This window comes from Pseudomonas sp. CCNWLW23, assembly GCF_037095675.1.
Lineage (GTDB): Bacteria > Pseudomonadota > Gammaproteobacteria > Pseudomonadales > Pseudomonadaceae > Aquipseudomonas > Aquipseudomonas atacamensis.
On the sequence record NZ_JBAWKM010000008.1, the window covers coordinates 1 to 55,045 of the forward strand.

The following is a 55,045-nucleotide window of genomic DNA, read 5'->3' on the forward strand; positions in this document are numbered from 1 at the left end:
GAACTCAGCAGTGAAACGATGCATCGCCGATGGTAGTGTGGGGTTTCCCCATGTGAGAGTAGGTCATCGTCAAGATTAAATTCCGAAACCCCAATTGCGAAAGCAGTTGGGGTTTTGTTTTGCCTGCGAGAAAGTTCTTACAGCCTTCGCAGACCTCGTCCGGCTGTCACAGCCGGCCGACAATGCTAAGGTTCTGCCTCGGCTTTAGCGATTTTCCAAGGAATCCATATGTCGGACGCCCAGTCCCTCAACGCTGCATTCATGGTGGTTCAGAGTAACAGTCTCGATGAGCTGCGCAGCCTTGTGGTCAGCATCATGCGGCGCTATCCACTCGCACCCTTGGAGAACGAAATCGCTTTGGTACAAAGCAACGGCATCGCCCAATGGCTCAAACTGGCATTGGCTGAGGATCCCGAAGACGACGACCTTGGCGGTTGCGGAATCGCTGCGGCGATTGACGTGCAACTACCCGGCAGTTTCATGTGGCAGCTCTATCGCATGGTATTGGGACGAGAAGAAATTCCGGCTAAATCCCTGCTCGACAAAGCCCCGCTGACCTGGCGCCTGATGCGTCTCTTGCCACAGGTAATCGACCGCGCCCATTTCGAGCCGCTGCAACGCTTCCTCACCCACGACAGCGATCTGCGCAAGCGCTATCAATTGTCAGAGCGTCTGGCCGACCTGTTTGACCAATATCAGGTCTACCGGGCCGACTGGCTGGAAGATTGGGCGGAAGGCCGCCACCAACTGCGCAATGTGCGAGGTGAAATCAAACCTCTGCCACCGACCAGTTGCTGGCAGGCCGAGTTGTGGCGAGCGCTGCTGGATGACGTCGGCGAACAAGGCATGGCGCAGAGTCGTGCCGGCGTGCATCAACGCTTCATGGAACGCATCAACACTCTTGATGAGGCTCCGGCTTCACTGCCACCGCGTGTGATCGTTTTTGGTATTTCTTCGCTACCCGCGCAGGTACTTGAAGCGCTCGCCGGTCTGGCACGTTTTAGCCAGGTATTGCTTTGCGTACACAACCCCTGTCGCCATCACTGGGCCGATATCGTCGCCGACAAGGATCTGCTGCGGCATCAATACAAGCGGCAACAACGCAAAAGCGGGATGCCAGTGGTACTTGACGCCGAGACCCTGCATCAGCACGCGCATCCGTTGCTGGCCGCTTGGGGCAAGCAAGGTCGCGACTATATCAACCTGCTCGACAGCTACGACGACCCCAACAGCTACCGCGCAGCCTTTCGTGACGGCCGCATCGACCTGTTCAGCGAAGTCCAGCCCCGCAACATGCTTAATCAGCTGCAGGATGACATTCTTGAGTTACGCCCCCTCAACGAGACACGCGAACTCTGGCCAGCGGTCGATGCAACCCAAGACCATTCAATACGTTTTCACATCGCCCACAGCGCCCAGCGCGAAGTCGAAATCCTGCACGATCAACTCCTGGCGCGTTTCAGCGCTGACCCGGCTCTACGCCCACGGGACGTGATCGTGATGGTCCCGGATATCGACAGCTATGCCCCGCATATCCGCGCGGTTTTCGGTCAGCTCGATCGATTTGACCCGCGCTTCATTCCTTTCACTTTGGCGGACCAGGGCCAGCGTGGACGTGATCCGTTGCTAATCGCGGTCGAACATTTGCTCAAATTGCCGGACAGTCGTTTCCCGGTCAGTGAGATCCTCGACCTGCTCGATGTCCCGGCCCTGCGTGCGCGATTTGGCGTAGAAGAACGCGACCTGCCAACTTTGCATCGCTGGATCGAAGGCGCCGGCGTGCGTTGGGGCATGAGTGCCGAGCAACGGGCCGGTCTCGGTTTGCCGGAGGAACTGGAGCAGAACAGCTGGCATTTCGGCCTGCGCCGAATGCTGCTGGGCTACGCCGTCGGCAGTGCCGACGCATGTGCAGGTATCGAGCCTTACGACGAAATTGGTGGGCTTGATGCTGCCCTGATCGGTCCACTGGTGGCTCTGCTGGATGCCCTGGAAATCGCTCATCGGCAACTCACGCAACCGGCTCAACCGAAAGAGTGGGGGCTGCGTTTGCAGGCGCTGATGCAGGTGTTCTTTCAGGCGAGCAACGAGCACGACGACTACCTGCTGACCCAACTGGAGGAGCTTCGCGAAACCTGGCTCGAGACCTGCGAGGCGGTCGGGCTGACTGACGAACTGCCGCTGACTGTCGTGCGCGAAGCCTGGCTCGCCGGGCTGGATCAGGGCCGTTTGTCGCAACGATTCCTCGCCGGTGCGGTGAATTTCTGCACCTTGATGCCGATGCGTGCCATTCCTTTCAAGCTGGTATGTCTGCTGGGCATGAACGACGGCGATTATCCGCGCGCGCAGCCGCCGCTGGACTTCGATCTGATGGGCAGCGATTACCGACCTGGGGATCGCTCACGACGTGAAGACGATCGTTACCTGTTACTCGAAGCGCTGTTATCCGCACGCACTCAGCTCTATATCAGTTGGGTCGGTCGCAGCATTCGCGACAACAGCGAACGACCTGCCTCGGTGCTCATCGGCCAGTTGCGCGATCACCTCGCCAGCGGCTGGCGTTCAATCGACCCAAGCCAGGATCTGTTAGACGCGCTGACCGAAGAACATCCCCTGCAACCTTTCAGCGCCCGCTATTTCCACGAAGGCGAGCAACTGTTCAGCTACGCCAGCGAGTGGCAGGTATTACATCAAGAGAAAGCGCAACAAAGCGAAGCACTGTTACTCGCGCCATATGTTCAAGAGGAACCGTTGACGCTGGCATTGCTGCAGGATTTTCTGCGGAACCCGGTTCGGCATTTTTTCACTCAACGCCTAAACGTGTATTTCGAGGCCGCGCAAGCACCGCTGGCCGATGAAGAACCTTTTGTGCTGGACGCGCTGCAGCGCTACACGCTCAGCGACAGCTTGCTGGAAGCCGCACTCAGCCAGCCGGACAATATCGATCAGGCGCTGCAAGCCCGGGCGCTGCGCCTGCAAAACAGTGGTCTGCTGCCCATGGCCGGTTTTGGCGAATGCCTACAGCATGAACTGATCGAACCGCTACCGGATCTTCTGCAGCGTTATCAACAGTTGCTGACGTTATGGCCGACGCCGTTGACCAGTGCGATCCCGGTCAGTCTCGACCTGCAGGGTTCGCGGCTGGAGGGCTGGCTCGCAAACCTGCATCAACGCGCCGATGGCGGACTACTGTCAGTCACCACTATTCCCAACAGCATCGGCTCGATCAAAACGCGCAAGTGGCACCGGCTGACCAAACCGTGGGTCACCCATCTGGTCGCCTGCGCCAGCGAGCATGCGCTGACCACGGCATTGGTCGCCAGTGATGACACGTTGTTGCTGGAGCCAATGGAGCGAGACCGAGCGTTGCGTTTGCTCGGTGACCTGCTTCTTGCGTGGCAATCAGGCATGCGCCAACCCTTGCCGATTGCGATAAAAACCGCGTTCGCCTGGTTGTCTCAAACTGACCCGGTCAAAGCCGAAGCCGCTGCGCGAAAAGCCTATGACGGTGACGGCCAGACCAGCAACGGCGAGCGGCGTGAAAGCCCGGCACTGCTCCGGCAATTTCCCGACTTCGATGCATTGTTGGCAGACGAAACCTTCACCGGCTGGTGCGACGCGTTGTACCGCCCATTATTCGAAGCGCCGTGGCGTTCCTTGTCCAGCGAAGGTGCGCGCGCATGAGTACGAAAACACCCTTGGCTCTGGCCTTCCCGCTGCGCGGCAGTCAGTTGATCGAAGCAAGCGCCGGCACCGGTAAAACCTTTACGATCTCGGCACTGTATCTGCGCCTTGTTCTCGGTCATGGCGGCGAGACAAGCGGTTTCGCACGCGAACTGCTACCGCCACAGATCCTCGTAGTGACGTTTACCGACGCTGCCACCAAAGAGCTGCGTGAACGGATTCGGACACGCTTGGCTGAGGCCGCGCGGTTCTTCCGCGACGAAATTGTTGCCCCCGACGGACTGATTGCCGAGCTGCGCGAACAGTTCGATCCGCAGCAATGGCCGGGCTGTGCCAACCGCCTCGATATCGCCGCGCAGTGGATGGACGAAGCCGCCGTCTCGACCATTCACAGCTGGTGTCAGCGCATGCTGCGTGAGCATGCGTTCGACAGCGGCAGCCTGTTCACGCAGTCGCTGGAAACCGATCACAGCGATCTGCTCGGCGAGGTGCTGCGCGATTACTGGCGGCTGTTCTGCTACCCGATGCAGGGCGATGCGCTGAACTGGGTGCGCAGCAATTGGGGTGGCCCCGCAGCGTTGTTGCCTCGGGTACGCGGCTTGTTCGCCAGCGAGCGTGACACCGATGAAGGCAAGGTGCCTGCGGAGCTGATCGCCGAATGTTTGCTGGAGCGGCGAGCGGCGTTGGTCGAACTGAAAGCGCCTTGGCGTGATTGGGCAGACGAACTGCTCGCGCTCTGCCATGAAGGCGTCGCCAGCAAAACCGTCGATGGCCGCAAGATGCAGGCGCGTTATTTCGAGCCCTGGTTCGAGAAACTCAAGACCTGGGCCGCAGACGAGGCGCTTGAGCAACTGGACATTGGCACCGGCTTCACCCGTCTGACACCCGAAGGCATGGCCGAGGCCTGGAAAGGCCAGGCCCCGAGTCATCCGGGGCTGGACGCCATGTCCGCACTCAAATCGAGCCTCGACGCATTGCCGACGCCCGATGCCGCTGTTCTGCAACACGCTGCCAAGTGGGTCGGAGCACGCTTCGAAGAAGAGAAGCGTCGCCGCGCAGAAATGGGATTCGACGACATGCTGTTGCGTCTGGATGCAGCGCTGCAATCGGAGGGCGGCGAGCGTCTGGCGACGCTGATTCGCGAGCAGTTTCCGGTAGCGCTGATCGACGAATTCCAGGACACCGATCCGGTGCAATACCGCATCTTCGAAAGCATCTACCGCATCGAAGACAATCACCCTGACACCGGCCTGTTCCTGATCGGCGACCCCAAACAGGCGATCTACGCCTTTCGCGGTGCCGACATCTACACCTACTTGCGCGCACGCCAGGCCACTACCGGCCGCTTGCATACGCTCGGCACCAACTTCCGCTCCAGCCACGGCATGGTGACAGCGGTTAATCACGTATTCGAACGCGCCGAGTCCCGAGAGCAGGGACGCGGCGCGTTTTTGTTTCGCGAAAGAAATGGCGAGAACCCGGTACCGTTTCTCCCGGTCGAGTCTCAGGGACGCAAGGAAACGCTGCGGATTGCCGGGCAAGACGTCGCGGCACTGAATGTCTGGCTATTGTCTAGCGATCAGCCGCTGTCCGGCGCGGTCTATCGCCAGCAAATGGCCGCCGCCTGCGCCAGTGAAATCACCGCACTGCTCAATGGCGGGCAAAACGGTAGCGCTGGTTTTGTTCAGGCAGAAGACTTCAGAGGTCTGCGTCCTTCTGACATCGCGATCCTCGTCCGCGACGGTAAGGAAGCCCAGGCCGTACGCGCCGAACTCGCCGCCAGAGGGGTGCGCAGTGTTTATCTGTCAGACAAGGATTCGGTGTTCGCCGCGCAAGAGGCGCACGACCTCCTGGCGTGGCTGAAGGCTTGCGCCGAACCCGATGTCGAACGCTCGCTCAAGGCTGCGCTGGCCTGCACCACATTGAACCTGCCGCTGATCGAGCTGGAGCGCCTGAACCAGGATGAAATGGTCTGGGAAGCCCGGGTCATGCAGTTCCGCGGCTATCGCGAGCTCTGGCGCAAACAAGGCGTGTTACCGATGTTGCGCCGCCTGCTTCACGATTTCCATTTGCCGCAGACCCTGATGCAGCGCAGTGACGGCGAGCGCGTGCTGACCAACCTTTTGCACCTGTCGGAGCTGATGCAGCAAGCCGCTGCTGAACTGGACGGCGAGCAAGCGCTGATCCGCCATCTGGCCGAGCTGCTGGCACTGTCCGGTCAGGCCGGTGAAGAGCAGATTCTGCGTCTGGAAAGCGACGAGCAACTGGTCAAAGTGGTGACCATCCACAAATCCAAGGGTCTGGAATATCCGCTGGTGTTCCTGCCATTCATTTGCTCGGCGAAACCGGTGGATGGCAGCCGTTTGCCGCTGCATTACCACGACGCTGCGGGCAAGGCGCAGATCAGCCTCAAGCCGACCCCCGAGTTGATCGCCCTGGCTGACGATGAGCGTCTGGCCGAAGATCTGCGTCTTTTGTATGTCGCGTTAACGCGCGCGCAGCATGCCTGTTGGCTGGGCGTCACTGATCTCAAACGCGGCAATAACAACAGCTCGGTGCTGCACCTGTCAGCGTTGGGTTATTTGCTCGGTGGCGGTGCCGCTTTGGGCGAGTCCAGCGAATTGAATCGCTGGCTGCGGGATCTGCAGCAGGACTGCGCGGCGATTGGCATCGGCGAAATGCCTCAGCCCACTGATGAGCATTACCAGCCGCCGCGCAATGAAGCAGTGCTGCGAGCGACGCTACGGCCCAAGCGCAAAGCCAGTGAAAACTGGTGGATCGCTTCCTATAGCGCCCTTCGCATCAGCGACATAATGAGCATCGGCAGCGACGAAGCACCGGACAGTCCGCAGGCGCAAAAGCTCTTCGACGACGAGCGCCTCGACCCCGACGCACCCCGCGAAATCATCAGCGGTGGCGCCGATATCCACCGTTTTCCCCGTGGCCCCAATCCCGGCACCTTTCTGCATGGCTTGCTCGAATGGGCGGGCGCTGAAGGTTTTTCGGTTACCCGCGAAGCGCTGGAAGATGCGATTGCCCGGCGTTGCAACCTGCGCGGCTGGCAAGGCTGGATTACCACGCTGACTGACTGGCTGCAGCATTTGCTCAAGTCGCCGTTGCCGATCGCTGGCGGGCAACCGCCGGTGGTTCTTGAGCAACTGAAGCAATACCGCGTCGAGATGGAGTTCTGGTTCGCCAGCCACAAAGTCGACGTGCTCAAGCTCGATGAACAGGTGCGCCAGCACACCCACAATGGCGTCGCCCGGGTGGCGGCGGAGCCGGTACAACTCAACGGCATGTTCAAGGGCTTTATCGACCTGACCTTCGAGCACGCTGGCCGTTATTACGTCGCCGATTACAAATCCAACTGGCTCGGCGTGGATGATCAGGCCTACACCGTGCAGGCGATGGAACAGTCGATCCTCGACAACCGTTACGACTTGCAATACGTGCTATATCTGCTGGCGTTGCATCGCCAGTTGCAGGCGCGGCTGGCGGATTACGATTACGACCGCCATGTCGGTGGGGCGCTGTATTTGTTTCTGCGCGGTACGCGTGCGGAAAATCACGGCGTGTACTTCGTGCGTCCACCACGGGAATTGATCGAACGCCTCGACCGGATGTTCCAGGGCAAACCCGAACCCAAGTCCGAGCCCGCCTGGGAACAGGGAGTCCTGCTATGAGCCGCACATTCGCCGATCTGCTGCCGACACCGCTGGAAGCGGACAGCCTGTCGAAACTCTCGCCGCTGACCCGCGCCGATGATTTGCTGTTGTTGCTTAGCCGTTGGGTCGAGCGCGGTTGGCTGCGCGCGCTGGACCGCGCCTTTGTCGCTTTTCTGTATGAACTCGAGCCCGAGACCGACCCGTTGGTGCTGCTGGCGGCGGCGTTGACCAGTCACCAGCTCGGCCATGGTCATGTGTGTCTGGATTTGTTCGAAACCCTCAAGGCGCCGGATTTTGCCCTGTCACTGCCGCCCGAAGGCGATGTGCAGGGCGGTGTGTTGTTGCTGCCTTCGCAATTGCTCGAAACGCTCGATGGAGCCCATTGGTGCAAAGTGCTGGCAAGCAGCTCGCTGGTCGCGCTGGCCGCTGATGCCAGTGACACAGCGCAGACACGCCCGTTGGTGCTGTCCTCGAAACGCCTGTACTTGCGCCGCTACTGGACCTACGAACGCCGCATCGATGCAGCGTTGCGCCAACGCTTGATGCAACAGGAGCCGACGCCAGATGACCTGCCGCAGCGCCTCAATGGATTGTTCGGCGGCGCGGAACCCGCAGCTGTCATCGATTGGCAGAAACTCGCCTGTGCTCTCGCTACGCGCAGCGCCTTCAGCATAATCACTGGCGGCCCGGGCACGGGGAAAACCACTACGGTGGTGCGCTTGCTCGCGTTGCTGCAGGCACCGGCCGTCGAGGCTGGCCATCCGCTGCGCATTCGTCTGGCCGCCCCGACCGGCAAGGCCGCTGCACGTTTGACCGAGTCGATCAGTCAGCAAGTGCAATCACTGCAAGTCGCCGAAGCGGTGCGCGCGGCGATCCCCAGCGATGTGACCACCGTGCACCGTTTGCTCGGCAGTCGACCGGGCACCCGGCATTTCCGTCACCATGCCGGCAACCGCCTGCCGCTGGATGTGCTGGTGGTCGACGAAGCTTCGATGATCGACCTGGAAATGATGGCCAACCTCCTCGACGCCATGCCGGCCCATGCGCGGTTGGTATTGCTGGGCGATAAGGATCAACTGGCCTCGGTAGAGGCCGGTGCGGTGCTGGGCGATCTGTGCCGTGACGCCGAGGGCGGTTGGTACAACCCGCAGACGCGGCAATGGCTGGAGTCAGTCAGTGGCGAGTCGTTGCAGGGCAGTGGTTTGCGTGAGGACCGCGACGGCACCCATCCGCTGGCGCAACAAGTGGTGATGCTGCGGCACTCGCGCCGCTTCGGCGAGGGCAGCGGCATCGGTCAGCTCGCGCGCCGGGTCAATCAGCAATTGGCCGATGAAGCGCGACAGTTGCTCGCGGCCGGCAGCTACGACGACGTGTATTCGCTGCCGCTCAAAGGCGAGCACGATCACAAGCTCGAACGCCTGCTGCTCGAAGGTCACGGCAATGGCCCGCAAGGTTACCGCCATTACCTGAGCGTACTGCGCGATCAGCGTCCACCATCGACGCGGCCTCTTGAGCATGCGGACTGGACGGATTGGGCGCGGGAAGTCTTGCAGGCGTTCGATACGTTCCAGTTGCTGTGCGCGGTGCGCAAAGGGCCGTGGGGCGTTGAAGGTCTGAACCAGCGCATCACCGCTGCGTTGCTCAAGGCGCGTCTGATCGAGAGCGATCAGCAGTGGTATGAAGGTCGGCCGGTGCTGATGACTCGTAACGACTATGGTCTGGGCCTGATGAACGGCGACATCGGCATCGCCCTGAAACTGCCCGAGCGTGAAGGCGCAGAGATCGGCAAAACCGTTCTGCGCGTGGCCTTCCCGCGTAACGATGGACAGGGCGGCGTGCGCTTCGTGTTGCCGAGTCGGCTCAATGATGTCGAAACCGTGTACGCCATGACGGTACACAAATCCCAGGGCTCGGAGTTCGCCCACACGGCGCTGATCCTGCCGGATGCGTTGAACCCCGTGCTGACCAAGGAACTGATCTACACCGGAATCACTCGCGCCCGGCACTGGTTCACCTTGATCGAGCCGCGTGCCGGTGTGTTTGAGGAGGCGGTGCTGCGCAAGGTCAAGCGGCTGAGCGGGCTGATGTTGGAGCTGGAGGAGGGTGCCGAGCTTCGGGGATGAACCGCTGGATGATCGGCAACGATTACTGACCAACCGGTCAGAGGCAGGCGCCTCGCTGGTGTTCTGGCGCTGTGCTATCGTTGCGGCATCATTTCGTTACGCTCCAAGAGAATCCCTCCATGAAGGTGGCCGTCTGGGCGACACAGCGTGTGGTGGCCTGCCAGCACGCATTGCTGATCGTTTTGCTCTGGTTGTTCACGGGCAGCGCCATCGCCCAAGCGCAAACCGGGCCGGCCGAGCAACGGGCCAAAGCGGTCACGCAAGTGGTGCTTGGCATTCTCAGCTATGCACGCTGGCCGGTGGAACCGGCGCAGTTGCGCCTGTGCATCGTCGGCCCCACCGAATACACCGATGACTTGGTCAAAGGCACCACCCAAGCCACGGGCCGGCCGGTGGCTGTGCGGCGTCTGCTGGCGGACAACCCGGGCATCGTCAGCGAATGCGATGCGGTGTACATCGGCAAGCTCACCGCCGATGAACGCAGTCGCCTGTTTGCATCGTTGATCGGGCACCCGGTGCTGAGCATCAGCGAAGCAGACGATCAATGCACCGTCGGCAGTCTGTTCTGCCTGCGCGTTGGCGATGAGCAAGTGTCATTCGAGGTCAATCTCGACTCCGTGGCTCGCAGTGGTGTGCGCATACACCCCAGCGTGTTGCAGTTGTCCCGTCGCAAAGCGGCGGCGCCATGAAGCTGTTCAGTTGGAAGGCTCGCCCCACTCTTGGCTCGGTCATCGGCCGTGGACATTTGATTGTCGCGCTGGTGGCGGTGGCAATGGCCAGTGTTTCGCTGACCTTGCTGGGCGTGCTGGCGCTGCGGGTATATGCCGATCACAACCTGCACTTGATCGCCCGTTCGATCAGCTACACCGTCGAAGCGGCCGTCGTGTTCAATGACAAAGCGGCGGCAACCGAAGCGCTGGCGATCATCGCTTCCACCGAGGAAGTGGCAGATGCCCGAGTGCTGGACGCGCAAGGCCAATTGATCGCGCAATGGCAGCGCGTCGAGACCGGCTTGTTCTCCGAGCTGGAAATGCAGATCACCCGCGCTCTTCTGGAAAAACCGGTCAGCCTGCCGATTGAGCATCAGGACCGCGAAATCGGTCGGGTCCTGCTCATCGGTCACGGCGGCAGCCTGATGCGCTTCCTGCTCAGCGGCCTGGCCGGGATTGTGCTCTGCACCGCGATCAGCGCCTGGGTCGCGCTTTATCTGGCGCGGCGGCAGTTGCGCGCGATCATCGGCCCTTTACACAGCCTCGCCGCCGTCGCCCACGCCGCCCGTAGCGAACGAGCGCTGGATCGGCGCGTGCCGCCGGCGCAAATCGCTGAACTGGATAACCTGGGCAACGACTTCAATGCCTTGCTCGGCGAACTCGAGTCGTGGCAAACCCATCTGCAAAACGAAAACGAAACTCTCGCTCACCAAGCGACCCACGACAGCCTCACCGGTTTGCCCAATCGTGCGTTTTTCGAAGGCCGCTTGATGCGCGCCTTGCGCAACGGCAAAAAACACGATGAGCGGGTCGCCGTGCTGTTTCTCGACAGCGACCGCTTCAAAGGCATCAACGATAACTTCGGCCACGCCTCGGGCGACGCCGTGCTGGTGGCCATCGCCAATCGCGTGCGAGCGCAATTGCGCGAGGATGATCTGGTCGCGCGGCTGGGCGGCGACGAGTTCGCCGTGCTGCTTGCGCCACTGCACACGGTCGAAGACGCTGAGCACATCGCTGACAAGATTCTCGCCAGCATGGACATGCCGATCACCCTGCCCGGCGACAGCAGTGTAGTGACCTCGCTCAGTATCGGTATCGCCGTCTATCCCGATCATGGCGCCACGCCGGGTGCCTTGCTCAACGCAGCCGACGCGGCGATGTATCAGGCCAAGCGCCTGTCGCGTGGCGCGCAATTCACCGCCGGGTCGGAGCGCCCGGTCGATTCCGTTCACACCAGGAGCTGATGCCCGTGTTCACACTTCCCTTTCGACTGTTTTCCGCATTGTTGCTGATCACCGCGCTGACCCTGAGCGGTTGCCAGACCGCCCCGCAGAAAGGCCTGACACCGGCGCAGGTCGCCGTGCTCAAACAGCAGGGTTTCGAATTGACCGACGACGGTTGGGAATTCGGCCTGTCGGGCAAAGTGCTTTTTGGCAGCGATGTGGAAAGCCTGAACGCAGCCAGCACGGAAATCGTCGAACGCATCGGCAAGGCGCTGCTCGGCGTGGGGATCGAGCGGGTGCGCGTCGATGGCCACACCGATGCGTCCGGCAAGGAAACCTACAATCAGCAACTGTCGCTGCGCCGGGCCAAGAGCGTTGCCAACGTCCTCGGCACGGTCGGCATGAAGCAGGAAAACATCCAGCTGCAAGGCCTGGGCAGCAGCGAACCGGTGGCTTCCAACGACACCGCAGCGGGGCGTACGGAAAATCGCCGGGTGTCGATCGTGGTCAGCGCCGACTAATCGGCAAAGCGCATCTCCCGCGTTTCACCCATCAACAACGCCTGATTACACTCAGTCACCTCACGAATGTAATCCCACAACAACGTAATCCGCTTCAACTTGCGCAAATCCTCCCGGCAGTACATCCAGAACTGCCGGGTGATGTCGATTTCCTCCGGCAACACCGGCAACAATCGCGGATCCTGCGCGGCGAGAAAGCACGGCAGGATCGCCAGCGAGCGCCCCTGCTGTGCGGCGACGTATTGCGCGATCACGCTGGTGCTGCGCAAGTTTGCGCTGGCGCCGGGCAGCACGTTGGCCAGGTAGAGCAGCTCCGAGCTGAACGCCAGATCATCCACATAACTGATGAATTGATGCTTGCTCAAGTCGGCCGGGCGGCGGATCGGTGGGTGTTTGTCCAGATAGTCCTGGGTTGCGTACAGCTGCAAGCGGTAGTCGCAGAGTTTGCAGCAGACGTACGGCCCGTGCTCCGGCCGCTCGAGGGCGATGACGATGTCGGCCTCGCGCTTGGACAGGCTGATGAAGTGCGGCAGCGGCAGGATGTCCACCGAGATTGCCGGGTAGGCGTCGACGAAGTGGCTCAACTGCGGGGTGATGAAGAAGCTGCCGAAGCCTTCAGTACAGCCCATGCGCACGTGTCCGGACAGGGCAACGCCCGAGCCCGAGACTTGCTCGCAGGCCATGTGCAACGTGCTTTCGATCGACTCGGCATAACCGAGCAAGCGCTGGCCTTCGGTGGTCAGGACGAAGCCGCTGGTGCGGGATTTTTCGAACAGCAATGTGCCCAGCGCCGCTTCCAGCGAGCTGATCCGTCGCGACACCGTGGTGTAGTCGACAGCCAGGCGTTTGGCGGCGGTGCTGGCCTTGCGAGTGCGGGCGACTTCAAGGAAAAACTTCAGGTCGTCCCAGTTCAGCGAGCCTAGCGAGGTGATGTTTTTTTGCATGATGGTCGGGCTTATATGTGCGTTCTTATTAGAAGTTTGCACATCTATACTCCAAAAACAGTCCGACAACCAATTCGTGACACACGCCTCATCTCAAGGCGAACCTTTCGCCTTGGCTCCTACGATAAAAACAAGTTCTGGAGACCAGCATGAACGCATCGCTTACGCCCAACGACACCACGCTGCAAAAGGTCAAACTGCTGATCGACGGCGAATGGGTCGAGTCGCAGACCACCGAGTGGCACGACATCGTCAACCCGGCCACCCAGCAAGTGCTGGCCAAGGTTCCGTTCGCCACCGCCGCTGAGGTCGATGCCGCTGTCAGCGCCGCCCAGCGTGCCTTCCAGACCTGGAAACTGACCCCGATCGGCGCGCGGATGCGCATCATGCTCAAGCTGCAAGCGCTGATCCGCGAGCACTCCAAGCGCATCGCCGTGATCCTCAGCGCCGAGCAGGGCAAGACCATTGCTGATGCCGAAGGCGATATTTTCCGTGGCCTGGAAGTGGTCGAGCACGCGTGCTCGATCGGCACCCTGCAAATGGGCGAATTCGCCGAGAACGTCGCCGGCGGCGTCGACACTTACACCCTGCGCCAGCCGATCGGCGTCTGCGCCGGCATCACGCCGTTCAACTTCCCGGCGATGATTCCGCTGTGGATGTTCCCGATGGCGATCGCCTGCGGTAACACCTTCGTGCTCAAGCCGTCGGAACAGGATCCGCTGTCGACCATGCTGCTGGTGGAACTGGCCATTGAGGCTGGCGTTCCGGCGGGCGTGCTCAACGTCGTTCATGGCGGCAAGGATGTGGTCGATGGCCTGTGCACGCACAAGGACATCAAAGCCGTGTCGTTCGTCGGTTCGACCGCTGTCGGCACCCACGTGTATGACCTGGCCGGCAAACACGGCAAACGCGTGCAGTCGATGATGGGCGCAAAAAACCACGCTGTGGTGCTGCCGGATGCCAATCGCGAGCAAGCGCTGAATGCCTTGGTCGGCGCCGGTTTCGGTGCCGCCGGGCAACGTTGCATGGCGACGTCGGTGGTGGTGCTGGTCGGTGCCGCAAAACAGTGGCTGCCAGACCTGAAAGCGCTGGCGCAGAAACTCAAGGTCAACGCCGGCAGCGAGCCGGGCACCGATGTCGGCCCGGTGATTTCGAAAAAGGCCAAGGCGCGGATCCTTGAACTGATCGAAAGCGGCATCAAAGAAGGCGCCAAGCTTGAGCTCGATGGTCGCGACATCAGCGTGCCGGGTTATGAACAAGGCAATTTTGTCGGCCCGACCCTGTTCTCCGGGGTGACCACCGACATGCAGATCTACACCCAGGAAATCTTCGGCCCGGTGCTGGTGGTGCTGGAAGTCGACACCCTCGATCAGGCGATCGCGCTGGTCAACGCCAACCCGTTCGGTAACGGCACAGGGCTGTTCACCCAGAGCGGTGCGGCGGCGCGCAAGTTCCAGACTGAAATCGACGTCGGTCAGGTCGGCATCAACATCCCGATTCCGGTACCGGTACCGTTCTTCAGCTTCACCGGTTCGCGCGGTTCGAAACTCGGCGACCTCGGCCCGTACGGCAAGCAAGTGGTGCAGTTCTATACGCAGACCAAAACGGTCACGGCGCGCTGGTTCGATGACGACAGCGTCAACGACGGCGTGAACACCACCATCAACCTGCGCTGAGGATTCGATCATGAAAATCGCATTTATCGGGCTGGGCAACATGGGCGCGCCGATGGCGCGTAACCTGATCAAGGCCGGCCACTCGCTGAACCTGGTCGACCTGAACAAAACCGTGCTGGCGGAACTCGAGCAACTGGGCGGCACCATCCGCGCTTCGGCCCGCGAGGCGGCGGAAGATGCCGAACTGGTGATCACCATGCTCCCGGCGGCTGTGCACGTGCGCAGTGTCTGGCTGGGTGAAGAGGGCGTGCTCGCCGGCATTCGCCAAGGCGTGCCGGCGGTGGATTGCAGCACTATCGACCCGCAGACCGCCCGCGACGTTGCAGCGGCCGCCGCCAAACACGGCGTGGCCATGGCCGATGCGCCGGTCTCCGGCGGCACTGGCGGCGCGACGGCTGGGACGCTGACCTTCATGGTCGGCGCTACCCCGGAACTGTTCGCTACCCTGCAACCGGTGCTGGCGCAGATGGGCCGCAACATCGTGCATTGCGGTGAAGTCGGCACCGGCCAGATCGCCAAGATCTGCAACAACCTGCTGCTGGCGATCTCGATGGTCGGCGTCAGTGAGGCGATGGCGTTGGGCGATGCGCTGGGGATCGACACCGGCGTGCTGGCCGGGATCATCAACAGCTCGACCGGCCGTTGCTGGAGTTCGGAGATGTACAACCCGTGGCCGGGCATCGTCGAAACGGCGCCGGCCTCGCGCGGTTATACCGGTGGTTTCGGCGCGGAGCTGATGCTCAAGGATCTCGGCCTGGCAACGGAAGCGGCGCGGCAGGCGCACCAGCCGGTGGTGCTCGGCGCGGTGGCGCAGCAGTTGTATCAGGCGATGAGCCAGCGCGGTGATGGTGGGAAAGACTTCTCGGCGATCATCAACAGCTATCGCAAGCCGCAGTAATCGCGATCAGCCCTTGTGGTGAGGGGATTCATCCCCGTTGGGTTGCGCAGCAGCCCCCTGGATTGTGTCAGGTAAACCGAGTGCTCAGGTTTTGCGACTGCTGCGCAGTCGAGCGGGGATAAATCCCCTCGCCACAGGTTTTAGCAACGCCGGGACATTTGCCGGGAAATCACGTCGGGTGATTTCCCGGCTTTTTTGCATCAGGCGAAGACGAAATACTTGCGCACGGTCTCGACCACTTCCCACGTGCCCTTCATGCCCGGCTCAACCACGAAGATATCGCCGGCGCGCAGGTGGATCGGCGCCATGCCGTCCGGGGTGATCACGCAGTAGCCTTCCTGGAAATGGCAGTACTCCCACTTCACATAATCGACGCGCCACTTGCCCGGTGTGCAGATCCAGGTGCCCATGATCTTGCTGCCGTCTTCGCTGGTGTAGGCGTTGAGGTTGACGGTGTGCGGGTCGCCTTCGAGTTTTTCCCACTTGCAGGCGTCGAGTACCGGCAGCGGGTGAGTGTCGCGCAGAACGGTGATAGGGGCGGTCGCGGTCATGGGGACTCCGGGCAGGTGGACTTGAGAATTGAAGTCGCACCCTATAGCGGCCGGTCGTCACTCAGTTGTCTGGGGTCGACATCGGAGTGCTCAGAAACGCGCGCAGCAATGAGTGCTTGTAACAGCGCTTGGGCATAACCCGGCAGCGCGGCGAAGTCTCTCGCGCAGAGTAATAACCTGCGGCGCGCCCATGGCTCATTCAGAGTCACGCACTTGAACTGCTCGAGCATCGCGCGTTGGACAGCGGCCAACGGCACGATGGCCAGGCCGGCGCCACGGGCGACCATGCGCATCGCGCCATCAAAACCATCGGCGCGAATGCGCACCTGCATTCGTGCGCCGCTGTGCAGCGCCTGTTCTTCCAGATAAATCGCCAATGCGCTGTCGGCGCTGAGTCCGACAAAGTCGTGCTGCAACGCGTCGCTGAAACTGACCTCGGCGGCGTCAGACAATGGATGATCGAGCGGCAGAATCAGCACCAGCGGATCGTCGCGAAACGCTTGAGTCTGTAGGCCGTTGGTGTCGACCGCGTCGGACACAATCCCCAGGTCCGCTGCGCCTTCACGCAAGGCATGGGTGATCCGCGCGCTCGGCAGTTCCTGTAGATCGATGTCGAGATTGGGATGGCTGCGCAGGAAATCCGCGAGCAGTTCCGGCAGGTACTCGGTGATCGCCGTGGTGTTGCACAACAGCCGCACCTCGCCTTTGACGCCTTGCGCATAATCGGCAAGGTCCTGCTGCATGCGTTCGGCCTGTTGCAAAAGGATGCGCGCATGGCGGGCGAGGGCTTTGCCGGCAGGCGTCGGGGTGACGCCACGGCGGCCGCGCTCGAGGAATTCAGCGCCCAGCGAGGCTTCCATCGCGCGGATTCGGGCACTGGCGGCGGCGAGGGAGAAGTGGCTGCGGGCGGCGCCGGCGGTGATGTTGCCGGTGTCGAGAATGTGCAGGTAGAGGCGCAGGTCGGTGAGGTCGAAGTGCATGGGGTTTGCCTCTGATTTTTATGGTGTGTGGGCTGGCCCTTTCGCTGGCAAGCCAGCTCCCACAGGTTTCTTGTTGTTCTCTAAATGGATGAACAACCGAGATTCTGTGGGAGCTGGCTTGCCAGCGATGAGGCCAGATGCATCACTGCAAAGATCAGCCTCTTGCAAAGGAAGAGGCTGCCTCAGTATATGGCAGATTTTCCCCCAGCCCGGATCAGTGCACATTACCCCAATGCAAACACTAACCGACTTCTACCAAACCCTCGGCCTGACCCTGTCTATACTGGTCATCGCCACCTTCCTCCTCGCCGGCACGGTCAAAGGCGTGATTGGCCTCGGCCTGCCCACTGTCGCCATGGGCCTGCTCGGTCTGGCTATGGCGCCTGCTCAGGCAGCCGCGCTGTTGATCATTCCGGCGACCCTGACCAACCTCTGGCAACTGGCCTTCGGTGGCCACCTGAAAAGCCTGATCAAACGTCTCTGGCCCATGCTGCTGCTGATCTTCCTCGGCACCGGCATCGGCACCCTGTGGATCGGCATGGCCGGCGGCCATTGGGTGGTGCGCGGACTTGGCGCGGCGCTGCTGCTGTACGCATTGAGCGGATTGTTCTTGCCCACGCTACGCGTCAAATCCGGGCATGAATCGTGGCTCGGCCCGCTGTGTGGCCTGATCACCGGCGTCATCACCTCCGCCACCGGCGTCTTCGTGATTCCGGCGGTGCCGTACCTGCAAGCGCTGGGGCTGAGCCGCGATGAGCTGGTGCAGGCGCTCGGCCTGTCCTTCACCGTCTCGACCCTGGCGCTGGCCGCTGGGCTGCTCTGGCACGGCGCACTCGGCGGTGGCGAATTGAGCGCCTCGCTGCTGGCGCTGATCCCGGCCATGTTTGGCATGTGGCTCGGTCAGTGGCTGCGTCAGCGCATCAGTGCGGTGCTGTTCAAGCGCGTGTTCTTTATCGGACTGGGCGCGCTCGGCGCCCATTTGCTGATCAGCGGCTAGCCGAGGATTCGCTGAGCATGTCGATCGCGCGGATATCGAAATCGCGCTCCAGATAGTCCATGCGCCTAGCGAAAAACGCTTTCATGTGCGGCAATGCCGAGTGCTCATCCAGATGCGCCTGGCTGGCCCAGATCTCGTAGAAGATAAACAGCGTCGGATCCTGCTGGTCGCGCAGCATGTGGTACTCGATGCAGCCCGGTTCGGCGCGGCTCGGCGCCACGTAAGCACGGAACAGCGCTTCGAACTCGGCGGCTTTTTCCGGGCGGGTCTTGGCGTGCAGGATGAAACCCTGGCGTTCACTCATCACAACTTCCTCGAATGCAGAAAGCGCTGAATGCTACGGCAACAATTGGCGATCGATTCGTGCGTTTTGGTCAAATGTATTTTGCGTCGATGTGGCTGTTTCCGCGCGAGATCGATGGTTAATCTGCCGCCATTCCAATTCCTGTTTCAGCCTTGAAGGCTGCGCCGAGGTTTTCCGATGAAAAAAGTGCTGCTGCTCAATGGCGGTAAAAAATTCGCCCACTCCGATGGCCGCTATAACACTACCCTGCACGAAACCGCGCTGAGCGTGCTCGATCGCGGCGGTGTCGACGTCAAGACCACGTTTATCGACGAGGGCTATGACGTTGCCGAAGAAGTGGCCAAGTTCCTCTGGGCCGACGTGATCATTTATCAGATGCCGGGCTGGTGGATGGGCGCGCCGTGGACGGTGAAAAAGTACATCGACGAAGTCTTCACCGAAGGCCACGGCAGCCTCTACGCCAGCGACGGTCGCACCCGTTCCGATGCTTCGCAGAAGTACGGCAGCGGCGGTCTGATTCAGGGCAAGCAATACATGCTGTCGCTGACCTGGAACGCGCCGCAGCAAGCCTTCGATGACCCGACTGATTTCTTCGAAGCCAAAGGCGTGGACGCGGTGTACTTCCCGTTCCACAAGGCCAACGAGTTTCTGGGCATGACCGCACTGCCGACCTTTCTCTGCGTCGACGTAATGAAGCGTCCGAACATCGACAATGATGTAGTGCGCTATGAGCAGCATCTGACTGAGGTGTTTGGCCTCAAGGCTTGATGGGTTTCGGGCTACTATCCGGGTACAGCAAAAGATCGCAGCCTGCGGCAGCTTCTACAGGGGGCATGGCTACAGGCTGCGATCGGCGATTCCAGCGAGGACACCCGTGAAAGCCAGATCCGATGAGTTGCAGATTTTCGTCTGTGTGATCGAGTGCGGTTCGATTTCCGCCGCCGCCGAGCAGGTCGGCCAGACGCCGTCGGCCGTCAGTCGCACGCTGTCGAAGCTCGAAGCCAAGCTCGACACCACGCTGATCAACCGCACCACGCGGCGCATGGACCTGACCGAGGAGGGCAAGTATTTCTTCGAACAGGCCAAGCTGATTCTCGATCAGATGGATCAACTCGAAGAGCGTCTGTCTTCGCGCCAGCAAACTCCGTCCGGACGCCTGCGCATCAATGCCGCCTCGCCGTTCATGCTCCACGCCATCGTCCCCTACATCGACGAATTCCGGCAGCTGTACCCGGACATCCAACTCGAACTCAACAGCAATGACTTGATCATTGACCTGCTGGAACAAAGCACCGACGTCGCCATCCGCATCGGCACCCTCGCCGATTCGACGCTGCATGCGCGTTCGCTCGGTTGCAGCCCGTTGATGATTGTTGCCAGCCCTGCCTATTTGAAGAAGCATGGTGCGCCCCGGCAGGTCGCGGATTTGAGCGAACATACGCTGCTCGGCTTCACCCAGAACGAAGGCCTCAACCAATGGCCGCTGCGCTATGTGCACGGCGACCGCTGGCCGATCAGCCCGGCAATCAGCGCTTCCAGTGGTGAGACCGTGCGCCATCTGGCGCTGGAAGGGCAGGGCATTACCTGTCTGTCGCACTTCATGACCATCGACGACATCCGTGCCGGGCGCCTGAAAGTCCTGCTCGGTGAATTCAACAGCGGCTACCGCCAGCCGATCAACGCCGTGTACTACCGCAACTCGCAACTGGCGTTGCGCATTCAGTGTTTCCTCGACTTTATCCAGAGCAAACTCGCCGCCTACGCCAGCGCCGAATTCAAGGGCTGATTCGTGATCCCTGCGCAAGAGTGAATTGGCCGAGGGCGGGTTTTTCGCCTGAGTTCATCGGCCGATACTCGCTGCATCACTTATTCACGCAGGGAGTTCCTCCATGAACGTATTCGTTACCGGCGCGGCCGGTTTTATCGGCGGTTCCATCGCCACCGGCCTGGTGCAGGCCGGGCACAACATCACCGGCCTGGTGCGCAGCGCCGAGCAGGCTGGTGAGCTGAAAGCACTGGGCATGAACGCGGTAATCGGCACCCTCGATGACAGCCAATTGCTGGCGCAACAGGCCCGTGCTGCCGATGCCGTCATCAACGCTGCCAGCAGCGACCATCGCGGTGCGGTGGAAGCGTTACTCGGCGCTTTGCGCGGCTCGAACAAGGTCTTTCTGCACACCAGCGGTTCGAGCATCGTCGGCGACGCTTCCGGCGGCAAATCCAGCGATGACATTTACTACGAGGACAACCTGCCGGAGCCGACTGTCGACAAGGCCGATCGCGTAGCCATCGACAACCTCGTGCTCGCGGCGGCGCAGGATGGCGTGAACTCGGCGGTGATCTGCAACACCCTGATCTACGGCCACAGCCTGGGCGTCAACCGCGACAGCGTGCAACTGCCGCGACTGCTCAAGCAGGCGCGCAAAAGCGGCGTCGTTCGCCACGTCGGAACAGGGCAGAACATCTGGTCCAACGTGCACATCGAAGACGTCGTCGCCCTGTATCAGCTGGCGCTGACCAAAAACGTGCCCGGCACTTTCTACTTCGTCGAGAGCGGTGAAGCCTCGTTCATCGACATGACCACCGCCATGGCCGAAGCCCTCAATCTGGGCGAACCGCAAGACTGGCCATTGCAAGACGCCGAAGCCGAATGGGGCTATGAAATGGCCAACTACGGCCTCGGTTCCAACAGCCGCGTACGCGGAAAACACGCCCGCGACCTGCTGGGCTGGACGCCGAAGCGCACGTCGGTGGTGGAATGGATTCGTAACGAAATGGTGTGAGTCCAGCGCGCACCGAGTGAAGCCATTCGCGAGCAGGCTCGCTCCCACAGGTTGACCGCGTTCTGCCTGAACGAATGTGATCAAAAACTGTGGGAGCGAGCCTGCTCGCGAATGCGTCGTGTCAGTCAAATGATCTTGTTTTGACCCACCGCAATCGCGAGCAGGCTCACTCCTACAAATTGACCGCGTTCTGACTGGAGGAATGTGATCAAAAACTGTGGGAGCGAGCCTGCTCGCGAAAGCGGTGGGTCAGTCAATGAAGAGGGTGAATGTGAAGCGGTCTTCGCGAGCAGGCTCGCTCCCACAGAGTTAAGTGGAGATTTGAAATGCCATGAAAATCCCGCCCTCCGATTTTCATTAATCACGATACGCCATACCCATCAGCGACACACCTTGTCTCTCCACGAAAATTACTTTCATGCGGTTTGAAATCTCTATCTCGAAATGATTTATGAGTTTCACAACCCATTCGAACGTGACCCTTTCGAGGAGTACCGCATGACGCCTTCCCTCGGCTATTGGCTGCTGGTCTACGCCGCCGTGGCCATCATCGCGCTGATCGTGTTGATCGCCCGTTACCGGCTCAATCCGTTCATTGTCATCACCCTGATTTCCCTGGGCCTTGCGCTGGTGGCCGGGATGCCGCCGTCGGCGGTGGTCGGTGCGTATGAGGCGGGTGTCGGCAAGACGCTGGGGCATATTGCGCTGGTGGTGGCGTTGGGAACGATGCTCGGCAAGATGATGGCCGAGTCCGGCGGGGCCGAGCAGATGGCGCGCACGCTGATCGAGAAATTCGGTGAGAAGAACGCGCACTGGGCGATGGTCTGCATCGCGTTTCTGGTCGGCTTGCCGCTGTTCTTTGAAGTCGGTTTCGTCTTGCTGGTGCCAATCGCTTTCACCGTGGCGCGCCGCGTTGGTGTGTCGATTCTGATGGTCGGGCTGCCGATGGTCGCCGGCCTTTCGGTGGTGCATGCGCTGGTGCCGCCGCACCCGGCGGCGATGCTCGCGGTGCAGGCCTATCAGGCCTCGGTCGGGCAGACCTTGCTGTACGCGATCGCGATCGGCATTCCGACCGCAATCATCGCCGGCCCGCTGTACGCGAAATTCATCGTGCCGCGCATTCAATTGCCGGCGGACAATCCGCTGGAAAAGCAATTTCTCGAGCGCGAGCCGCGCGACAAATTGCCGGGTTTTGGCATTACGATGGCGACCATTCTGCTGCCGGTGGTGCTGATGTTGATCGGCGGCTGGGCTAACCTGATTTCCACCCCCGGCAGCGCGTTCAACCAGTTCCTGCTGTTCATTGGCAACTCGGTGATCGCGCTGTTGCTGGCGACTTTGCTGAGCTTCTGGACGCTAGGGATTGCCCAAGGTTTCAACCGCGAATCGATCCTCAAGTTCACCAACGAATGCCTCGCGCCCACCGCCAGCATCACCTTGCTGGTCGGTGCTGGTGGCGGCTTGAACCGGATTCTGGTGGATGCCGGCGTCACCGATCAGATCGTCGGCCTCGCTCACGAATTTCACCTGTCGCCACTGATCATGGGCTGGTTGTTCGCTGCGCTGATGCGGGTTGCCACTGGCTCGGCCACCGTGGCGATGACCACCGCATCGGGCGTTGTTGCGCCGGTGGCCATCGGTCTGGGTTATCCACATCCTGAGCTTTTGGTGCTGGCGACCGGCGCGGGCTCGGTTATCTTTTCCCACGTCAACGACGGCGGCTTCTGGTTGATCAAGGAATACTTCAACATGACGGTCGCGCAGACGTTCAAGACCTGGACCGTGCTCGAGACGCTGATTTCGCTGGTCGCTTTCGCGCTGACCGTCGGCCTTTCCTACCTGCTGTAACCGGAGCCCGCCGCCCATGGACATCCTCTACCAGATCCGCGCCCGCCAGGATTCCTTCAGTGCCGGCGAGGGGCGCATTGCGCGGTTGATGCTCGACGATGTCGGCTTTGCCGCCAGCGCCAGCCTCGAAGACCTCGCACAACGCGCCGAGGTCAGCACCGCCACGCTGTCGCGCTTTGCCCGCACGGTCGGCTGCCGCGACCTGCGTGATCTACGTCTGCAACTGGCCCAGGCCAGCGGCGTTGGCAGCCGGTTTCTCGACCCGGCGGGCACGCCCGAGCAGTCGGCGTTCTACGGGCAGATTGTCGGCGACATCGAAACCACGCTGCGCCAGCATTTGGCCGGTTTCGATGAATCGCGCTTCGCCGACGCAGTGAAATTGCTCAGCCAGGCGCGGATGATTCACGCGTTCGGCATGGGTGGTTGCTCGACCCTGTGCGGCGATGAATTGCAGGTGCGTCTGGTGCGCCTCGGTTACCCGATTGCGGTGTGTCATGACGCGGTGATGATGCGCGTGACCGCCGCCAGTCTGAACGCCGAGCAAGTGCTGATCGCCTGCTCGCTGACCGGCATCACCCCGGAGCTTTTGGAAACCGTGGAGCTGGCGCGCAATTACGGCGCGCGCATCCTCGCCATCACTCGCGGCGATTCACCACAGGCGGAACTGGCCGACGTCGTCCTGCCGCTGCAAGGCGCGGAAACCTCGTTCATCTACAAACCGACGGCGGCGCGCTACGGCATGCTGCTGGCCATCGACGTGCTCGCCACCGAACTGGCGCTGGCCAGCCCTGAAGACAATCAAGAACGTCTGCGGCGAATCAAACTCGCCCTCGACGAATACCGTGGCGGCGACGATCACCTGCCGCTGGGAGACTGACATGCAGTACGACACCCTGATCCGCAACGCGCTGGTCATCGACGGCAGCAACACGCCCGGCTATAAGGCCGACGTGGCAATTCTCAATGGCCGCATCGAGCGCATCGGCGATCTGCCTGACGCCAGCGCCAGCGAAGAAATCGACGCGGCCGGCCGGGTGCTGGCGCCGGGTTTCATCGACGTGCACACCCACGACGACACCGTGGTCATCCGCCAACCCGAGATGTTGCCCAAGCTCAGCCAGGGCGTGACCACGGTGATTGTCGGCAATTGCGGCATCAGCGCTTCGCCAGTGAGTTTGAAGGGCAATCCGCCGGACCCGATGAACCTGCTCGGCAGCGCAGCGGCGTTCGCCTATCCGCGCTTCAGCGACTACCGCGCCGCCGTCGAAGCGGCCAACACCACGTTGAACGTCGCCGCGCTCGTCGGCCACACGGCGCTGCGCAGCAATCACCTCGACGACTTGTTCCGCACCGCGACTCCCGACGAAATCACCGCCATGCGCGCGCAGTTGCGCGACAGTCTCGAGGCCGGCGCGTTGGGTTTATCCACAGGCCTGGCCTACGCCAGCGCCTTCAACGCGTCCACCGATGAAGTCATGCAACTGACCGAAGAACTGACGGCGTTCGGCGCGGTGTACACCACCCATCTGCGCAGCGAATTCGCCCCGGTGCTGGAGGCGATGGACGAAGCATTTCAGATCGGCCGACACGCGCAATCGCCGGTGATCATTTCCCACCTCAAATGCGCTGGTGTGGGTAATTGGGGGCGCAGTCCGCAATTGCTCGCAGCGCTGGAAGAGGCAGCGAAAACCCATCCGGTCGGCTGCGATTGCTACCCGTACGCGGCGAGTTCTTCGACGCTGAATTTGAAGCAAGTCACCGACGCCCACCGCATCACTATTACCTGGTCGACGCCGCACCCGGAAGTCAGCGGGCGCGACCTGATCGACATCGCAGGCGAATGGAATCTGTCGCTGGAACAAACTGCGAAACGTCTACAACCGGCCGGGGCGGTGTACTACGGCATGGACGAGGCCGATGTCAGAAGAATCCTCGCCCATCCGCTTTCGATGGTCGGTTCTGACGGACTGCCCGAAGACCCGTTCCCGCATCCGCGCCTGTGGGGCGCTTTCCCACGGGTACTGGGCCATTTCAGTCGCGACGTCGGGTTGTTTCCACTGCACACCGCCGTGCACAAGATGACCGGCCTGTCGGCGACGCGTTTTGGCTTGCAGGAAAGGGGCGAGATTCGTGAAGGGCATTGGGCGGATCTGGTGTTGTTTGATCCGGCGACCGTGCGTGACGTGGCCGATTTCAACGATCCGCAACGGGCGGCGCAGGGGATTGACGGGGTTTGGGTCAACGGCGTGTTGAGCTATCGCGACGGGCAGGCGAATGGGGCGAGGGCAGGGCGGTTTCTTGCGCGACAGGGCGACCTGCGCGACCACTTTCGTTAAAGATTCGTGGTGTGCGTCACAGTGATGGCACATTGCAATTAAAGAAAGCCATCCACAAGCCGATTTGCTGACATCCTCCCCGTCTACACTGTGGGGCCAATCAGTCAGGGAGCACGCCATGAGCTTCGGCAAAACCACCCCGATCCTGCGGATCTTCGATGAGGCCAAGGCTGTCGAGTTCTACGTCGATTTTCTCGGTTTCAAGATCGACTGGCAGCATCGCTTCGAAGCGAATTTTCCGCTGTATCTGCAGGTGTCACGGGGCGAGTGTGTGCTGCATCTGTCCGAGCATCACGGCGATGCCTGCCCTGGTTCGGCGCTGCGTATCGAGACCGATGAGCTGGAGGCGTTTCAGCAGCAACTGATGGCCAAGGATTACAAGTTCTCGCACCCGCAGATTCAGGCGATGCCGTGGGGGAGTCAGGACATGACGATCGCCGATCCGTTTGGCAATCGGTTGGTGTTTACCAATGCGATCAGTCTTTGAATTTAGCGCCAGAGATCAAAAGCCCCTCACCCTAGCCCTCTCCCGGAGGGAGAGGGGACCGATTGGGGGATGCTCGGGAGTTACGCCGACCTGAATGTTCTGTGCTGAATCCATAATCGAATTGAATGCATGGCGTCGAATCCATAATCGACTCGGTCTTTCAGGTCGACGGACAGCGCAAGACAACCGGGTCGGCTCCCTCTCCCTTGGGAGAGGGCTGGGGTGAGGGGCAACCCCTGACACCCCACAAAAACCAGCCCACACCAAATTCCTCAAAAACCCTCAATCAGTCGGCACCAACCGATCCAGCACCCGATTCACTGCCATCTCCGCGACCATCACAATCTGCGCGATGCCCTGCAACGTCTTGCGCTGCGAGCCGTTCACCAGCCCCGCCTGATCGTTGAGCATCACCGTCGCCGACCCTAGTGTTTCGCAGGCGTCGGCCAACAGCGATTCGTTGTCGGCCTCGGGATTGGCCATGTACAGCGTGTTGGACTTGTAGGGCGGGGCCATGAATTCGGCGCTGGACGGGCCGAGGTAATGGTCGAGGGCGCGGTCGGCGGCTTCGTGGAATTTCTTTGAGTCGGCGGATTCGTAGGGAGATGCCGAGTCGGTGGGTGGCGGGTTTGGGGTTACTTTGAACATGAATGCTTGCCTCTTATGAAGCTGCATCCGTTTCGCCGCTAAGCAAAGGGAGGCAGCTGTGCGCAAGTTAGCGGACCGGTAAGCATTCAACCCGGTGCATCCGAAGATGCCATGCGCACAGCCACCATCGAGTGCAGGCGTGAGCCTGACTGGATTGGACTTGTACAACCGGAATGCTGTCCGAGCCGCTAAGCTCGATCACTGAGAAATCAGTGACCGAATCAAGTTAACGGCAGGCCCCAAGGCGCACAAGCCGGCGGATTCTGGCGCAGGCGTAGGCAGCGGCGCAAGGAATTGTGGGTGGTTTCGCTGAATGTCTGGCGGCTTTAAACGGTTGTGCCAAGACGTGTTTAATCGGTGTGGCGAATGACGCCTTCGCGAGCAGGCTGGCTCCCACAGGGGATCTGCGGTGAACTCGGAAATGCAGACAACCGAGAACTACTGTGGGAGCGAGCCTGCTCGCGAAGAGGCCATCAGCATCACCGCCGATTCCGCAACCGAAACTCCCCCGGCGGCATCCCGCGCCAGCTCTTGAACGTGCGATGAAACGAGCGCGGTTCGGTAAAACCCAGATACTGCGCAATGTCCTGAACCGGCAACGTGCTATTGAGCAAGTAGTGCTCCGCCAACTCCTGACGCAGCTCATCAAGAATCTGCTGATACGACGTCCCGACCTGCTGCAACTGCCGCTGCAACGTGCGCACCGAAACGCTGAGCTGTTCGGCCACTTGCTCCTTGCGCGGCAAGCCCTCCTTGAGCAAACCGCGCAGAATGTTTTTCACCTGCTGCGCCAGCGACGCATCTTCCAGCGTCGCCAGCAAACCCATCGCGTGTTCTTCCAGGGTTCGCAGCAATTGCGCATCGGCCTGGCGTAGCGGCAACTGCAAATAAGCCAGCGGCACCACCAGCGCCGAATACGCCTGATCGAATAGCACCGGGCAACCAAAAAACGTCTCGTACTCGGCCAGCGTCACCGCATCCGGCCGCGCATGCTCCAGCCATACGCAGGCTGGCGACAGCTGCGTGTCGGCGATCCAGCGCGCGTAGTGCAGCCAGGAACCGAGCACGTTTTCCACCAGATGCCGACGAATCCGTGGCCGCTGGTAACGGCAGGTCCAGATCAGATGCACGTGCTCGCCCTGCACCTCGGCGCGGCTGACGCCCATGTCGCCGACGAGTTTTTCGAACGGCATGATCCGGCTCATCGCATCGCCCAGCGTCGCGCAATTCATGGTGATGTAACCGAGCACGCTCCACGAATTGGGCAGGACGAAATTCGCCGCATGCAGCCCGAACAACCCATCGCCCGAGTGCTCGCAGAAATAATCCAGCAAGCGCTCGTGAACCTCACCCGGCAGGCGCAAGGTGTTGTCGCTCAACTGCTGCGCCTGCAACCCGGCCGCCGCCAACGCAGGCTCGATGGCCATGCCCAACTGTTCGGCATGACGCAGGTATTTGAGCAGCGGCGGAACGGAAGTGAAGCCGAGCGATGGCATGGTCGCGGTCCTTTGATCGACGGCGCGTGAGCGAATGAATGCCGCAAGGTAAGTGGATTGCACGGCGAAAGTAAATGCCCGGACGTTTGGCGCCATTCGCTACATGATCTGGCCGGATGCGACCGTGACAGATCTCCAGCGCTGACTAGTATGCAAGCTTGATCCAACGGCAGAAAAAGGACACACGCATGCGACGCTGGAACGGCTGGGGAGAGGCAGGCACGGTGGTCGAACTGCCGGCCCAGGGCGCGACATTTCTCCACGAACGCTTGGGCGCTGGCCGCGCATTGCCCGATGCGACATTGGCAGCGGCGTTGACGCAAGTGCCGACCTCGCGCCTGGTGCCGCACCGCTTGTACAGCATCGATACTCACGATCGCCTGCTGCACGCGCGCGGCCAGAGCCTGCCGGACTGGCTGGCGTTGCGCGAAGGCGCGCTGGGTACTTATCCCGATGCCGTGGCGTTTCCTGAAACGGCCGAACAGATCCGCCAATTGTTGGCCCTCGCCCATGATCAGGATCTGTGCCTGATTCCCTACGGCGGCGGGACATCGGTGGCCGGACACATCAATCCACCAAACTCCGCGCGCCCAGTGCTGACGGTGTCGCTGGCGCGGATGAATCGCCTGACCGACCTCGACGAACAAAGCCTGCTGGCGACATTCGGCCCCGGCGCCAGCGGGCCGCAAGTGGAAAGCCAGTTGCGTGCGCGCGGCTACACGCTGGGGCATTTTCCGCAGTCGTGGGAGCTGTCGACCCTGGGCGGTTGGGTGGCCAGTCGTTCCAGCGGCCAGCAGTCGTTGCGCTACGGGCGGATCGAGCAATTGTTTGCCGGCGGCACCCTGGAAACGTTCGCCGGGCCTCTGCAGATTCCGACGTTTCCGGCGTCGGCCGCCGGCCCGGATCTGCGTGAAGTGGTGCTCGGTTGCGAAGGCCGTTTCGGGATCATTTCCGAGGTCAAAGTGCGAGTCAGCGCGTTGCCGGCGGACGAACGTTTCTACGGTGTGTTCCTGCCCGACTGGCCGCAGGCGCTGCAAGCAATCCGGCAACTGGCGCAGGCGCGCGTACCGCTGTCGATGCTGCGCCTGTCCAACGCGGTGGAAACCGAAACACAACTGGCGCTGGCGGGCCATCCGCAACAGATCGCCTGGCTGGAAAAGTACCTCAAGCTGCGCGGCGCCGGCGACCGCAAATGTCTGTTGACCTTCGGCGTCACCGGCAATCGCCAGCAAAACGCACTGTCGCTGAAACACGCGCGCGCCCATCTGAAAGCCTTCGGCGGCGTGTTCACCGGCACCCTGCTGGGCAAGAAGTGGGCGCAGAACCGCTTCCGTTTTCCCTACCTGCGCGAGAACCTGTGGAACGCCGGCTACGTGGTCGACACCCTCGAAACGGCCACCGACTGGAGCAACGTCGACCACTTGCTCAGCCTGATCGAAAACAGCCTGCGTGACGCCTTGGCCGCCGAGGGCGAACGCGTGCATGTGTTCACTCATCTCTCGCACGTCTACGGCGAGGGTTCGAGCATTTACACCACCTACGTGTTTCGCCCGGCCGCCGACTATGCCGCTACGCTGGCGCGCTGGCGGATGCTCAAACACGCGGCCAGCCAGACCATCGTCGACAACCACGGCACCATCAGCCATCAGCATGGCGTCGGCAAGGATCACGCACCGTACCTATTGCGGGAAAAAGGCCCGCTGGCGATGCAGACGTTGCAGGCGTTGAGCGAACATTTCGACCCGGAGGGGCGCCTCAACCCGGGCACGCTGTTGCCAGAGTCGCGGCCATGACGGCGCAATGGAACGCGCAGTGGCGCGAGCAGATTCTGCCGACGCTGGCGGATGAAACCTGGGACCTGATCGTCATCGGCGGCGGCATCAGCGGCGCCGGAATCGTCCGCGAAGCCGCGCGCCGGGGCTGGCGCTGTCTGCTGCTGGAGCAGCGCGATTTCGCCTGGGGCACCTCCAGCCGATCATCGAAAATGGTCCACGGCGGTTTGCGTTACATCGCCAAAGGCCAGTGGCGCCTGACCCGCGATTCGGTGCGCGAGCGTCAGCGCCTCCTCGACGAGGCGCCGGGGCTGGTCGAGCCGATGAGTTTCATGATGCCGCACTATCGCGGCGGCTTTCCCGGGCCGCGCGTCATGGGCGGCCTGCTCTCGGTGTACGACGCGCTGGCGGGGCGGCGCAACCATGCTTTTCATGACGCCCAGCAACTGCGTTTTCTTGCGCCGGGGGTGAAGGAAAACGGCCTGCTCGGCGGCAGCTGTTTTGTCGATGCCCTGACCGATGATGCGCGGCTGGTGATGCGCGTACTGCGCGAGGCCCGGGCCGATGGTGCGGTGATTATCAGTGGTGTGCGCGTCACGCAACTGCTGCGTGAAGGCGGGCGGGTGTGCGGGGTTCAGATCGAAGATGGCGAGGGCGGGGCGACGCTGCAATTGCGCTCCGCTGTGTTGGCTGTGGCCACAGGCACGTGGGCTGAGCGCCTCCGTCCCGCTGACGCTGCGAAGCAGTTGCGACCGTTGCGCGGCAGTCATCTGTTGCTGCCGGGCTGGCGTTTGCCAGTGGCGCAGGCGTTCACTTTTCTGCATGCGCATGATCGGCGCCCGGTGTTTGTCTTTCCGTGGGAAGGCGCGACGGTGGTCGGCACCACGGACCTCGATCACCGCGAAGACCTAGACCACAGCGCGCGCATTTCCAGCGACGAACTCGACTATCTGCTCGCCGCGTGCCAGCAGCAATTTCCCGGCGCCGAAGTGGGCGTCGACGACGTGCTGTCGACCTGGTCAGGCGTGCGTCCGGTGGTGGGCAGCGCAACGGGTGCGCAGCAGGGCAAACCGTCCAACGAAACCCGCGAACATGTGTTGTGGCAGGAGCCGGGTTGCGTGACTTTGGCCGGCGGCAAACTGACCACATTTCGCCCGCAAGCGCTCGAAGTGCTCAAGGCGTGTGCGGTGATGCTCGGGCGCTCTTTTGTCGATGACGGCGCGCCGGTGTTCGCCGCTGTGCCGTCGCTGACGATTGCGGGACTGAGCGGCAATCAATGGCGACGCTTGGCCGGGCGTCACGGTCGAGACCTGCAGAGGCTGGCGCAATTGCTCGGCGAACTCGGTCTGGAAACGGTTGGCGCCACCGATACGTTGTGGGCAGAGCTGGCGTTCGCCTGCGAGGCGGAAATGATTCTGCATTTGGATGATTTGCTGCTGCGCCGCACCCGTTTGGGCCTGTTGCTGCCGCGCGGTGGCGAGGATTATTTGCCGGCGATCCGCACGCTCTGCCAGTCGCGATTGGCCTGGGACGATGAGCGTTGGCAGGCGGAAATTGAGCGTTATCGATTGTTGTGGCTGCTCGATCACGGCTTGCCGGAGATCACGCCATGAAATACCTGTTAGCGATCGACAACGGCACCCAGAGCGTGCGCGCATTGCTCTTCGATCTGCAGGGCAATCTGCTCGGCAAAGGCAAAGTCGACTTGCAGGCGTACTACTCGACGCAACCCGGTTGGGCCGAGCAGGACCCGGAATATTACTGGGCGAAACTCGGCGAGGCCTGCCAGCAACTCTGGCAGCAGACCGGCATCGACCGTGCGCAGATTGCCGGCGTGTCCCTGACCACCCAGCGCGGCACAGTGATCAACGTGGACGCCAAGGGCAAACCGCTACGCCCGGCAATTGTCTGGCTCGATCAACGTCAGGCTGAGGTCGAGGGCAGCATCAAAGGGCCGTGGGGCTGGCTGTTCAAACTGGTCGGCGTCCAAGCGACGGTGGATTATTTTCGCGCCCAGGCCGAGGCCAACTGGATCGCCCGGCATCAGCCCGAGGTGTGGGCGGCGACTGACAAGTTTTTGCTGCTCTCGGGTTTTCTGACTCATCGCCTGTGCGGACGCTTCGTCGATTCGGTCGGCTGTTGCGTCGGCTATCTGCCCTTCGACTTCAAACGACTGAAATGGGCGGCGCCGCGCGACTGGAAATGGCAGGCACTGGCGGTGCGCCCGGAGCAGTTGCCGACCCTGCACAAACCCGGCGAAACCCTCGGCTACATCACAGCCGAAGCCGCCCGCCACACCGGCATTCCCGAAGGCCTGCCGCTGATTGCTGCTGGCGCCGACAAGGCCTGCGAAGTGATCGGCTCCGGCGTGGTCGATGCGCGCACCGTGTGCCTGTCCTACGGCACCACCGCGACCATCACCAGCACCCGCTCGCGCTACCTGGAAATCGTCCCGCTGATCCCGCCGTACCCCTCGGCCGTGCCCGATCAGTACAACTGCGAAGTGATGATCTATCGCGGCTACTGGATGGTCAGCTGGTTCAAGAACGAATTCGGCCTGCGCGAGATGCAACTGGCAAAAGAACAGGGCATCGAACCGGAGCAACTGTTCGACGCACTGGTCGACGCGGTGCCGCCGGGCTCGATGGGCCTGATGCTGCAACCGTACTGGTCACCGGGCATCCGCGAACCGGGCGTGGAAGCCAAGGGCGCGATGATTGGCTTCGGCGACGTACACACCCGCGCGCATATCTACCGGGCCATTCTCGAAGGCCTGGCCTACGCGCTGCGCCAGGGCATGGAGAACATCGAGCGACGTTCAAAGGTCTCGATCCAGCGCCTGCGCGTCGCCGGCGGCGGCTCACAAAGCGACGCCGCCATGCAACTGACCGCCAACATCTTCGGCCTGCCGGCCGAGCGCCCGCATGTGTATGAAGCGTCCGGGTTGGGGGCGGCGATTTGCTGTGCGGTGGGGTTGGGATTGCATCGGGATTTTCCATCGGCCATTGCGGCGATGACTCGGGTTGGAGCGGTTTTCACACCGCAGCCTGAGGCGCAGAAGGTTTATGAACAGTTGTACAGAGAGGTGTATTTGCGTATGTACCGGCAGCTCAAACCGCTGTACCAAAGCATCCGCAAAATCACCGGGTATCCCGAATAGTCCCGACACCATAGACCCCTGTGGGAGCGATCCTGTTCGCGAAGGCGCAGTGTCAGTCAATGATGATCTAAATGACCCACCGCTTTCGCGAGCAGGCTCGCTCCCACAGGAGGTCGGCGGTCTGCTCAAAATCTGAGTGCACACAAATCCAAATGTGGGAGCGAGCCTGCTCGCGAAGACGGAGTGTCAGGCAACGTCGATTTGATTGACCCACCGCCATCGCGGGCAAGCCCGCTCCCACAAGGGATCTGGGGTGTGCTCAGAATCCTGTGACCCACACAAATCCAAATGTGGGAGCGAGCCTGCTCGCGAAGGCGCAGGGTCAGGCAACTTTGATTTGATTGACCCACCGCCATCGCGGGCAAGCCCGCTCCCACAGGGATTTTCGGTGAGCTCAAAATCCAGCGTGGCACACAAATCCAGTGTGGGAGCGAGCCTGCTCGCGAATGCGGAGTGTCAGGCAACATGGATTTGATTGACCCACCGCCATCGCGGGCAAGCCCGCTCCCACAGTTATCGAGGTGAACACATCAACAGTGCTCGACCACGAAAACCTGTGGGAGCGGGCTTGCCCGCGATTCGGTTTTAGCCTCAGCGCAAAACGAACGTCATACGCGGAAGTGGCTGACCATCTGCTGCAACTGACCACCCAACCGCGCCAGTTCAACACTCGACGCTGCCGTCTCATCACTCGCCGCTGCGGTCTGTTCGGACACGTCACGGACGTTGATGATGCTGCGGCTGATCTCTTCGGCCACGGCGCTTTGCTGTTCGGCAGCGGCGGCGATCTGCTGGTTCATCGACTGGATGTTCGACACTGTACGGGTGATGTTTTCCAGCGAGGCGCCGGCCTTGCGCGTCAGGGCGACGCTGCTGTCGGTCAGCGCGCGGCTGTTGTTCATCACCGCCGAAACCTGCTGGGTGCCGTTCTGCAGACCGGCCACCAGACCTTCGATTTCCTCAGTCGACTTCTGCGTACGCTGAGCCAAACCGCGCACCTCATCCGCAACCACGGCAAACCCACGCCCGGCTTCACCGGCACGCGCTGCTTCGATCGCGGCGTTGAGTGCGAGCAGGTTGGTCTGTTCGGCGACAGCCTTGATCACGTCCATGACGCTACCAATCTTGTCGCTTTCCTGTTGCAGCACGCTCATCGCTTCGGTCGAGCGCACCACTTCGCTGGCCAGACGCTCGATCTGCGCGATGGCCTCATTCACAACCTTGTCGCCTTCACGGGCTTCGCCATCCGCCGCAGCGGCAGCTTGCGACGCTTCCTCAGCATTGCGCGCAACTTCCTGCACCGTGGCAGTCATTTCGTGCATGGCAGTGGCGACCTGATCGGTCTCGACTTTCTGGCTGTTCACACCGGCGCTGGTCTGCTCGGTCACGGCCGACAACTCTTCAGCGGCGCTGGCGATCTGAGTGACGCCGTCGCGGATGCCACTGATCAAATCACGCAGGGTCACGCCCATGCGTGCGATGCCTTGCTGCAACACGCCGAGCTCATCGCGGCGGGTGACGGTGACGTTCTGGGTCAGGTCGCCGCTGGCGATGCGCTCAACCACGGCCAGGGTTTCCTGCAACGGCCGGGTGATCTGACGGGTGATGATCACCGCCGCAATCACGCCAACCAGCAGCGCCAGCAACGTACTGATCAACTGGAAGGTGCGCGCCTGGGCACTTTCGGCGTCACGGCGATCGAGCTGGATCTGGTACAGCTGCTCGCTCAGGGCGACGATGGTGGTGCCCTGATCGGTCATTTCCTTACGCGCCTGCACCGCCTCGGTGTTGGCGTTCTTGTACGCCATCAACGCGCTGCGATAGCTGGTCAGTGCGGTTTCCAATTGGCGCAGGGCATCCTGCTGAGTCGCGGCAAATTGCGCATTCAGCGGTTTGAGGCTGGCGATGGCCGCGTCGATCTGGCCGACGGCTTTCTGCTCGGTCTCGGCATTGCTGGTTGCGGTGTAACCACGCACTTCATAACGCGCGAGGATGAACGCTTCCTTCGCCGCAGTAACCGCCTGGAACTGCTCGAAGCGCTGATCGCTCAACTCCATCTGCTGCACACGCTGGCTGATCGATTCGATCAGGTTGTAGGCGGTCTGGGCGTTGGCGCTCATGGTGTCGCGCGCGCTGTTGCCGGTGCGATAGGCGTTGCGCATTTTGTTCAGCGAAGTCTGGTATTCAGCAATGGTCGCGGCCTGCTGCTTGAGCAGTTTGACGTTCTCCGGACTCTTGAATTTGCTGATCAACGCCTGCTGCTGAGCGGCGAAGCTTTCCAGGGTGGTCTGCACATTCTGCGCGGCGGTTTCGTCGCCGTTGGTCAGCATGTATTGCAGGCGCACCACGCGCAGTTTGGTCAGGCCAGCGTTGAGCTGGGTGATATCGCTCATCCAGTTGCTGCGGTCGATCAGGCCGCCGAGGCTGGTCCAGCCGGTCAGCGCCAGAACGCAGGTCAGGGCCAGCACCAGGCCGAAGCCCAGGCCGAGTTTCATGTTCACGCTGATGTTACCGAACCAGCTATTCATGCAAATCCTCCAGAAACGTTGGGTTTCTTGGTCGTCAATTAAGCTGGAAGATTGTTGTTCTTTTGAGCCAGCAGGGGTGTTAGCAGGTCTGTATCGGCCGCAAACCCGAGAGCTGAAAGGATTTTTGTCTGACAGGTTTCGCGCAACTCAACCCAGGCGCCGCGACCAACGCTGATCCGGCGCCTCGAACCCCGGATTCACCAGCGCCGTCAGCACATGATCCTGCCAACGCCCAGCGATATTCAGATACGCCTTCGCATAGCCCTCGCGCTCGAAACCCAAGCGCTCAAGCAAACGCGCACTGCGCTCATTGCCGGGAATGTAATTGGCCATGATCCGATGCAGATTCTGCACATCGAACATATAACCAATCCCCGCCTCCAGCCCCTCCTGCATCAAACCCCGTCCCTGATGCGCCTCATCGATGTGATAACCCAAATAACACGCCTGAAACGCCCCCCGAATAATCCCGCTGAAATTGCACGCACCAATCATCTGCTGACCGTCCGGCGACAGCAGCGCGAAATGCATGGCTAACCCGGCTTCGAAGGCGCTGGCCTGGATCTCGAGGCGACGGCGGATGTTGGCGGTGGAGAAATAGTCGGTGGTGCGGATGGGTGACCAGCGGGCGAGGTGACGCTGGTTGCGTAGGTAGAAAGCGCTTTCGAGCTCGGCCTGATCGGGGGAGAGGATGGCAAGGGTCAAGCGCGGGCAGGGCAGGGATAACAGCGGCATCGAGCGCTCCTTGGCGAGGGATCTGCTGGCAGAGTCGCGCAATATGGTGGGGAGCGGCAAGATATGGAGAAGCCGAGGCGAAAAAAAGCCCGCTAGGAGCGCGGGCGAACCGTAGTTTCTTGAATGAGCGGGGGGATTTTATCGGTTCGCGGGGTGGAGTGCGGTGAAGAAAAATTCATCGTGCTGGGTGGTGGGCTCGACGTGTTTGTTGACGGGAATATACCAATCACCAGATGCGACGAAGCCCGCATTGGGCGGGCTCTGTCGTTGAGGGGCGATGGGCCTCGAACCGTTGGTTCGGACTCGTAACTGAAGGCCGTCGCCGCCGGGCAATATGTATTCCGAAATTTATCAGTCAGGGGGCTTGGAATACGCCTTGGAATACATTTCAAAATCGATCTGCATGAAACGCTGTGGAGCCCAATAGCCCTGAAACCCCGTATTTACTGGATTTCAGGCACAAAAAAAAGACGCCCTAAGGCGTCTTCTTCATCGAGTTGGTGGAGCCGGGGGGATTTGAACCCCCGTCTAACTACCGAAAAACGTGGCGTTCAGCGCCAATGCTGTCATTTTACTGGCATTTCTGTTCGGCGCACTTTTTTCACGTAAGGCGTATTCCATCTCGCAACCAGCGTCCTGATCCGGCGAACGCGAGCGACGAATCGTCCTGTGTCGAGAAAATAATTTGGATAAGCCTTACGGAGCGCTGCAAGTGATTGCGCTGCCACCAGTACGACTTGTACGCCTGGTTTATCTTTCGCTCGTTTTTCCTGCGCCAAATACTCGGTGGTTGCTTCTTGCAATGCGTCCCGCGCATATCCGTTTACGCTGACATTCAACCCTGCGGGGTCTAGCTGCAGTAAGTAATAATGAGTGTTTTGTTTGTTGGTGTCCTGTAAATGCTCGACAACGGTGTTGTACATGCCCAGCTTTTTTATGACTCCAAGCTTTTCCTCGAGATCAAGCATTTTTGAAAACACTTCAAGGTTTGTAAGGCATCGATGCGCTTCATACGCTGGGGAATTTTCTAAAATGGCGAAGCTTGAAGACGCATAGCAAAAGAACTCAAGCCACTCTTCATTGCCAATGCTAGATTTCAGTGCTTGATTGAGGAAAACTCCCGCAGTTTCAACAGCAGTAGCCCAAGCATGCTGCAGTTCGTTGCGAATCTGTATTTCCAGTAGTAAGCCTTCATACAACTTTCCGCTTCCCTTGCGATTGTTGTACCGATATATAAGGTGTATTCCGCGATAGCCCGATGGTTTGGGTTCTTTGATATAGTCATTTTCCGATACGAGAATATGATCGAATCGACTTTGCACTACATATGAATCTCTGAGCTGATAAATTTGTTTTTGGGTGCTAACTACTGCTCTAAGGCCGCCGATATCCTGCATCCGCGATAGACTCATTTTTGGGAAACGTTCTAATTTGGAAACAATTGAAGGGATACGCTTCAGTCGTTGTGCAACGAGCCCATCTATACCGAGGGCGCTAAGTTTATTCCTTAATCCGGCTTGAAACGTATTCACCGGATAGCTATGGCTAGAACGCCAATTGTTTAATACTTGAAGTGCCTCTTCAAACTCTTCATCAGTAGCATCTTCTTTAAACAAAGTCGAACCGGCGCGTTTTACGCGCTCTTTGCTGTATTGAGGAATAACCCAAGCCATGATCGCCGCCGATGGTTTTTGTTGTTTATTCTTTGATAATGGCATTTTGATCTGCGCCTCGCAATCTGTCTTTATGCCCTTGCTCACCAGCCCATTGGAGTACTGCTTTCGACCCCATTGAGGCTTCATCGTTTGACATCCATCTACCGTAGACGCGCGCGATCATCGTCCAGTCGGTATGTCCCATTTGCTTGGCGACCCACATCGGATGTTCACCAGCCGACAGCATCATCGAGGCGTAGGTATGGCGGGTCTGGTATGGCCGTCGGTACCGAACGCCAGCTTTCTTCATTGCCGGCACCCACATTGTCTTGCGGATCGGGCCGTCACCCGCCCATCGTTCAAGCGTGCGCGGGTTCTGAAACACCTCGGCATCTGCGAGGAACGTATGCGCTTTCTGCGCCTTCAACGCTTCCATCGCAGGACGAAGCAATTTCACGCTGCGCCTGCCTGCCGCGGTCTTCGTCGTCTCGGCCTTTCCTTTTCCTGCCTGGGTCATTGCGCGACTCACCATGGCTTCTTCCCGCAGCCAATCGATATCGCCCCAGTCCAGCGCAACGAGCTCGCTGGTGCGCAGGCCAGTCCACAGGGCGAACTGCATCATGTTGCGCGCCTGGCCGGTGAGGGCGCCCAGCACCGCCTGCTGCTCCTCGGGACTGAACGGATCGACATCATCCTCCTTTGGCGGCGCTGCCTTGCGCGTATAAGTCCAACCCGCCAGTGGGTTCTGCTCGATCAGTTCCTCCTCAGTCGCATCGTTTAGCGCGGAGCGGAGACAGCTCTGGATATTGCTGAGCGTCTTGTTCCCCACCTCCAGAGTGTCCAGCCAGTCCCTCACTGCCTTCCGCTTCAGGTCCACCAGCATGGTGTCTCCCAGGGCAGGGATCAGGCGTAGGGTGACCAGCTTTCGATAACCATCGAACGTGCTGCTCGCGACGTGCTTCTTCTTCGCCTCGAGCCACCTGGTCAAAAAGCCGTTCATGGTTTCGCGCGAAGCCTCGGGCGCGAACTTCGCCGCCCGTGCCGAGCCTGGGAATGTCACCGAGTAATCGAAAGTGCCGATCGATATCGCGTGCTCGATCGCCGCTTTGTGCTGCTCGGCTTTCTTCAGATTAGTGGCGGTGGGCTTGAGCGTGATCCGCTCGCGGCACCGGACGCCCCGATACATGAACGTGATTTCGATGCTCGAATCGGAGACTGCCCGAACTCCCCGCCCGCCTCTACCCATGACTCATATCCTTCTATGTCGAGAAGCGTCCGGCCATCCGGCGCTTTGATCCATATCTCACCGAGCCGCCAGATCCCGTCACGGATCTTTGAGCGGATCGCGTCTTCTGTGTAGCCAGACTCGCTGGCAAATTTCCTGACGGTCACGTAGCGCATAGCTTCACCGCTCTTCGTGTCGCGACACGTTTTCGTTATCCGTGAGTGGTGTCGCGACCTTCGCATACAGCCCGCCGCGCTCAACGCAAAACGCTTCCTCTAGGCGCAGCACCACCTTTAGCCTGGGCTGGCACTTGCCGGCCTCGTACTTGCAAATCATGGACGAAGTTGTCCCGACGTTTTCAGCAAGATCGCGTTGGGTGGTGCCGGCCCGCGCTCTGAGTAGCGCCAGCTTTTCACCATCGAATATCGGCTTGGTAGTCATACGCGGACTCCTGCAATAGCTGCCAGCTCTGCCACCAGTGCATCGGTGCGTCCGTAGAATTTGCCGGCGTCCTCATTCACGAATCGCTCGATCACGCTGGCCACCGCCGCCGAGTTGGCAAGCCCGCTCAGATCCGCGTCTGCTGTTGGCGCATCTGTCGATGGGGCGTGCACGAAAGCGCCGGCCTTGATCTGCAGCGTGCGCACCGGCCGCACAGCCTTTTCTTTGCTTGTCCAGTTTGTGTCCGGTGTGCACCAGGGCAGCATGTGGAGACACCAGGCACTACCGGCAGATGACTTCTGCGTGCTGGACCAGTATTCGCGTAGCGCGAAAGCCTGAGCAGGTCCACCAGCGCCGTCTGCGGGCCAGTGCTTGCCCCACGGATCGAGCTGCAGCAGGTTGGCTCGCATCACCTGCAGCTCCTCGATCGCCGGGATGTGCCAGCCCCGGTGACCACGGATCGACATGGTCAGCACCTTCTGCGCGATCGCGCTTCCGGCCTCAGCCATTGCCAGGGTGTTGGCCAAACCGTCGTGGTATGACTTGCTGCCGCGAACGCTCAGTCGGGGGCCTGTCCGGTCCCACCATTGCGCGGGCATTTCGAACTCGCGACCGGCGTCGATGAGCGCGTGCTCATCGCCACCAAAGAACATGCGGCCGGCGAAGAAGCCGCCGGCGAATGGCTGGCCGATTGTGGGCAGTGCCGCTGGGGAAATTGCCAGGTGCTTGGTCATTTACTCTCTCCCGACTCACCTACCGCGCGCAGTTTGAGCGAGATCCCGCAGGCGCTGGCCAACTTGGCCAGCTCGCTGACTGTGGTGCTGGGCTCTTGAAGGGCCTGGCCGAAACGAACGAGGCGGGCGCCCAGGCTTGCAAACTCGTTACCCCCAGTGACGCTCTCACGGTCGCGTTCCAGGAAACTGTTCGAAGTGGTCATAACTTGAACCTCTCATCCTGTGGGAGCGGAGTGGCCACCGAAAGCCCTTTCTCAGTCACTGAACTGGCCTGAGACGCCCGGCCTGCCTCACGCTCGGCGGTGCCGCTCTGTGGGAGCGAAATATCTGGCAAGCAGCTGATGCCGGTGTTGTTCAGGATCCAGCAAGTAACCTGGCGCGCGCTGTCGTGCTGGACGCTGATGACTTGTTCGCTGGCGCTGGCTTGGCCGGAAATCAGCAGCAGGGCGGCGATTATCATTGCTCGCATGGGGTGCTCTCCATCAGATTGCCGGCTGAGTACCCGAATACTTCTGCCTCGGTGCCCAAGACTTTTTCACGGAAAGGCAAGTGTTCGAGCAGGGCTTTCGCTTCGCTCAGGCTCGGCAACTTGAACACGACCGTGAGGAAGGCCGGCTCGGCGTTGACCATCCGGACGCGATCGTCGATGTGCATCGGCTTTTGATCCTTCGGAATACCTGCCTGAATGCGCTGGTGAATTTCCTCACGGTGCACTGCGACCGACTCCGGCGCGGATATACCGAGGCGCGCCTGCTGGCCAGTGATGCCCAAAACAGTGACCCTGACGTCATTGCCAATACGGATCGTCTCGCCAGATCGGCGGGTAAGAATCAACATGGTTCTGCTCCTTGAGAGCGACAGGGCGGCTGAACCGCCCGGCCGATCATTTGGTCTTCGACTTTCTCGCCATCAGCACCACCAGCAGCAAAGCGACCAGCACCAGGTCGCCCACCATTGAAATGATGCGGCTGGCCGAGTCGACGAAGACAACCCCACCGGCGAGCCCGTAAGCCGCAAGTGATCGCACCCTGCCGAACACGGCCGGCATGGTTACAGGTGGTCTTTCAGGTTGAGCCCGAGGAGCTTCGCGCTGCGCTCCAGCGCCGTCAGTTCGGCCGGCTCGATCTCACCGTCAGCCTCGGCAACGGTCAGCATCACGTTGAGTACGGTCAACGCTTCGGAGGGGGAGTGCGCCAGGTCGCCCAGTTCCTTTTCAGCGTTCTGCCGAAGGATGCGAGCACCGGATTTGAAGTCGGTCTTGGCGCGGTCGATGGTGTTGGACAGCTCCGCGCCGAAGCCTTGAAGGGCCGGGTTGTTGCTGAGGATGGTTTCGATTTTGGACAGCTCACTGTCTTCGAGGTCGCCGTCAGCCGCTGCGACGTAGATGCTGCCGTAGACGACTGCTTCCATCAGGTCACGGTTCGCCAGCTTCGCTACTGCTGCGCGGGCTTGGCCAGATTTCTTGCCGAACAATTTGCCTAACATGGGTGAATCCTCTTTCGTGGGTTGGGTGAAGCTTTTTCAAGGCCGAGCGAATCCCGGCCGCGGTGTTGGCTTTCGCGAAAATCAGGTTGGGTTAAGCGGTGAGGGCAACCTCGATGCGGCGCACGGCCACGCGGGTTTCAATGCGGCGCTCGCCTGGGCGGCGGATGCGCCCAAACTGTTCGGTGTTAGCTTGCTGGGCAGTCATCACCAAGCACAGCAGGACCACGAGGGGCGCGATGATCTGGCGCTTGAATGCCTCCAGCACAAGGCCGCGCATCGTCTTGACACCAAGCTTGAAGCGGGCGCTTTCAAGACGTTTTTCAGCGGTGGCTGGACTGATACTCATTGCACGACCAATTTGCTTCACCGTCATATCGGCAGCAGCCCACAGGGTGGCTTCAAGCTCCCGAGGAGCCAGGCCCATCTTGAGGTTGCCCTGCCAGTTGCCGGCGGTCAGAGTGCTGGTGGTCATTTCGTGAAGCTCCATGCTGGATGCGATGGAGTAAAAATTACCAAAGGTAATTATTTATGTAAATACCTTTGGCAATATTAATTTTTACTGCGCAAAAAAAACCGCTCAACAGCGGCGGCTTTTTGCGACTAGGGTCTGGATACCCTCACACTCCCTCCGCGCCATACCACTCTTCCTATCAAGGGGAGATCGACGGCTGCTGAACTCGGGATCACCTCGTCGGGGAATAGCTGCTTGTCCTGGTTGTCGCATCTGAGCGTCCAGCTTCCAGAAATTTGCTGCGCTACCCGCCTGACGCTAGTCCTACCATCAGGCATGCGGACGAGATAGACCTCACCATCCTTTAGGGCCGGCTTGTACGTGTCAATCATGACCACGTCGCCGGACAAAATATGTGGGGCCATACTGTCGTCGCCGGCGTAAACGATGTTGAGACTGCTAAACGAAACTCCCATTTCTTGGAGCCAGCCGCGCCTGAACACCATGCCCTCGGTCAACCCGCGATGTTCGTCGTTCACGTTCGGAACGAAAGAGTTATCGTCTAAATACTGCGGTATCAGGACATATTGCTCGCGTGGGGGGGCATCAATGATGCGAGCGGCTTTAGCCCAGGTTGTTCGAAATGAGTCTGCGGTGACGCGCGACGACGCAACCATCTCGATGATCGCCGCTAGACGCGGACTGAAGTCAGAAACCGGCACATCCAAAATTTTGGCGAATGCAGCCGCGATCTCGGTGTTCAGCGGATTCACACCGTTCAGATAGTGTGAGACAGAGCTTTGGTTGATGCCGAGTTGCTCAGCCAGTTTTTCCTGAGTCAGCTTCAGCTGTTTCTTTTTGGCTGTGAAAATTGCCTTCAAGCGTAGGCATTCTTCTTTGCGGTCAGCAGGTAATGGTTTTTTCATCAGTCGATAATATTCCCATCGGTAATAGTTTAACAAATGCCAAAGGTATTGCTTTGTGAAAATGCCAAAGGTACTATTTTGGCAAAGTTCTGTTTGGAGATTTGCTGTGAAACATACCCAGCTGAAAGATTTCGCGAAGGTTCGCGGCCAGCCTGAGGCAGCGTCTCTTTTGGGAATTACCCAAGGTGCGCTGAGCAAGGCATTACGCGTGGGCCGCGACGTTTTTGTCATCGAACACGCTGACGGCAGGTTTACCGCTTTTGAAACCAAGAGCTTTCCATCGCGGCTCAGCTCAAATCCGTGTGTTGCCCCGACCATGAGCCAAAAGATACGCGCCTCATTGCCGCTTGAAGAGTCTGGTGAACCATCTGTTTATCTATCCAGTGCTGGGCAGTGAGTATGAAAGTTTTCGCATGCGCTCAGGTCAATGATTCCGCGCATGCGCGGTTTCCTAAGCTATTTGTATGCCGTTACCGCCAAATCGTGTGTGGTTTCAGCCAAATGGCTCTATGCCGAAATTTTCTTTCCTTATCGGGGGTAGTTGCCAAGCACTACCTAGGTAAAGGCAAGAAATTTCGGAGGAATTACATAATGCCGCTGGCATGCGTACTCGAAAACTCGCCCCTCCTAAGGCCCTCGATTCATGGGTAGCTTACGGATTTACACAATACGGGTGAAAAGGGAAGGCCCTCGCCAGGGCCTGTTGAGCGACTTCCACTGGTTGGCTTTTGCCTGCCCAATGAAAAGGAATACGGCATGAGCCAGCACGCCCCCGCCAAGTTTTTGCTGTCCGGCTGACTCTTCTCCGGGCAACAAAAAGCCCGCTGTAGGAAGCGGGCTTATCACGCCACTCGGTAGGACGAGTGGTTATGTACTTCTTCGTTCTGGAGAACGATATGACGCACCCGAAAAATAGCACCGGACATAACCGGATGCAACAGCAGATGCTCACCACGCATTCGAATTTCTACCACCAGAGCGTAAGCGCAGACGGCATTCACTCGCGTCCTCTTCTTGCTGTTCAGGCCGGGCAAGACTGCGAGGAGGCTTTGAATTCAGCCTCGATGATGCTCGGGGCGGTCGATGAAATTATGACGGCGCTCACTGATGAGGGGATGGAAACGAACGCCATCTTCGGCCTTCGCATGCTGGTTGAGATTTCGAAAGCTCTGGTGGACTCGACCACCAATGCCGTGATGCATGCGAAAAGCCAAGGCGGTGCCCAATGAGCGCGCCGGTATCGATCGACGTAATTGAAGCGCAGCGCAACCACCGGGCAGGCCTTGGTGCTTACCACCTGGCGAAACTGCTTCGCGAAAACCATGGGACGGGCGACACCGCCGAGGAACGCGCGCTTTCACCGAACGAGGAATACGGGGTGCTACTGGCGCTTGAGTTCATCACGTACAGCCTGTACTCGACGCTTGAGCAGCAGATGCTTGACGCAGAAGCGGCGGAGGTACGGCCATGACTTCGATTTCTGTTGATCGCCTCAAGATCGAGGCCGAGGCAATGAGTCAGGCCGGCTACTTCGTTGATGCGCTGGCGAAGTTCATCGGCACCGTGGGCGCTCATGATCCGGAACTCTGTGACCAGGCGCTGGACGGTTACGTGGTTGGTGGTTTGGCGGCAGGCCTGCGCCTGATTGGCAGCGAGCTGATGAACCGTGGTGATGAGTTCGCCACGCTCATTGCCAAGTCCGAGAACGCCGGGGGAGGTGTTCAATGAACCTGACTCCCTTCAATTTCAGCGGCGCCGAGATCCGCGTAATCACCGATGCCCAGGGCGAGCCGTGGTTTGTCGCCAAGGACGTCGCCGATCTGCTCGAGTATTCCAACCCTCATGAGGCTGTCCGCACGCATTGCAAGGGGGTGAGGGAAATCCTCATCCCTTCCGCAGGCGGCGACCAGATGACGAAAGTCATGCCTGAGCGGGATGTTTACCGACTGATCATGCGCTCGAAGATGCCCGCGGCAGAGGCATTCGAGGAATGGGTCGTGGGTGAGGTATTGCCCAGCATTCGCAAGACGGGCAGTTATCAGCAACCGATGACGCCCGGCGAGCAACTGTTGGCGCAGGCTCAAGCGGTGATCAACGTCGAACGCCAACAGGCGGAGCAGCAGGTCGCGCTGGCGCGGATCGAAACGCGCGTGGCCAACGTCGAGCAGGTCCGTTACCTCGACTCAAGGCCGGCCGGCTTCGAATCCATGACGACCATCCGCGAGCGCATCAACTTGCGCCATGGCATCCCACCCTGGGTGATCAACGCAGTGATGCGCGATATCCCCGGCGCGCCTCTGCCGTTCGCCATGGTGCGCAGTGCCCACGCCGACGACGGCGCACAGCCATACGCGATCTGGCCAACAGCCGACATCACCCGTCGCTTCGACCGGTTCGTTGCCGAGTGCACTTTCGTCACGGCCGAGCGAGCCACCCACCCCGATATTCAGCAAGGCCGATTCAAGCTGCGCCAGAGGACTTCCGCATGACTGAGAAAACAGCGAACCCGACCACGGAACCTACCGTGATCGACGAGGCGTACATGGAGCGCTTCACGAACGACCAGCTCGCATACAAGGCATGGACCGGCGCTGTCTTGGTGCAAGAGATCCTTTTCGACGAAGAGGGCATCGAGTACTGCATGCAGGACGCCAAGTTTGAGGCGGCGCACGCGGCGTTGGCACTGCGCGTGCTGGTGCGCCGGCTGACTGGCATGAACCCGGACGAACTCCAGAAGGCTGTGCAGCAAAGGCAGCTTGAAGTTCTGGTGCTGGAGCCTGAAACGCCTCAACTCCCTGCCTGGGAGACAGTGCAATGAACGGCCTCCCGCATATCTCATCCACCGTGCAAGGTGCGGTGTCGGTGATCGCCGGCCCGTGGCCGAGCTACAGCCAATTCAAGGGGATGCCAGAGCGCGATCGCTGGGTTCTGTATGGATCGGCCAAGGCCTACCGCCAAGCACTGGAAGATCAGGGACTGGTAATGGCTGAGACCTACGACGCCTTCGTTCGTCGCGTTACAGGGGAATTGGATCTATGAGCATCCAATCCATGGTGTGGGCGCTGGAACAGCAGGAGATCAAAGACTCCACATGCCGGCACGTCCTGCTCTGCCTGGCCAACTACGCAGGCAGCGATGGGCGTGGAGCCTTCCCTTCCGCCCTGACCCTGGCGGTTGACACCGGTCTCTCCGAACGCACGGTGCGTTACAAGCTGGATGCATTGGAGTCTGCTGGCTTGATTCGCCGTGGCAACCAGTCAATCGCGGCCGCATACATCGACCGCCACGACCGTCGCCCGGTGGTGTATGACCTCATCGAAAAACGGGGTGCACCAGATGCACCCCGCTCCGAACGGGGTGCAGATGAAGACGCGACGGGGTGCAGCTCAGAACAGAGCGGGGTGCAAATGACGACAGAACGGGGTGCAGCAGCTGCACCCAATACGTCATCTATCCGTCATCTATCCGTTAATAAACCAAAAGAAGGCGCAGACAAGTCTGCTGGGTCTCGAGGGAAGACTGGCAAGTTCGATCCGCTCACTGCCAAACCGGCGAACGCTTCCGAAAAAGCGTGGGCGGACTTCTGCGAAATGCGGAAGGCCAAACGGGCGCCTCTGACACTCCGTGCCTGCGAGCTGATCGCCAAGAAGCTGGCCAACCATCCCGAGCCGGACGCCGTGCTGGATAAGTCCACCACGAGTAGCTGGTCGGACATCTATCCCGATTCGGTTCTGCCAGGCGCTGGCGCGAAGGGCGGTAAACCCTCGACTTACAACAATCTGCCGCAACACGAAGCAAACGCTTATCCGGAGGTGCCACATGGCCAAACCAATTTCTAAGTTCAGCCGCGTGCCGGATGTTCGCTTCTTCGAGGCGCAGTGCCCGGTGCATGGAACGGTCGACGGCGCCGAGGTTGAACAGTTCGACGGCACCTATCTGGTGCGCGCTTGCCGCCGGTGCCAGTGGGAGGCGATGAACACCGCCGACAAACGCAGCGACGCCCACACCGAGGCTCTGGCCCGTCGCAAAGCGACGACGCTGAACGAGCTGCTGATCGGGTCGGGCATTACGCCGCGGTTTGCCGAGTGCACGCTGGATAACTTCACCACTGGCGCGATGCTGGAAAAGATCCGCGCGTTGTCGACCTGTCAGTCGTACGTTGATCAGTTCGAAGAGAACTACCGCGCCGGCCGTTCCCTGATCCTGTCTGGCAACGTCGGCACCGGGAAAACGCATCTGGCTAGTGGGATGGTTCAGCAGGTCATCCGAAAGTTCAGCGCCGCGGCGTTGATCGTCTCGGCCGCAGAGATCATCCGCATCGCCAAGGGCGCGATGGTGCGCGGCGCTGACTACACCGAGTGCGACGTGATCAACGAACTGGCGAGCCTGGACCTACTGGTGATCGACGAGATCGGCGCGCAGAAGGGGAGCGAATACGAACTGGGATTGCTCCACGAAGTCATCGATCGCCGGTATCAGCTTGTCCTGCCCACTGTTGTGGTGTCCAACCTGCCGGCCAACGCTCTCAGCCAGTTCATCGGCGACCGCGCGCTCGATCGCCTGCGCCAGAACGGTGGTCAGGCCGTCGGCTTCAGTTGGGCCTCAATGAGGGCAACCGCATGAGTGAATATCGCGAACTGTTCAGCGATGAGGCTGAACACGCTCTGCTGGGGGCGATGCTGTTGGATGGCGAGCTATTCGACGCCATCACCAGCCAGGTCTCGGCGGCGGACTTTCACGATCCGGAGAATGCCGCGCTGTTCCAGACGATGATCGGCTGTCATGCCGCTGGAAGCCCGGTTGACCCGGTAACGCTGCACGACTTCGCCGAGTACCTGCCGAGCGGCACTCGCACATTGGCCTACGCCGCCGAGCTGGCGCGCAACACGCCCAGCACCGCCAACTGGAAGGCCTATGCCAAAGTTGTGACCGAGCGCGCCGTTCTTCGCCGCCTGGTGGACGCCGCTGACGCGGTGCGGGAGTTGGCAACCGAGAATCGGCCTGTCGCCGAAATCATCGCCAGCGCGCAGCAGGCAATGGCGGATCTGCGAGACCTGCAGACCGGAGAGCCGGATTACAAACGGTTGGATGAGGTAATCCAGCGCAACATCGACGTGATCGACTCCAAGTTCAATGGGCAACTGGAGTCTGGTCTTTCGACTGGGCTGGTTGATCTCGACAAGCTGATCCGCGGTTTGCGAAAGAAAACCGTCACCATCGTGGCCGGGCTGCCGGGGAGCGGCAAAACCACGCTTGGGTTGCAGATCGCCCAGCACATCGCGTGCAGCGGCGCGGGTGTAGGCATGGTGTTTTCCCTGGAAATGCCCGAGGAGGAGTTGGGGAACCGTGTGCTGGCGTCAATCGGCGGGGTTGATCTGCGGAAGCTTGACGACGGCCAGTTGCAGGACGACGACTGGCCGCGACTGACCTCAGCGGTGAGCAAGATCATGGATAAGCCGCTCTTCATCAGCGACAAGTCCGGGCTCACGGTGGCACGAATCCGCAGCATCGCCCGCCAGGTGCAACGCGCTCATGGTCTCGACGTAGTGGTGATCGATTACATCGGACTGATCGGCTCGGACGGCAAAGCGTTCAACCGCACTTCGGAACTTGGGAAGATCTCGACCGGGATCGTGAACATCGCCAAGGAGCTGGAGGTGCCGGTGATTCTGCTGGCGCAACTCAACCGCGACTCGACCAAGCGCCCGGGCAAGAAGCCGATCGCCTCTGATCTGCGCGACTCCGGCCAGATCGAGGCGGACGCCCATTGCATCATCCTTGTCCACCGCGACATGGATTCGGAGGAAGGCCAGAACGGCGTCACCGAGTTGATCATGCCCAAGTGCAGGCACGCGCCGGTCGGTTCATGTCACGTTCAGCAGCAGGGCCAGTACGCCCGCTTCGTCAACTTTGCCGGCAACCGTGAGCCGAGCAATGAGGAGGTCGAAATGGGCCGCTCGTTCGCCAGTCAGTACAGGGGGAAAAAGGCATGATCGAGCTGAAACAGATGTTCCGTCGATTGACCGGCTTTAGATTTGAAAATCTCACCAGTCCGCTGCAACGCCCGCCGGAGACAACGCGCACGGCCATTGACGAAGCAACCAACTGCGAGGTTTCAAAACCGTCTTTTTTGGAATCGGGCAAGGCATACGTCCTCCCGAAAGGCGCGGTAATGGTGAAGGCGCCCGAGTGTCCGGAAGCTGAATTGATTGCGGCCACGATCCGTGACTTTCCAGATGATTGGGCCTGGGCGCGGAAGGGGTACGACATCCTGCACGTGCCGAGCGGTTTCCGGCTCTGGGTCGCGAACGAGGACTATGGCCTTGCCGAGGTGCACGAAAACAACGGCAAGACGGACTTCTCGAAAGCAGAGCAGCAAATCATCTGGCCCGCGGTCAAGGACTGGCTGGGCCATCGGAAGACTGTTTTCACAGGCCGCCCGCCGAAGGCGACCATCTTCGGCCGTGATTCCACCTACTGCTGCTTTGCCAAAGGCAGGCCATGGATGGGCATCGGCAGTTCGCCGGCGGCCGCGTATCGAGCATGGAACCTCGCGCTTTCCGCTCAAGCCCGGAACAACATGAACGCCAATGAATATCTGAAAGTTTGGAGTGCCACGCTATGAACAACGTAACGGCGGCACTGCCGCGCAAAAGCTTGACCCCGGTCGAGTGCCAGTTCCTGAAGCAGGGCAATCGCCTGCTGCTGGAAAAGACCAATGGCCGGATCGGCTCGGCGGCGTTCATGGACATTATTGCCGACTGGCACGCGTCCCGCGCCAACCTGGGCTTCGAGGACTTCGCCCGGCGCTGGATCACCGAAGGCAACGCAAAAAACAAGATCGCTGACAAGCTGCTGTGGGAGCTGTTCGGCATGGATGAGCCAAACCCGAGGAAGGCAGCATGAAAAAACGAACGTATGTGGGCAAGGCTCTTGGCGATACCGAGTGGCTGCTGGAGCAGTGGGGCTTCTGGCGCATGGATGGTATGGGTGTGCCGAGCTATGTGTCTCCACTGTATGCCCTGATCCGCGAAAACACGCCGTGCGTTGGCGGGGTCAAGGAGTACAGTCTGACCGATGACCTGGCGCTGATCGTCGACGGCGCGGTTGCCCGCCTGATCAATCGAGATACGCAGATGGGCGACTTCATCTGGCTTTACTTCGGAGCCAAGTGGCCTGCTCTGCGAATTGCCCGAGCGGCCGGGATCGGTGAAGCCAAAGCGCGGGAAGTCATCAAGGCCGGCGTGGCCTGGGTTGACTGCGCGCTGGAACGAGTTCGAGAGGCCGCGTAAAAAAGTCTTTCCACGCGGATAAACACCTGTTTTCATGGCACCGTGTTCAGCTTTTCAAGCGCGACACAGCAGACAAAGCCCGGCCATTGCGTCGGGCTTTTTTATTGCGCTGAGTTTTATTTCTTTTGGTCGTTGTAGTAGGCCAGGGCGTCGTAAACAGGTTCGTTGAATTCCACCTGTATCAGGTCCTCGCCACGCCGCTTAAAGCGGTAAAAGCTCAGGCCACCCTGAAATCTGATCTTGGTTTCCCTCGGCACCTCCTTCAGGGCCTCGATCAGTTCACCAACTGTCATGCTGCTTCCATCGTTCTTCATGCTGCTCTCCGAGTAGTTGAGCCGGCATTTTGCCATGATTGGGAAAGCAGCGTTTCGCATGGTTGGCGTGACCGTCACGGTCGTAATTCATTTTTCTGAGCCTCGGCATCTGCCGGGGGTTACTCGTTTGTGGAGGACAGCAATGCAAAGCCCTGACTTTGTTGAAGGTGTATCAGGCTGGCGGATGAGTTGCGGCCGAATCGAGCTGTATGGAGCGCTATATCCAATCACCCTGGGCAAGCTAGAAACGCCAGAGCCGGAACATCCGGCGCCTTTCTTTATTTCCGGTGGCGTGACCTACATCAGCCAGGCCGAAATCAAATTATCTCTTGAGTCTCGGCCTGTCGTGATTGATGAATTTACTGCGCAGTTTTCTGATCCTGAGTTGCAGAAGGGCCTTTCGCAGTCAATTCAGCTCCTGCCTTAAGTCGATCCAAACCGAGGCGCCACAGCTTTAATGCTTCTGGATCGTCTTTATAAATTTCAGGCGGAGCGCCTAAACGAACGTCAAGAGCACCCCTGAATCCTTCGTTTTGGCTCCCCGTGATTTTTTGAATCGCCATCCCGGCGACCTCAAGCGCTGCCATTATTCCCGCTTCAAAAGGTGAAATTGGGTCATTTTTACGATCCATGGATTTGTCCTGTGTGTTTTGAGTGGAATCGAAACGATAGCACGTAGCCGCTCACCGCCCTTTTGCAGTTTTTTTAGTCAAGTTCTCCAGACCGAGAGCACACATACGGGAGCAATGATGGATCCCACTGACCTCGGCCCAGGCACAGCTACCTGGCTGGGCGGTACGGGCTTAACCCTCTTCGGAGGATTCCTCTGGCTGCGCAAATTCCTCTCGAAGGATGCTGCAGATCGGGCCATGGATAACGCCGACATCTTCACGCTTCGCCGGCTGAATGAGCTGTTGGACTCCGAGCGTGTTGCGCGAAAGGAAGCTGAAGCCCGTGCTGACCAGTTCGCGAAAGAGCGCAACGAGCTTGCTGCAGCAGTAGGTCGGATGGAGGGGAAGATCGAAGCCCTTACCAGCCAAGTCGCACAGCTCACCGCAACGGTTACCTCGCAGAGCGAAGAGATCGCCCGCCTGCGTACCAAGCTGGGAGGCATCAACTGATGGACAGATGCGCTATGGAATTCATTGCTCGCCGCTGGTGGCGCCGCGCAGAAATCTGGGTGATCGCCGCGTTGCTGCTCGCCGGCGGCCTGATCCTCGGTTACCAGGCTGGCGTGTGGTCAGCCAGTAGCGAACAGACCAAGCAGCTCGCCGAAGTGCGCCGCGCTTACGACGCAGCGCTGGGCAAGCGTGACGTTCGCCTCAACAGCCTGGCCGAGAAGACGCAGGATGCAGCGGTGAAAGTGCAGGAAGCCTCGAACTCAGCAGTCCAAGCAGCCGACACGGCAAGCAAGGCAGCGGAGAAGGTCAACGAAGCCGTCGAGCGGCAAACTCCATAGGTCGCGACACGTTTCGCGAGGGTGCAAATTGTGTCGCGACACGTAGGAATGTGGTTAGGCAGATCCGCGGCAGTCATGAATCACAGTACATCCGGTAGAGCTTTGTTAGTTCGCGCCTGTAAGCCTTTTCGTTGTACCTACGATGCAGCTTGTTGATTACCGATAGGACATCGGCGGCGACCATTACCGGATCGCGGTCGGATCTTCCCGCCCATTCACGGGCTGCTTGCACTACTTGATGTGCATCGACTTCACCGGCCATCTGCCGCGTCCTACTGCATGAATAGACAGACACCATAGACCAAGTAGAGCGTGAGGACGACGGGCCGCTCGAGTTGATCGAGACGCATGAGGCTACTTTGGCGAACGCATCCCCTTGGCACCATCTGTACAAGACGAAGCGCTGGTATCGATTGCGCTGGCATCAGTTGCAGGCAGAGCCAACCTGTCGCATGTGCCGGGCAATGGACGTTGTCGAGGCGGCCAACACCGTCGACCACGTCATGCCTCACAAGGGCGACGAGAATCTGTTCTTTGACGCGTCGAATCTCCAGAGCCTGTGCAAGCCCTGTCACGACAGCGCCAAGCAGAGGCAGGAGAAGACCGGCATCCTGCCAGGGCACGACGTGGCAGGCATCCCAGTCGATCCGAATCATCACTGGAACCGCGATTGAGCGAATCCATGACGGGATCGGATGAAGCACGTCAGTGCCCCTAGGGGGAGGTCAAAATATGAGGTTTTTCGCCACATAGGACCGCCCTCGACCCTCTTCTTCATCTCTAACCCGGAAAACGCCGCCAAAACACAACGCGGCACGATTGAGAAAACCTATGACAGCCAAGCGCACCCGCTCCGATAGCGCGACATCGGCGGTTGCTGCTATGCAGGCCGCAGCCGCCGGGCCGCTGAAGCCACCCAGTTTCGTCAACATCCGCAAGGCCGACAAGCCGTTTTGGGATTCCATTGTGCGCGCACGCACGCGAGAGAGCTGGACCGATTCCGACCTGGTCCTAGCCGGCAACCTTGCCAGATGTCTGTCTGACATCGAGCGCCTGCAGAAAGAGATCGACATCGAAGGTGATGTTCTGACCAATGATCGCGGTACTCAGGTGATCAATCCCAAGCACAACCTTCTGGAGACTTTGAGCCGTCGCGCTGTCGCATTGAGCCGGACACTGCAAGTTCATGCCCAAGCGACCCAAGGCGAATCGCGCGACCAAGGCAAGAAAGCGACCAAGCAACGAGCAGCAGAGAAGGTGCTGGCCAATCAGGACGACGACGATCTGATCCCGAGAGCGATGCACTGATGGCCGCCCGGCGCAGAACGCGCGGTGAAAAAGTCATCGCGTTCATCGAGAAATACTGTCGTGTCCCGGAAGGCAAGCACGTTGGGCAGCCGCTGGTGCTGGATGACTTCCAAAAGGATTTCATTCTGGCCATCTACGACAACCCGGCCGGCACCAGCACGGCGTATTTGAGCATTGCCCGAAAGAACGGAAAGACCGGCCTGATCGCCGGGATTCTTTTGGCCCATTTGGTTGGCCCCGAGGCAGTGCTCAATACGCAGATCGTCTCCGGCGCAATGAGTCGAGATCAAGCTGGGGTCGTGTTCAAGCTTGCCGTGAAGATGATCCAGTTGAATCCGGATCTGAAAGAAATCATCCACATCGTCCCGAGCAGCAAGCAATTGATCGGGCTTCCGCTCAATGTCGAGTTCCGTGCGCTTGCGGCGGAGGGCAAGACAGCGCACGGGCTGTCGCCAGTGCTGGCGATCCTTGATGAGGTAGGCCAGGTTCGAGGTCCTCAGAGCGATTTCATCGACGCGATAACAACCGCTCAAGGTGCTCACGATTCGCCACTGCTGATCGCAATCAGTACGCAGGCCGCGCAAGACAGTGACCTGTTCAGTATCTGGCTCGACGACGCCGAGCGCTCACAAGACCCGCACATTGTCAGTCACGTTTATCAGGCGCCGAAGGACTGCAAGCTCACCGACAGGGAAGCGTGGCGCGCGGCCAACCCGGCATTGGGGACGTTCCGCTCCCTGGAAGATTTGCAGAAACAGGCCGACAGGGCGAACCGTATGCCGGCGTCCGAGAACACTTTCCGCAACCTCTGCCTGAATCAGCGAGTGTCGACGGTTTCGGTTTTCGTTTCCAAAGGGGTGTGGGAGTCATGCGGAGGCGACCCGGACTCGCCGGACGGCCTTGATCTCTACGGTGGCTTGGACCTGTCGTTCAGGACCGACCTTACCGCGCTTGTCCTGATCGGGAAGCGCGACGGGGATTGGTGTGCGTGGCCGTTTTTCTGGACCCCGGAAGTTGGTTTGGCGGATCGCGCGAAACGCGACCGGGCGGCGTACGAGGTCTGGGCTCGCGAGGGATTGCTGATCACCACGCCGGGCGCCACTGTCGATTACGCGTTTGTTGCTGCAGACATCGCGCGAATCCTTGGTGAGCTCGGCGGCGACCTGGTGTCGCTCGCTTTCGACCGGTACCGCATTGACCTTTTCAAACGGGACGCTGAGGCGCAGGGAGTGTCGTTGCCGCTGGTCGAGTACGGCCAAGGCTTCAAGGATATGGCCCCGGCAATTGACGCGCTCGAGTCCGAGCTGCTGAACGGCCGGGTCCGGCACGGCATGCACCCAGTGCTGACTATGTGCGCGGCCAACGCGGTGATTCAGAAAGATCCGGCCGGTGGCCGCAAGTTCGCAAAGGACAAAGCTACCGGTCGCATCGACGGAATGTCAGCGCTCGCGATGGCGTTCGGCGCCACCCTGGGCGCTCCCCAAGAGAGCAAGGGCAGCATCGACGATTACCTCCAAAACGGATTTTCCGGACTTCTATAGGTTCAATATGGCGTCTCGCTGGTACAACCCAATGAGCTGGAGTTTCTTTGGCTTCAACGATCCCAAGACGGGCGAATATGTTGAGGTTCAGACAGACATCGGCGGACAGACGCGCTCCGGCGCCGTCATTACCCCCAAGAAAGCCATG

The 55,045-nt window shown here is 60.3% G+C and carries 58 protein-coding genes, 1 rRNA gene and 2 pseudogenes (1 of these 61 cut by a window edge); 39 read left to right on the forward strand and 22 right to left on the reverse strand.

Annotation, left to right across the window (positions count from 1 at the left end):
- The 7 genes from rrf to V8J63_RS12170 form a co-directional block, all read left to right on the forward strand.
- A 5S ribosomal RNA gene (gene rrf, locus V8J63_RS27795) occupies positions 1–75 on the forward strand; the annotation flags it as partial.
- Positions 76–228: 153 nt separating this feature from the next.
- A complete protein-coding gene (recC, locus tag V8J63_RS12145; RefSeq protein WP_336464104.1) occupies positions 229–3,681 on the forward strand; it encodes an exodeoxyribonuclease V subunit gamma in 3,453 nt (1,150 codons plus the stop codon).
- The gene (recB, locus tag V8J63_RS12150; protein WP_336464105.1) at positions 3,678–7,364 is read left to right on the forward strand and encodes an exodeoxyribonuclease V subunit beta; all 3,687 of its coding nucleotides are present in this window, start codon (positions 3,678–3,680) and stop codon (positions 7,362–7,364) included. The genes recC and recB overlap by 4 nt, the downstream gene beginning before the upstream one ends.
- A complete protein-coding gene (gene recD, locus V8J63_RS12155; protein WP_130927347.1) occupies positions 7,361–9,469 on the forward strand; it encodes an exodeoxyribonuclease V subunit alpha in 2,109 nt (702 codons plus the stop codon). The genes recB and recD overlap by 4 nt, the downstream gene beginning before the upstream one ends.
- A 119-nt stretch (positions 9,470–9,588) precedes the next feature.
- Positions 9,589–10,158, forward strand: coding sequence for a YfiR family protein (locus tag V8J63_RS12160; protein WP_024011482.1), 570 nt, complete (start codon positions 9,589–9,591; stop codon positions 10,156–10,158).
- The gene (locus tag V8J63_RS12165) at positions 10,155–11,423 is read left to right on the forward strand and encodes a diguanylate cyclase domain-containing protein (protein WP_136491891.1); all 1,269 of its coding nucleotides are present in this window, start codon (positions 10,155–10,157) and stop codon (positions 11,421–11,423) included. The genes V8J63_RS12160 and V8J63_RS12165 overlap by 4 nt, the downstream gene beginning before the upstream one ends.
- Complete coding sequence (locus V8J63_RS12170) at positions 11,423–11,923, forward strand: OmpA family protein (protein WP_177421632.1); 501 nt, start codon at positions 11,423–11,425, stop codon at positions 11,921–11,923. The genes V8J63_RS12165 and V8J63_RS12170 overlap by 1 nt, the downstream gene beginning before the upstream one ends.
- Here the strand turns inward: V8J63_RS12170 and V8J63_RS12175 are convergent.
- The gene (locus V8J63_RS12175; RefSeq protein WP_125917982.1) at positions 11,920–12,867 is read right to left on the reverse strand and encodes a LysR family transcriptional regulator; all 948 of its coding nucleotides are present in this window, start codon (positions 12,865–12,867) and stop codon (positions 11,920–11,922) included. The two genes, V8J63_RS12170 and V8J63_RS12175, sit on opposite strands and share 4 nt — an antisense overlap.
- 149 nt (positions 12,868–13,016) lie before the next feature.
- On the opposite strand from V8J63_RS12175, the gene V8J63_RS12180 reads away from it, so the two are divergent.
- Together V8J63_RS12180 and mmsB are read left to right on the forward strand one after the other, a co-directional pair.
- Positions 13,017–14,543 (forward strand): CoA-acylating methylmalonate-semialdehyde dehydrogenase, encoded by a 1,527-nt coding sequence (locus V8J63_RS12180; RefSeq protein ID WP_136491893.1) that lies wholly within the window; start codon positions 13,017–13,019, stop codon positions 14,541–14,543.
- Positions 14,544–14,553: 10 nt separating this feature from the next.
- Positions 14,554–15,441 (forward strand): 3-hydroxyisobutyrate dehydrogenase, encoded by an 888-nt coding sequence (gene mmsB / locus V8J63_RS12185; protein ID WP_016770578.1) that lies wholly within the window; start codon positions 14,554–14,556, stop codon positions 15,439–15,441.
- Positions 15,442–15,641: 200 nt separating this feature from the next.
- Here the strand turns inward: mmsB and V8J63_RS12190 are convergent, their stop codons facing one another.
- Positions 15,642–15,992 (reverse strand): cupin domain-containing protein, encoded by a 351-nt coding sequence (locus V8J63_RS12190; RefSeq protein WP_016770579.1) that lies wholly within the window; start codon positions 15,990–15,992, stop codon positions 15,642–15,644.
- Positions 15,993–16,033: 41 nt separating this feature from the next.
- On the reverse strand, positions 16,034–16,972 hold the full coding sequence (locus tag V8J63_RS12195) for a LysR family transcriptional regulator (RefSeq protein WP_336464106.1): 939 nt from the start codon (positions 16,970–16,972) through the stop codon (positions 16,034–16,036).
- Between the two features lie 232 nt (positions 16,973–17,204).
- On the opposite strand from V8J63_RS12195, the gene V8J63_RS12200 reads away from it, so the two are divergent.
- Positions 17,205–17,969 (forward strand): sulfite exporter TauE/SafE family protein, encoded by a 765-nt coding sequence (locus V8J63_RS12200; RefSeq protein WP_336464107.1) that lies wholly within the window; start codon positions 17,205–17,207, stop codon positions 17,967–17,969.
- On the opposite strand, the gene V8J63_RS12205 is transcribed toward V8J63_RS12200, so the two are convergent.
- Positions 17,959–18,273: a putative quinol monooxygenase gene (locus V8J63_RS12205; RefSeq protein ID WP_125917859.1), complete on the reverse strand. Its 315-nt coding sequence runs from the start codon at positions 18,271–18,273 to the stop codon at positions 17,959–17,961. The two genes, V8J63_RS12200 and V8J63_RS12205, sit on opposite strands and share 11 nt — an antisense overlap.
- Positions 18,274–18,450: 177 nt before the next feature.
- Between V8J63_RS12205 and V8J63_RS12210 the strand changes: the two genes are divergently transcribed.
- The 7 genes from V8J63_RS12210 (at position 18,451) to V8J63_RS12240 (ending at position 25,727) form a co-directional block, all read left to right on the forward strand.
- Entirely contained in the window at positions 18,451–19,041 is a 591-nt protein-coding gene (locus tag V8J63_RS12210) for an NAD(P)H-dependent oxidoreductase (protein ID WP_016771795.1), read from the forward strand.
- A gap of 106 nt (positions 19,042–19,147) precedes the next feature.
- Positions 19,148–20,059, forward strand: coding sequence for a LysR family transcriptional regulator (locus V8J63_RS12215; RefSeq protein WP_336464108.1), 912 nt, complete (start codon positions 19,148–19,150; stop codon positions 20,057–20,059).
- A gap of 103 nt (positions 20,060–20,162) precedes the next feature.
- Entirely contained in the window at positions 20,163–21,056 is an 894-nt protein-coding gene (locus V8J63_RS12220) for an NAD-dependent epimerase/dehydratase family protein (protein ID WP_336464109.1), read from the forward strand.
- 498 nt (positions 21,057–21,554) lie between these two features.
- Positions 21,555–22,904, forward strand: a complete 1,350-nt coding sequence (locus V8J63_RS12225; protein ID WP_024011491.1) for a GntP family permease — start codon at positions 21,555–21,557, stop codon at positions 22,902–22,904.
- A gap of 16 nt (positions 22,905–22,920) precedes the next feature.
- A complete protein-coding gene (locus V8J63_RS12230; protein ID WP_336464110.1) occupies positions 22,921–23,781 on the forward strand; it encodes a MurR/RpiR family transcriptional regulator in 861 nt (286 codons plus the stop codon).
- A gap of 1 nt (position 23,782) precedes the next feature.
- On the forward strand, positions 23,783–25,240 hold the full coding sequence (locus tag V8J63_RS12235) for an N-acyl-D-amino-acid deacylase family protein (protein ID WP_336464111.1): 1,458 nt from the start codon (positions 23,783–23,785) through the stop codon (positions 25,238–25,240).
- A gap of 118 nt (positions 25,241–25,358) precedes the next feature.
- Positions 25,359–25,727 carry a glyoxalase superfamily protein gene (locus V8J63_RS12240; protein ID WP_016771789.1) on the forward strand — a complete coding sequence of 123 codons (369 nt, stop codon included), beginning with the start codon at positions 25,359–25,361 and terminating at the stop codon, positions 25,725–25,727.
- Between the two features lie 282 nt (positions 25,728–26,009).
- Here the strand turns inward: V8J63_RS12240 and V8J63_RS12245 are convergent, their stop codons facing one another.
- Both V8J63_RS12245 and gliR read right to left on the reverse strand, forming a co-directional pair.
- Positions 26,010–26,375 carry a DUF6124 family protein gene (locus V8J63_RS12245; RefSeq protein WP_095180333.1) on the reverse strand — a complete coding sequence of 122 codons (366 nt, stop codon included), beginning with the start codon at positions 26,373–26,375 and terminating at the stop codon, positions 26,010–26,012.
- 479 nt (positions 26,376–26,854) lie between these two features.
- Positions 26,855–27,871: an AraC family transcriptional regulator GliR gene (gene gliR, locus V8J63_RS12250; protein WP_336464112.1), complete on the reverse strand. Its 1,017-nt coding sequence runs from the start codon at positions 27,869–27,871 to the stop codon at positions 26,855–26,857.
- A 188-nt stretch (positions 27,872–28,059) separates the two neighbouring features.
- Here gliR and V8J63_RS12255 point away from each other — a divergent pair, with 188 nt between their 5' ends.
- Genes V8J63_RS12255 through V8J63_RS12265 form a run of 3 tightly spaced genes read left to right on the forward strand, consistent with a single transcriptional unit; the run spans position 28,060 to position 32,803 of the window.
- Positions 28,060–29,664 carry an FAD-binding oxidoreductase gene (locus tag V8J63_RS12255; RefSeq protein WP_130902748.1) on the forward strand — a complete coding sequence of 535 codons (1,605 nt, stop codon included), beginning with the start codon at positions 28,060–28,062 and terminating at the stop codon, positions 29,662–29,664.
- On the forward strand, positions 29,661–31,256 hold the full coding sequence (locus V8J63_RS12260) for a glycerol-3-phosphate dehydrogenase/oxidase (RefSeq protein WP_125927159.1): 1,596 nt from the start codon (positions 29,661–29,663) through the stop codon (positions 31,254–31,256). The genes V8J63_RS12255 and V8J63_RS12260 overlap by 4 nt, the downstream gene beginning before the upstream one ends.
- Positions 31,253–32,803: an FGGY-family carbohydrate kinase gene (locus V8J63_RS12265; RefSeq protein WP_336464113.1), complete on the forward strand. Its 1,551-nt coding sequence runs from the start codon at positions 31,253–31,255 to the stop codon at positions 32,801–32,803. Before V8J63_RS12260 ends, V8J63_RS12265 begins: the two co-directional genes overlap by 4 nt.
- 608 nt (positions 32,804–33,411) lie before the next feature.
- Here V8J63_RS12265 and V8J63_RS27800 read toward each other — a convergent pair.
- The 13 genes and pseudogenes from V8J63_RS27800 to V8J63_RS12325 form a co-directional block, all read right to left on the reverse strand.
- A complete protein-coding gene (locus V8J63_RS27800; RefSeq protein ID WP_370593494.1) occupies positions 33,412–34,275 on the reverse strand; it encodes a methyl-accepting chemotaxis protein in 864 nt (287 codons plus the stop codon).
- Positions 34,270–35,331, reverse strand: a pseudogene (locus V8J63_RS27805) (methyl-accepting chemotaxis protein); the annotation flags it as partial. The pseudogene V8J63_RS27805 and the gene V8J63_RS27800, both read right to left, overlap by 6 nt.
- A 147-nt stretch (positions 35,332–35,478) precedes the next feature.
- Complete coding sequence (locus V8J63_RS12275; protein WP_122880524.1) at positions 35,479–36,066, reverse strand: GNAT family N-acetyltransferase; 588 nt, start codon at positions 36,064–36,066, stop codon at positions 35,479–35,481.
- Positions 36,067–36,632: 566 nt separating this feature from the next.
- Positions 36,633–37,868: a RelA/SpoT domain-containing protein gene (locus V8J63_RS12280; protein WP_336464114.1), complete on the reverse strand. Its 1,236-nt coding sequence runs from the start codon at positions 37,866–37,868 to the stop codon at positions 36,633–36,635.
- Entirely contained in the window at positions 37,765–38,967 is a 1,203-nt protein-coding gene (locus V8J63_RS12285) for an Arm DNA-binding domain-containing protein (protein WP_336464115.1), read from the reverse strand. Before V8J63_RS12285 ends, V8J63_RS12280 begins: the two co-directional genes overlap by 104 nt.
- 159 nt (positions 38,968–39,126) lie before the next feature.
- Complete coding sequence (locus tag V8J63_RS12290) at positions 39,127–39,387, reverse strand: helix-turn-helix domain-containing protein (RefSeq protein ID WP_336464116.1); 261 nt, start codon at positions 39,385–39,387, stop codon at positions 39,127–39,129.
- Positions 39,384–40,121 (reverse strand): hypothetical protein, encoded by a 738-nt coding sequence (locus V8J63_RS12295; protein WP_336464117.1) that lies wholly within the window; start codon positions 40,119–40,121, stop codon positions 39,384–39,386. Before V8J63_RS12295 ends, V8J63_RS12290 begins: the two co-directional genes overlap by 4 nt.
- On the reverse strand, positions 40,118–40,324 hold the full coding sequence (locus V8J63_RS12300; protein WP_336464118.1) for a hypothetical protein: 207 nt from the start codon (positions 40,322–40,324) through the stop codon (positions 40,118–40,120). Before V8J63_RS12300 ends, V8J63_RS12295 begins: the two co-directional genes overlap by 4 nt.
- 445 nt (positions 40,325–40,769) lie before the next feature.
- A pseudogene (csrA, locus tag V8J63_RS12305) lies at positions 40,770–40,958 on the reverse strand (carbon storage regulator CsrA); the annotation flags it as partial.
- A 46-nt stretch (positions 40,959–41,004) separates the two neighbouring features.
- Positions 41,005–41,169 carry a hypothetical protein gene (locus tag V8J63_RS12310; RefSeq protein ID WP_336464119.1) on the reverse strand — a complete coding sequence of 55 codons (165 nt, stop codon included), beginning with the start codon at positions 41,167–41,169 and terminating at the stop codon, positions 41,005–41,007.
- Between the two features lie 2 nt (positions 41,170–41,171).
- A complete protein-coding gene (locus tag V8J63_RS12315) occupies positions 41,172–41,606 on the reverse strand; it encodes a tellurite resistance TerB family protein (RefSeq protein ID WP_336464120.1) in 435 nt (144 codons plus the stop codon).
- Positions 41,607–41,697: 91 nt separating this feature from the next.
- Positions 41,698–42,078, reverse strand: a complete 381-nt coding sequence (locus V8J63_RS12320; protein WP_126359954.1) for a LuxR C-terminal-related transcriptional regulator — start codon at positions 42,076–42,078, stop codon at positions 41,698–41,700.
- A gap of 128 nt (positions 42,079–42,206) precedes the next feature.
- On the reverse strand, positions 42,207–42,983 hold the full coding sequence (locus V8J63_RS12325) for a LexA family transcriptional regulator (protein ID WP_336464121.1): 777 nt from the start codon (positions 42,981–42,983) through the stop codon (positions 42,207–42,209).
- A gap of 61 nt (positions 42,984–43,044) precedes the next feature.
- Here V8J63_RS12325 and V8J63_RS12330 point away from each other — a divergent pair, with 61 nt between their 5' ends.
- The 13 genes from V8J63_RS12330 to V8J63_RS12390 all read left to right on the forward strand — a co-directional run bounded on the left by V8J63_RS12330 (position 43,045) and on the right by V8J63_RS12390 (position 50,275).
- Complete coding sequence (locus V8J63_RS12330) at positions 43,045–43,380, forward strand: Cro/CI family transcriptional regulator (protein ID WP_336464176.1); 336 nt, start codon at positions 43,045–43,047, stop codon at positions 43,378–43,380.
- 472 nt (positions 43,381–43,852) lie between these two features.
- Positions 43,853–44,212, forward strand: coding sequence for a DUF3077 domain-containing protein (locus tag V8J63_RS12335; protein WP_336464122.1), 360 nt, complete (start codon positions 43,853–43,855; stop codon positions 44,210–44,212).
- Positions 44,209–44,454: a hypothetical protein gene (locus tag V8J63_RS12340; RefSeq protein WP_126359960.1), complete on the forward strand. Its 246-nt coding sequence runs from the start codon at positions 44,209–44,211 to the stop codon at positions 44,452–44,454. Before V8J63_RS12335 ends, V8J63_RS12340 begins: the two co-directional genes overlap by 4 nt.
- Positions 44,451–44,711 (forward strand): hypothetical protein, encoded by a 261-nt coding sequence (locus V8J63_RS12345; protein WP_336464123.1) that lies wholly within the window; start codon positions 44,451–44,453, stop codon positions 44,709–44,711. The genes V8J63_RS12340 and V8J63_RS12345 overlap by 4 nt, the downstream gene beginning before the upstream one ends.
- Entirely contained in the window at positions 44,708–45,472 is a 765-nt protein-coding gene (locus tag V8J63_RS12350) for a BRO-N domain-containing protein (RefSeq protein ID WP_336464124.1), read from the forward strand. The genes V8J63_RS12345 and V8J63_RS12350 overlap by 4 nt, the downstream gene beginning before the upstream one ends.
- Positions 45,469–45,801, forward strand: coding sequence for a hypothetical protein (locus tag V8J63_RS12355; RefSeq protein WP_336464125.1), 333 nt, complete (start codon positions 45,469–45,471; stop codon positions 45,799–45,801). The genes V8J63_RS12350 and V8J63_RS12355 overlap by 4 nt, the downstream gene beginning before the upstream one ends.
- Positions 45,798–46,022 carry a hypothetical protein gene (locus V8J63_RS12360; protein WP_336464126.1) on the forward strand — a complete coding sequence of 75 codons (225 nt, stop codon included), beginning with the start codon at positions 45,798–45,800 and terminating at the stop codon, positions 46,020–46,022. Before V8J63_RS12355 ends, V8J63_RS12360 begins: the two co-directional genes overlap by 4 nt.
- Entirely contained in the window at positions 46,019–46,822 is an 804-nt protein-coding gene (locus V8J63_RS12365; RefSeq protein WP_336464127.1) for a helix-turn-helix domain-containing protein, read from the forward strand. Before V8J63_RS12360 ends, V8J63_RS12365 begins: the two co-directional genes overlap by 4 nt.
- On the forward strand, positions 46,803–47,606 hold the full coding sequence (locus V8J63_RS12370; RefSeq protein WP_336464128.1) for an ATP-binding protein: 804 nt from the start codon (positions 46,803–46,805) through the stop codon (positions 47,604–47,606). The genes V8J63_RS12365 and V8J63_RS12370 overlap by 20 nt, the downstream gene beginning before the upstream one ends.
- The gene (locus V8J63_RS12375; RefSeq protein ID WP_336464129.1) at positions 47,603–48,976 is read left to right on the forward strand and encodes a replicative DNA helicase; all 1,374 of its coding nucleotides are present in this window, start codon (positions 47,603–47,605) and stop codon (positions 48,974–48,976) included. The genes V8J63_RS12370 and V8J63_RS12375 overlap by 4 nt, the downstream gene beginning before the upstream one ends.
- The gene (locus V8J63_RS12380; protein ID WP_336464130.1) at positions 48,973–49,608 is read left to right on the forward strand and encodes a hypothetical protein; all 636 of its coding nucleotides are present in this window, start codon (positions 48,973–48,975) and stop codon (positions 49,606–49,608) included. Before V8J63_RS12375 ends, V8J63_RS12380 begins: the two co-directional genes overlap by 4 nt.
- Complete coding sequence (locus V8J63_RS12385) at positions 49,605–49,889, forward strand: hypothetical protein (protein WP_336464131.1); 285 nt, start codon at positions 49,605–49,607, stop codon at positions 49,887–49,889. The genes V8J63_RS12380 and V8J63_RS12385 overlap by 4 nt, the downstream gene beginning before the upstream one ends.
- A complete protein-coding gene (locus tag V8J63_RS12390; protein ID WP_336464132.1) occupies positions 49,886–50,275 on the forward strand; it encodes an antiterminator Q family protein in 390 nt (129 codons plus the stop codon). The genes V8J63_RS12385 and V8J63_RS12390 overlap by 4 nt, the downstream gene beginning before the upstream one ends.
- 116 nt (positions 50,276–50,391) lie before the next feature.
- On the opposite strand, the gene V8J63_RS12395 is transcribed toward V8J63_RS12390, so the two are convergent.
- Positions 50,392–50,589, reverse strand: a complete 198-nt coding sequence (locus tag V8J63_RS12395; RefSeq protein ID WP_336464133.1) for a hypothetical protein — start codon at positions 50,587–50,589, stop codon at positions 50,392–50,394.
- A gap of 359 nt (positions 50,590–50,948) precedes the next feature.
- Positions 50,949–51,221, reverse strand: coding sequence for a hypothetical protein (locus tag V8J63_RS12400; RefSeq protein ID WP_336464134.1), 273 nt, complete (start codon positions 51,219–51,221; stop codon positions 50,949–50,951).
- A gap of 117 nt (positions 51,222–51,338) precedes the next feature.
- On the opposite strand from V8J63_RS12400, the gene V8J63_RS12405 reads away from it, so the two are divergent.
- A complete protein-coding gene (locus V8J63_RS12405) occupies positions 51,339–51,710 on the forward strand; it encodes a hypothetical protein (protein ID WP_042559985.1) in 372 nt (123 codons plus the stop codon).
- The gene (locus V8J63_RS12410) at positions 51,710–52,048 is read left to right on the forward strand and encodes a hypothetical protein (protein WP_252885320.1); all 339 of its coding nucleotides are present in this window, start codon (positions 51,710–51,712) and stop codon (positions 52,046–52,048) included. Before V8J63_RS12405 ends, V8J63_RS12410 begins: the two co-directional genes overlap by 1 nt.
- Before the next feature lie 73 nt (positions 52,049–52,121).
- On the opposite strand, the gene V8J63_RS12415 is transcribed toward V8J63_RS12410, so the two are convergent.
- Complete coding sequence (locus V8J63_RS12415; RefSeq protein ID WP_258452009.1) at positions 52,122–52,310, reverse strand: hypothetical protein; 189 nt, start codon at positions 52,308–52,310, stop codon at positions 52,122–52,124.
- A gap of 190 nt (positions 52,311–52,500) precedes the next feature.
- Between V8J63_RS12415 and V8J63_RS12420 the strand changes: the two genes are divergently transcribed.
- The 4 genes from V8J63_RS12420 to V8J63_RS12435 all read left to right on the forward strand — a co-directional run.
- Positions 52,501–52,722, forward strand: a complete 222-nt coding sequence (locus tag V8J63_RS12420) for an HNH endonuclease (RefSeq protein ID WP_336464177.1) — start codon at positions 52,501–52,503, stop codon at positions 52,720–52,722.
- Positions 52,723–52,879: 157 nt separating this feature from the next.
- Entirely contained in the window at positions 52,880–53,356 is a 477-nt protein-coding gene (locus V8J63_RS12425) for a TerS protein (protein WP_127648860.1), read from the forward strand.
- Entirely contained in the window at positions 53,356–54,897 is a 1,542-nt protein-coding gene (locus tag V8J63_RS12430; protein ID WP_336464135.1) for a terminase large subunit, read from the forward strand. Before V8J63_RS12425 ends, V8J63_RS12430 begins: the two co-directional genes overlap by 1 nt.
- A gap of 7 nt (positions 54,898–54,904) precedes the next feature.
- Positions 54,905–55,045 carry the 5' end (the start) of a phage portal protein gene (locus V8J63_RS12435; RefSeq protein ID WP_336464136.1) on the forward strand. It continues 1,068 nt past the right edge of the window, so the window shows 141 of its 1,209 coding nt (coding positions 1–141); its start codon is at positions 54,905–54,907; the stop codon falls past the right edge of the window.

Coding starts and splice junctions, on each gene's coding strand:
- recC (WP_336464104.1), top strand. CDS start 229: ATGTCGGACGCCCAGTCCCTCAACGCTGCATTCATGGTGGTTCAGAGT.
- recB (WP_336464105.1), top strand. CDS start 3,678: ATGAGTACGAAAACACCCTTGGCTCTGGCCTTCCCGCTGCGCGGCAGT.
- recD (WP_130927347.1), top strand. CDS start 7,361: ATGAGCCGCACATTCGCCGATCTGCTGCCGACACCGCTGGAAGCGGAC.
- V8J63_RS12160 (WP_024011482.1), top strand. CDS start 9,589: ATGAAGGTGGCCGTCTGGGCGACACAGCGTGTGGTGGCCTGCCAGCAC.
- V8J63_RS12165 (WP_136491891.1), top strand. CDS start 10,155: ATGAAGCTGTTCAGTTGGAAGGCTCGCCCCACTCTTGGCTCGGTCATC.
- V8J63_RS12170 (WP_177421632.1), top strand. CDS start 11,423: ATGCCCGTGTTCACACTTCCCTTTCGACTGTTTTCCGCATTGTTGCTG.
- V8J63_RS12175 (WP_125917982.1), bottom strand. CDS start 12,867: ATGCAAAAAAACATCACCTCGCTAGGCTCGCTGAACTGGGACGACCTG.
- V8J63_RS12180 (WP_136491893.1), top strand. CDS start 13,017: ATGAACGCATCGCTTACGCCCAACGACACCACGCTGCAAAAGGTCAAA.
- mmsB (WP_016770578.1), top strand. CDS start 14,554: ATGAAAATCGCATTTATCGGGCTGGGCAACATGGGCGCGCCGATGGCG.
- V8J63_RS12190 (WP_016770579.1), bottom strand. CDS start 15,992: ATGACCGCGACCGCCCCTATCACCGTTCTGCGCGACACTCACCCGCTG.
- V8J63_RS12195 (WP_336464106.1), bottom strand. CDS start 16,972: ATGCACTTCGACCTCACCGACCTGCGCCTCTACCTGCACATTCTCGAC.
- V8J63_RS12200 (WP_336464107.1), top strand. CDS start 17,205: ATGCAAACACTAACCGACTTCTACCAAACCCTCGGCCTGACCCTGTCT.
- V8J63_RS12205 (WP_125917859.1), bottom strand. CDS start 18,273: ATGAGTGAACGCCAGGGTTTCATCCTGCACGCCAAGACCCGCCCGGAA.
- V8J63_RS12210 (WP_016771795.1), top strand. CDS start 18,451: ATGAAAAAAGTGCTGCTGCTCAATGGCGGTAAAAAATTCGCCCACTCC.
- V8J63_RS12220 (WP_336464109.1), top strand. CDS start 20,163: ATGAACGTATTCGTTACCGGCGCGGCCGGTTTTATCGGCGGTTCCATC.
- V8J63_RS12225 (WP_024011491.1), top strand. CDS start 21,555: ATGACGCCTTCCCTCGGCTATTGGCTGCTGGTCTACGCCGCCGTGGCC.
- V8J63_RS12230 (WP_336464110.1), top strand. CDS start 22,921: ATGGACATCCTCTACCAGATCCGCGCCCGCCAGGATTCCTTCAGTGCC.
- V8J63_RS12235 (WP_336464111.1), top strand. CDS start 23,783: ATGCAGTACGACACCCTGATCCGCAACGCGCTGGTCATCGACGGCAGC.
- V8J63_RS12240 (WP_016771789.1), top strand. CDS start 25,359: ATGAGCTTCGGCAAAACCACCCCGATCCTGCGGATCTTCGATGAGGCC.
- V8J63_RS12245 (WP_095180333.1), bottom strand. CDS start 26,375: ATGTTCAAAGTAACCCCAAACCCGCCACCCACCGACTCGGCATCTCCC.
- gliR (WP_336464112.1), bottom strand. CDS start 27,871: ATGCCATCGCTCGGCTTCACTTCCGTTCCGCCGCTGCTCAAATACCTG.
- V8J63_RS12255 (WP_130902748.1), top strand. CDS start 28,060: ATGCGACGCTGGAACGGCTGGGGAGAGGCAGGCACGGTGGTCGAACTG.
- V8J63_RS12260 (WP_125927159.1), top strand. CDS start 29,661: ATGACGGCGCAATGGAACGCGCAGTGGCGCGAGCAGATTCTGCCGACG.
- V8J63_RS12265 (WP_336464113.1), top strand. CDS start 31,253: ATGAAATACCTGTTAGCGATCGACAACGGCACCCAGAGCGTGCGCGCA.
- V8J63_RS27800 (WP_370593494.1), bottom strand. CDS start 34,275: ATGGGCGTGACCCTGCGTGATTTGATCAGTGGCATCCGCGACGGCGTC.
- V8J63_RS12275 (WP_122880524.1), bottom strand. CDS start 36,066: ATGCCGCTGTTATCCCTGCCCTGCCCGCGCTTGACCCTTGCCATCCTC.
- V8J63_RS12280 (WP_336464114.1), bottom strand. CDS start 37,868: ATGAAGCCTCAATGGGGTCGAAAGCAGTACTCCAATGGGCTGGTGAGC.
- V8J63_RS12285 (WP_336464115.1), bottom strand. CDS start 38,967: ATGGGTAGAGGCGGGCGGGGAGTTCGGGCAGTCTCCGATTCGAGCATC.
- V8J63_RS12290 (WP_336464116.1), bottom strand. CDS start 39,387: ATGACTACCAAGCCGATATTCGATGGTGAAAAGCTGGCGCTACTCAGA.
- V8J63_RS12295 (WP_336464117.1), bottom strand. CDS start 40,121: ATGACCAAGCACCTGGCAATTTCCCCAGCGGCACTGCCCACAATCGGC.
- V8J63_RS12300 (WP_336464118.1), bottom strand. CDS start 40,324: ATGACCACTTCGAACAGTTTCCTGGAACGCGACCGTGAGAGCGTCACT.
- V8J63_RS12310 (WP_336464119.1), bottom strand. CDS start 41,169: ATGCCGGCCGTGTTCGGCAGGGTGCGATCACTTGCGGCTTACGGGCTC.
- V8J63_RS12315 (WP_336464120.1), bottom strand. CDS start 41,606: ATGTTAGGCAAATTGTTCGGCAAGAAATCTGGCCAAGCCCGCGCAGCA.
- V8J63_RS12320 (WP_126359954.1), bottom strand. CDS start 42,078: ATGACCACCAGCACTCTGACCGCCGGCAACTGGCAGGGCAACCTCAAG.
- V8J63_RS12325 (WP_336464121.1), bottom strand. CDS start 42,983: ATGAAAAAACCATTACCTGCTGACCGCAAAGAAGAATGCCTACGCTTG.
- V8J63_RS12330 (WP_336464176.1), top strand. CDS start 43,045: ATGCCAAAGGTACTATTTTGGCAAAGTTCTGTTTGGAGATTTGCTGTG.
- V8J63_RS12335 (WP_336464122.1), top strand. CDS start 43,853: ATGTACTTCTTCGTTCTGGAGAACGATATGACGCACCCGAAAAATAGC.
- V8J63_RS12340 (WP_126359960.1), top strand. CDS start 44,209: ATGAGCGCGCCGGTATCGATCGACGTAATTGAAGCGCAGCGCAACCAC.
- V8J63_RS12345 (WP_336464123.1), top strand. CDS start 44,451: ATGACTTCGATTTCTGTTGATCGCCTCAAGATCGAGGCCGAGGCAATG.
- V8J63_RS12350 (WP_336464124.1), top strand. CDS start 44,708: ATGAACCTGACTCCCTTCAATTTCAGCGGCGCCGAGATCCGCGTAATC.
- V8J63_RS12355 (WP_336464125.1), top strand. CDS start 45,469: ATGACTGAGAAAACAGCGAACCCGACCACGGAACCTACCGTGATCGAC.
- V8J63_RS12360 (WP_336464126.1), top strand. CDS start 45,798: ATGAACGGCCTCCCGCATATCTCATCCACCGTGCAAGGTGCGGTGTCG.
- V8J63_RS12365 (WP_336464127.1), top strand. CDS start 46,019: ATGAGCATCCAATCCATGGTGTGGGCGCTGGAACAGCAGGAGATCAAA.
- V8J63_RS12370 (WP_336464128.1), top strand. CDS start 46,803: ATGGCCAAACCAATTTCTAAGTTCAGCCGCGTGCCGGATGTTCGCTTC.
- V8J63_RS12375 (WP_336464129.1), top strand. CDS start 47,603: ATGAGTGAATATCGCGAACTGTTCAGCGATGAGGCTGAACACGCTCTG.
- V8J63_RS12380 (WP_336464130.1), top strand. CDS start 48,973: ATGATCGAGCTGAAACAGATGTTCCGTCGATTGACCGGCTTTAGATTT.
- V8J63_RS12385 (WP_336464131.1), top strand. CDS start 49,605: ATGAACAACGTAACGGCGGCACTGCCGCGCAAAAGCTTGACCCCGGTC.
- V8J63_RS12390 (WP_336464132.1), top strand. CDS start 49,886: ATGAAAAAACGAACGTATGTGGGCAAGGCTCTTGGCGATACCGAGTGG.
- V8J63_RS12395 (WP_336464133.1), bottom strand. CDS start 50,589: ATGAAGAACGATGGAAGCAGCATGACAGTTGGTGAACTGATCGAGGCC.
- V8J63_RS12400 (WP_336464134.1), bottom strand. CDS start 51,221: ATGGATCGTAAAAATGACCCAATTTCACCTTTTGAAGCGGGAATAATG.
- V8J63_RS12405 (WP_042559985.1), top strand. CDS start 51,339: ATGGATCCCACTGACCTCGGCCCAGGCACAGCTACCTGGCTGGGCGGT.
- V8J63_RS12410 (WP_252885320.1), top strand. CDS start 51,710: ATGGACAGATGCGCTATGGAATTCATTGCTCGCCGCTGGTGGCGCCGC.
- V8J63_RS12415 (WP_258452009.1), bottom strand. CDS start 52,310: ATGGCCGGTGAAGTCGATGCACATCAAGTAGTGCAAGCAGCCCGTGAA.
- V8J63_RS12420 (WP_336464177.1), top strand. CDS start 52,501: ATGTGCCGGGCAATGGACGTTGTCGAGGCGGCCAACACCGTCGACCAC.
- V8J63_RS12425 (WP_127648860.1), top strand. CDS start 52,880: ATGACAGCCAAGCGCACCCGCTCCGATAGCGCGACATCGGCGGTTGCT.
- V8J63_RS12430 (WP_336464135.1), top strand. CDS start 53,356: ATGGCCGCCCGGCGCAGAACGCGCGGTGAAAAAGTCATCGCGTTCATC.